Genomic DNA, 51,004 nt, shown 5'->3' on the forward strand with positions numbered 1-51,004 from the left:
GCAAGGTGCTGCTCGACGAGGCCGACCTGTGGCCGGACAAGAAGTTCGTGATCACGAACATCATCGTGTCGCAGAAGTTCCTCAAGGAGCACCCGGACGTCGTCGAGGCCGTACTGCGCGGCTCGGTGAAGACCAACAAGTGGATCAACGCCAACCCGGAGGAGGCCAAGGCGGCCGCCAACACGGCCCTCAAGGAGGAGTCCGGCAAGTCGCTGCCCGCCGAGGTCATCGACCCGGCCTGGAAGTCCATCACCTTCCTCGACGATCCGCTGGCCGCGACCCTCGGCACCGAGGCGGAGCACGCGGTCAAGGCGGGCCTGCTGGAGAAGCCCGACCTGAAGGGCATCTACGACCTCGCCCCGCTCAACAAGGTCCTCAAGGCCGAGGGCGAGGACAAGGTCGACGACGCCGGTCTGGGCGCCGAGTAACGGCAACCGGGCGCCGACGAGTTCCCAGGAGGCGCCGACCGTGGCCGACACGTTCGCCAACGCTACCGAGGACGCCACGGCGGTGACCTGCACCGCCCGTATCGAGGTTGGCCCCAGCCGCAGGGCGTCCAGGTGTACGCCGACACCAGGATCTGGCACCAGGAGGTGCGGCCGTAGACGTGGCAGAACAAGCGGTCTGGGCTGGTCGGCGCGTCCGGCGGAGCCAGTGGTTGACGTCCACCGCCAGGACCAGACGCCCGTCGGCGGCCTCGGACTGCGGCAATCCGGCCAATACCTGCCGCAGTCGCGGCACATCGACGTTGCCGCTGTTCAGCGCGTCGTACATGGCGCCGTGCCCGCGCCGATGCTCGGCCGTCAGCGTGAGGTCCACCGGCGTGGTCACCGGGCCGTCCGCCTGTCCGGCGAGTCCCCGGGCTAGCAAGCGCGTGCGATGCGACGTTCGAGGCCAGAGGTTGAAAGACAAGCTGAGCGAGCCCGCCGGAGGATCAGTCGCCGAAGTAGGCCTTGGCAACGGCGTAGCTGTCCTCGTAGAGGTGGTAACGGGTGATCCGCCCGTCCCGGACCGTGGTGTGCAGGGCGAACGCGGTGTCGATGTCCCGGCCCGTCTTCTTGACCTCGGAGATCATGCGCCCGATGAGCACCACATCGTCGCCCTCGGCGATGACCTGGCGGAGGTCGAACTCCTTGGCTTGCACATGGATCTGCAGCAGTTCGAAGAACGTCCGCATGCCCTCCGCCGAGTCGACCTCCGGTACCCACGGAATGCCCGGCGGGTGCGGGATCGAGAACGACACCGAGTCGGCGAACAGCGCCGCCGCCTCCGCACTCTTCCCCTCGGCGAGCAGCGGGAACAAACGTTGCACAGTCTGCGCCGGTGACTCTGCTGTCATGCGTGTCGACCTTACAGGTCGGATATGCGGTGCAAGCCCATCAAGCCCTGATTCAAGAGGACCCTCGGGCCGTGCCGACATGCGCCGTAGCCGCGAGTCAGCTGAGGCGGGGCCAGGCCGGGCCGGGCCCACCTGCCCTGTGGGTGCACGGCCCCGTCGGAGGGCTTCAGCTGAGCTCCTCGGCGAGTCCGACGACGATGCCCTCGGGGCCGCGGACGTAGCAGAGCCGATAGATGTTCTCGTACTGCACGATCTCGCCGACGAGTTCGGCACCGTGGGCCCGCAGGCGGGCAACGACGTCCTCGATGTCGTCGACGGCAAACATGATGCGACGCAGGCCGAGCGTGTTCGCCGGCGCGTCTTTCGGCTCGGGGGTGATGGCCTTCGGCCTGTGGAACTTCGCCAGCTCCACTCGCCCGTGGCCGTCCGGCACCCGCAGCATGGCGATGTCCTGCCGGACGTCATCGAGCCCGATGACACGCTCCGCCCCGCGCCATTCGAGTGGCCCCTTACCCTCGAGCTCCATGCCGAGTTCGACGAAGAACGCAATGACAGCCTCAAGGTCGTCGACGACGATGAGCACGTTGTCCATCCGCTGGATCGTCATGTTGGGCCTCCTTCGTGCGGCACGGACACGGTAGCCGCTTCTGCCCCTGAGACGGAGCTGAGAAGCCGTACTGCACGGCTTGTCCCACAGCAGGTGAGGGCCGTCCGGACAGGCCTCGTCACACCTCACGGGTGTTCATGTTCGTGAATAAGGATCAAGTACGCGTCTATTGACGCGTCCACGGCAAGCCCTTAGCTTCCAAAGAAAGCGCTTGCTCCGCCTGCGATGCGACATCCGGCCAGCCACGCCATTCATGTTCTCGAACCAACCGCATCGTCGCGCTCATGTGCCGAAAAGACCACGGAAGTAGCAGCGAATCCAGCATTCAACGACGAATGGGGAGGCAAGGATGAGGCGACCAGTCGCACTCCGGCTCCATGCGGCACTGGCCACGGTGGCCCTTACGGCCGCGACCGGTGCGGTTCTGTCGATGCCCGAGGCGTCGGCAGCGACCGGTAGCGCCACCGGTTACGCGACCCAGAACGGCGGGACCACCGGCGGCGCGGGCGGGCAGACCGTACGGGCCACCACCGGAACCGCGATCCATGCGGCCCTGTGCGGCCGGGCCAGCAGCAGCACCCCGATCACCATCGAGGTCCAGGGGACCATCAACCACGGCAACACCAGCAAGGTGTCGGGCAACAGCTGCAACACCGCCGCCGGTGTGATCGAGCTCAAGGAGGTCAGCAACATCACGATCATCGGGGTCGGCAGCGGCGCCGTCTTCGACCAGTTGGGCATCCACATGCGCGACGCCCGCAACATCATCATCCAGAACGTGACCGTCCGGAACGTCAAGAAGTCGGGCTCCCCCACGTCCAACGGCGGTGACGCCATCGGCATGGAGCGCAACGTCCGCAACGTCTGGGTCGATCACACCACCCTGGAAGCGTCGGGTGGGGAGTCACAGGGGTTCGACGGTCTTTTCGACATGAAGGACAACACCCAGTACGTGACCCTCTCCTACAGCATCCTGCGCAACTCCGGCCGCGGTGGCCTCGTCGGGTCGAGTGAGAGCGACGTCTCGAACAGCTTCATCACCTACCACCACAACCGGTACGAGAACATCGACTCCCGTGCTCCCCTGCTGCGTGGCGGTACAGCCCACATGTACAACAACCACTACGTGAAACTCAACGAGTCCGGCATCAACTCCCGGGCCGGAGCCCGCGCCAAGGTGGACAACAACTACTTCGAGGACTCCAAGGACGTCCTGGGCACCTTCTACACCGACGCGGCCGGTTACTGGCAGGTCAGCGGCAACGTCTTCGACAACGTGACCTGGTCCAGCCCCGGTGACGAGAACCACCCCGCCGGCCCCAACCCGCAGTCCAACACCACTGTCAGCATCCCTTACTCCCACAGCCTCGATGCGGCCAGTTGCGTGCCGAGCATCGTGAACCGTACGGCAGGCCCCAACAAGGGCATGCAGGTGTCGGACGGCAAGTGCTGACCGCGGACGCCGGCACCAACCGCCCTCACGTCGGCACCAACTGACCCGACACCGGAGCCCATCCGGCCCGTCACACCCAACTCGGTACCGGGCGGGGCCTGTTCGACCCGAAGCCGGTCGTGCACTGGTCGAGCATCCCGGCGTGGACGAGGTCGGATCTCTCCAAGGGGATTCATCAACAGGCCCCATCCCGTCCACCGAGCGCAAGACGGCGTCACCATGAAGGTATGACGGATCCGACGGACAACCCACACGAGTCGACCGGCTCGCGCAGTGCGGACAACGTGCTGAACTCACAGCAGGCTGCGGCCTGGAACGGCTACGAGGGCCGGTACTGGGCCGACCACCAGGACCGCTACGACGGTCTCAACGACGGGGCCAACATCCCGCTCCTCGACGCCGCGGCCATCGCTCCGACCGACCGCGTCCTCGACATCGGCTGCGGCAACGGGCATACCACCCGCCTCGCCGCAGGCCGTGCCGCATACGCCCTGGGCATCGACCTGTCGGCACCCATGCTGGAGCGGGCCCGGGCGAGCGCCGTCGCCGGATCCGTCGACAACGTGGACTTCGTACAGGCCGACGCGCAGGCGTACGACTTCGAGAAGGCCGCATTCGACATCGCCATCAGCCGCTTCGGCATCATGTTCTTCGCCGACCCGGTCGAGGGTTTCGACAACATCGCCCGTGCCCTGCGCCCCGGCGGGCGCCTCGCCTTCGTCTGCCCGCAGGACTTCGACCGCATGGACCAGTCCACGGTCTTCGCGGCGATCGGAGAGCACGTACGGCTGCCGGATCTGTCACAGTCCACCGGCCCGAGCCCGCTCGCCTTCGCCGACCCGGACAACACTCGCCGGGTCCTGGCCGACGCCGGCTTCGACAACGTGGCCATCGAGGGCATCGAACAGCCCCAGTACTGGGGCGAGGACGCCGACGACGCGGCCGGCTTCCTCTTCGGCTTCGGGCCGCTGCGCCACTGGCTGCGCGAGGCGCACGCCGATTCCCTGGCGGAGCAGCGCGCCCGGCAGGCCGCGGTGGACACTTTCCGTACGTATCAGGACGACAGCGGTGTGCGGCTGATCGGCCGCTACTGGCTCGTCACCGCCGTACACCCGTGAGGCCCCGGACCCACATCGCGCACACTCGCGGCGGTCCGTGACGGCCCGCCGACGAGCTCGTCGCTGACGAAGGGACCGTACGGCCTGGCTGCTTGACAGGGTGGGGATGCATGGGCGGACTCAGACATGCAGGGTGGGCCGGTAGATGAGCTCTTGGGTGTGGCTGTCGAGCGTCCGGCACTCGATCAGTTCGAGGTCGAAGTCGGCCGCACCCTGGAAGATCGGGTCCATTCCGGTCTGACCTGTGATCACAGGGAAGAGCGTCACCTGGACGCGGTCGACGAGACCGGCGGCCATCAGCGCCCGGTTCATCGACAGGCTGCCGTGCGAGCGCAACGGCACCTCGGACTCCTCCTTGAGCCGGGCGACGACGTCGACGGCGTCACCGCTCACAACGGTCGCGTCCGGCCAGTCGAGTGATCCTTCCAGTGTCGTCGACACCACCGTTGCAGGCAGGCTCCTCATCCGCGTGACCCATGGGTCACGCACCTCGGACTCCTCGGTGCTCGATGCCAGCATCTGCGCGAACGCCCGATACGTGTTGGCCCCGAAGACCATCCGCTGCTCCTCGCCGTACAGGGCGAGGCGGTGGTCGAGGAGCTCGGGGCCCTGCTTGCCCCAGTAGCCGGTCCAGTTGCCGCCGGCGGCACCGAAACCGTCGAGGCTGGAAAAGACGTCGAAGGTGTAGGTAGCGGTCATGATTCTCTCCTCGAGTGCGGTGTGTGGGGATGCAGACCGGCAACCACGGCGAAACTCATCGGCCCTTGGACCCACGGAGTCCGGCCGGATCGGCTGCGCGCACCCGACGAGACCGGCCGGCTCCGGCCCCCAGGCCACCGAGCCCCTCCGTGGGCCTCCAGCGTGGCACGGCCGCAGCCTCCCGGGACGGCGTTCTCCTCGGTGACGACCTCGGCGAGACAGCCCCTGCCGACTTCAGTCTGCGGCCTTCGGCGTCGAGGCGGCCGTACACGGACAGGCCGGACCGGCGCAGTCGCAGCAGTCGGCGGCCATGTCGAGCAGGTGCTCGGCCCGGCGGTCGATTTCGTCGGCGACCGAGCGCAGCGCGCAGGTCGAGAGCCGAGTCCCTGAAGAGCTTGCACTGGCTCGGTGCGTACGGGCCGGGGCCCAGGTTGATCAGGGCGCTGCCCAGGCGTCGTGGGAGCTAGCCCTGCTTGCCCTTGTCGTACGTGTCCCTGGCGTGCATGACATCGGGGACGCGGCTTTCCACCCACCGGGCCAGCGACCAGACCTGGCGGCCGGCCTCCTCGCCGAGCGGGGTGAGGGAGTAGTCGACGTGCGGCGGGATGACGGGGTACGCCTCACGGCGTACGAAGCCGTCCCGCTCCAGGGTCTGGAGGGTCTGGGCGAGCATCTTCTCGCTGACGCCACCGACGGCGCGGCGCAGCTCGCTGAAGCGGTGGGTGCCGTCGAGGAGCACGGCCAGCACGAGGACGCCCCAACGGCTGGTGACGTGCTCCAGGACCAGCCGTGAGGGGCAGCTCGCGGCATTGACATCCGGCGCGAGCGACTGCGGCACCACCTGGTCTCTACTCACTGGCATAGCAGTATCTTACTTCAAGGTGTGCACTTTCCAAAAGAAAGCGCCCGCGGCGGTCGAATCGGTGCACACGGCCGCGTCCTGGTTCCGTGTCGGCACCGAAGCTCCTCCCCTGCGCACCTCTTGGTAAGTACCCACTTTTTTGTGCGTACTTGTCGCAGCTCAGGACCTCGACAAGGGTGAGGAGAGATCAGTCATGGGAGACCTCGAGGAAGAGGAGCAGCAGTGAACGGCGAAGCACCAGTGACCGTTGTCGGGCTCGGAGAGATGGGCCGGGCCCTGGCCGACGCCTTCTTGGCCGAGGGCCGGCCAGTCACTGTCTGGAACCGAACTGCCGCCAAGGCAGAGGGGGTTGTCACGCGGGGAGCGGTCCGCGCCGGTTCGGTCGCCGAGGCGGTGACCGCGAGCCCGCTGGTGGTCGTCTGCCTGCTGGACTACAGCGCCGTGCGGGAGACCCTGGAACCGGTGGCGCCGCAGCTGCACGGCAGGACCGTCGTCAACCTCACCAACGGCACTCCCGTGCAGGCCGGCGAGATGGCCGAGTGGGCGGCGGGACACGGGGCGGACTATCTGGACGGCGGCATCATGGCCGTACCGACGACCGTCGCGACACCCGAGGCATTCATTCTCTACAGCGGCGAGCAGCGGGTCTTCGACCCGCTCCGAGGAACGCTCGACGTGCTCGGCGCGGCGAAGTACCTCGGCGCGGAGGTGGGTCTCGCCTCCCTCTACGACCTGGCGTTGTTGAGCGGCTTGAACCTGATGTTCGACGGGTTCCACCACTCGGTCGCCATGGCCACCTCGCAGAAGGAGGGCACCGCGGTCGGCTTCACCGAACTTCTCGTCCCCTGGCTGACGAACATGGCTCAGTTGCTGCCCGCGTTCGCCGCGGAGGTCGACGCCGACCTGGACAGGGACGCGGAGCCTCAGCTCACCCAGGGGCTCGATGTCCAGCTCGTCGGGCTGGCCAACATCATGAACGCCTCCCGGGAGGCCGGAGTCAGCACCGCACCGCTGGAACCGTCTCTGGCCGGACTGAAAGCGCTGCTCGCCGAGGGCCGTGGCGTGTGGAGTGCGCCGGCCTCGGTGCGGCAGCTCAGGTCCGGGCCGCCGGTCGGTTGACATACGATTCGAGCTTGCCGCGACGCCGGATATCGAGTGTCGCGCAGTGGAATGAGCCGCCGAACGGCGCGTAGTGCAGCAGGTCGCACGGGATCGGCTCGAACCCCCATCCTTCAAGCGCGCGCAGCATTTCGGTGTGGTGCCGCTCGGCGATGACCCGCTTCTCGTCGATCATGAGAATGTTCATGTTGAGCCACTTGCCGCACATCGAGGTGACCTTGAGCAAGCGCTCGTCGATCGGGTTGGGGTCGGGGGCGATCAGGATGTCCCAGGAATTCAGGACGTCGGGCAGCCGGTCGACGTCGACGTATTCGGGATTGACCAGTACCTTGCCGGGCGAGATCGGGAGGAATGTCGTGTCGATGTGCATGGGCGTGCGGCAGTGGCTCTCGATTTCGTGGATGCGATAGTCCGGTCCCAGGTGGCGGCGGAGCCAGTCGATGCCCATCCGGTTGGTGACGTTGCTCCGCGTGACGAACAGGTCGCGTCCCGCGCGCACGAAATCCGCCGCGTCGAATACCGGCTCGAACTCGGTGAGGATGTAGCGCATGGGCTCGCCTGGCTCGGGGGTACGGAAGTCCGCCTCGAACAGTCCGTCGGTGAGCTGCGGCTTCGGTGCCGCCGTCCAGCGCGCGCCGCGCCGGAAGTAGTCCTTGAGGATCTGGCGATAGGCGTGGGTCTCGAAGTAGCGGCACGGCCATGCCATCGGGGTCTCGATGATCTCGTCACCGATCACGAGCATGCTGTCTCGCGGGCAGGCGTTGCAGAATCCGCGTGACGACCAGTCGGGAGTGCCGAAGCGTTGCCGGTGGTCGACCGCGGCCGGACGTCTGACCGTGATACCGAGGGACTGCAGGAGAGCGATGAACCGATCGAGCTCGTGCTGTGCCCGCTCGATCAGTACGCGCGGATACTTGAAGCCGGCCGCGAGCCCCTGCAACCGCGCCGCCCGTGAGGGGACGTTGCAGGCTACGACCGGATGGTTGGAGGGCATCGTCGCGCCATCGAGACACCCGACGATGACCTCTTCCAGCGGATCCCATTCGTTGTGTGAATTCACCGGAGAAACGAAAGGTTCCGCGGCGTTGACAGTCGCCACCGACAGCGCCGACATCACGTGTAGCCTCCAGCCCACGGACAAGCATGATTGCCGGGTGCCGCCATCGGGATTCCGAGCCTTCGCACCGCCGCCGTGCTCAACCACTTTCGTCTGTCTTCCGGGTAACCACGAATGAGCCGCCCAACCACGGACGGACCGTCAAACCGTGACGCCCCGACACTCCGCCGCGGGGGTTTGCCGGACCCCGCCACTGGGCGTGGCGGGAGCCCGCGTATGACCGCCGCGGCCACCGTCTGCGTCCTGTCCCCCGGCGCTTGGAGCACCGGCCCTCTCCTCAAGCACGTGCCCACGGGGCCGCGTCTTCGGGGTCCCCGTAATCGCGGGTGGTGCGGCCGGGGGGTGGTGAAGCTGCTGGAGCGGGTGGCCGCGGCGCGGGCGGAGGCCGGGCGGGAGACCTGTCAGCGGGTGCGGCATCTGCTGACGCCGAAGCTGAGGGGTGAGCTGGGGTTCCTGCGCGGGCTGGATGCCCACACCTTGGACTTGACGGGCCTGCCGGCTGACCGCCGCCAGGAACCGGCGTGAGCCGCAGCGCCGTCACCCGATCCTTTTGACGGTGCTCTCGCAGTCCGCTGCCGACGTGCTGGAGAGCCGGGCGCGGAGAGAGACCGGCGCGTCGCCGTTGAAGCTCGGCTACAGGAGCGGTGGCGCCAGCGGCTCGGCTTCCTGGACGCCGACCAGGAGGCTGCGCACCGACTGGTCGAGCTACTGACCGACACCAGGTACGCCCAGCAGCTGCAACGGTTGTTGGACGAACATGGCAAGCACAAGGGCGGATCGGGGAATGGGTGACCCCGGGGGGTGTCCACTAAGGATCAAGCCCTGCCAGCTCTCACGGCAACACGAGTCCAGGGTCAGTAGGGCGGCGGCGAGCTGTCACCGGATCTCCGAACCTGTCGAAGGGCCTTCTCCTCGGCGAGCATGTGCAGAAATCCGCGGACCCGCTCGATGCGGCCGGGATCGAGTTCGGCCACGACCGACTGCTCGCTGTCGGAGGGCTGGGCGCGGGCGACGAGGGTCCCATCAGGTGCGAACACCGCGCTGTCGCCGGCGGTCGGGCGGTTCGACGGGCCGCCGACAGGGTTGGTGAAGACGCTGTAAACGGTGTTCTCCAGCGCCCGGGCGGCCAGATAGACAGCGGCACGATGCTCCGCTCCAGCGGCGAAGGCACTCGGACAGAGATATGCATGCGCGCCGGAGAGGGCTGCCTGCCTGGCATGCTCCGGGAATGACATGTCATAACATATTGCGATTCCCAGCTGCCAGTCGCCCACCTGCACCATGCCGCCACCCCCCTGGCCCGCGGTGAACAGCGCAGCTTCATCCCGCTGCCACAGGTGCTCCTTGTCGTACACGACCGAGACCGTGGCCGACGGGTCGACCATCAGGACCGAGTTGGTCAGTGCCCCGTCGGCTCTGCGGACGGCCGCGCCCGTCAGTACGGTTGTGTCCGAGCGCACCGCGGCGTCCAGGAGTGGCTCCAACCGCAGGTCGTCCACCCGGTTCGCACTGTTCGCCGCGACCGTGCCGCCTTTCTGGTCGGCGTCCAGGGCGTCCAAGTCGTAGGCGCACAGATGGAGTTCGGGCAACACGGCCACACGCACTCCGGGTGCGGGGATCGAGTCCAGGAGGCCCGCCGCTCGGCGGGCGTTGCCCTCCACATCGCCGGGTTTCGCCCTGGCCTGCAGGAGACCCACGCGCAGTGCGGTGGAGGGAAGCCCGCCGGCCATCAGCGCAGGCTCACGCCGAGGCGGGCGTAACCGGGCTCCGCCCCGTCACGCTCGGCCTTGACCCTGCTCCCGGTGAGTCTCGATGCCTCGATCGGAAGGGGAAGGTCCACAAGGAAGTCCCCGTACTCGGCGGAGGGGTGGCAGCCCAGGTCGACGGTTTCCCCGTCGGACGTCAGCAGGGTCACCCGCCATTCGTCGGCTCCGTCAACCGCCGGCGCGGTCGCGGCAACCCTGAGCACGTCGTCTGCGACCACTTGAGCGGTCACCACAACGGCCATGCGCCGCAATGGTGCGCCGAGGGCGTGCATCCCCCCGTGCTTCACCAGTGGGCGGCGCTTCCTGTCGGGTAGGTGGACGGCCAAGGCTTCGCCGACATACATGGTGTGCACGGGGAAGGGGACGGTTTCCCTCAGGACGCACTCCAGGCTCACCACGCCGCCCTCCACCCAGGGGCTGCTGACGACCTCCGGCTCACCGAACGCGATGAGTTCACTGGCGGTCTTGTCAATCGTGTCCCGTGAGAAGCTACCCGCGAAATCCGCGATTTCCGGCTGGTCCTCCGAACACAGGGTGAGGCTGAACTCCCCGGTGCTCTCGATGAGCTTTCGGGAGGTGGCACGGGGGCTGAGCACGACAGCCACGTACAGCGGATCCTTGTTGACGAAGTATGCCCATTCGGCCGACATGACGTTCACGTTGTCGCCGTGCCGGACAGACACGAGCCCAACCGTTGTAGTGGCCATTTTCCAGAGTTGGGCAGGAATGTCCCGGGGCACGGCGTCGCCTCCATCATGGAAGTTGGGCAGAATTTCCGATTTGGGAAGATCTTCAAGCATCCTCGCACGTCAGGCTAACGCTCCCCCGTAAGCCGAGGGGCGAAGATCAGCCATTTGTGCCACCCTCCCGCTTCCTTGCGTCGTGTAACTTCTGGATCTCCGCAGGTCGGTCGTCATCCCTCAGGGTTAAACGCACGTAGACGTGACGTGGGTCACGCTCGGTGGTGTTGTGCTCATTATTGAAGAAGCTCAGGATTTAGTTCTGCGCAAGGTTTCCTTGTGCAGCGATCGTTCCGTCGAAAGCGGGAGGGGGTGTTTCGAAATGAAGAAGCCGATTCGCCGCAACGTGCGCGACCTCAAGTAATCGACCGGTCGGCCCGGGCCTGCCTAAATGTGGGCCCGGGCCGACTGACCGGCGAAATGGGGGATGGATCCCTCGCATCTTTGACGAAGGTAATCCTGGAGGGCTTCCATGGAGCTGACGGATCGTGTTATGAGGATCATCTGGGTCGAAGGAGAGGGCCTGGTGGTATCGGACTCCTTCGGTCGGGTCCATCTCCTCAATGAAGAACTGAGAGTGGTTCGTTCCTCCCCCCGAGTCCGGCAGGGCAGACCGCTGTACGGCTTGGTGGTGGCCGGCCGCTGGGTGATAGGACGGGACCGGATGGGGGCGGTGTTCCGGTGGTCCCTCGACACACTGGACCTGGTGAACCGCCTCGATCCGGCCACAGTGTGCGATCCCGCCACCCTGATCGAGGGAGAGGAGCCGTCTCCGGTCAGCGCCCGGGGCATCGGCGTTTGGGATGGTCGGGTCTTCGTCACGGCCGGTTATCACCACCAGATGCTGGTGATCGACCTGGAGACCTTCGACGTCCTGGAGGTCCGCCCTGGCATGTTCGGTCACAGCCCCATGGAGTGGGCGTGCACCGAACACCCGACGCTTCACGCAATATCAGACAAAGAAGGAACCCTGCGGTTCGGGAATTTCGCCGACCTGAATTTCCCGGACCACGTAAAGTTGGACGAAGGTAACATCCATCGGGTTCGTTACGACGCCCGGCACGACCGCTTCTGGTGCACCCAGGACTTCGGCGAGGGTGAGAATTCGGACATCGCCAACGGTGTCGTCGTCGTCACGGCGGACGGCGTCAAAGAGGGTGAGGTTCTCTTCGCCCGCGACGACGTGGAGTTCGTAGCCTTCTCGCCAGACTTCAGTAAGGCGTATTCCGGTGGGTTCGACGGAGAACTCCATATCTTCGACAACTCCTCGCGGGAGCTGAGGATCGAACACACGGTCACGGGCTTCTCTCATCAACTCTCCGACATCACTGTGACGCCGGCCGGCGATGTGTTTGTGCTGTGCCAGGATGGTGAGATCGTCAAACTGACCGCCGATGGCTCATTTGTCAAAGGCATGGGATTCCGCCGGCAGGCCGTCTGGGACATTCAGCCCTCGATCGAGGACCCGTCGGTGCTGTACTGCGCCACGGATTCGGGAGTAGCGGTCGTCCAGGTCCATCAGGCTGCGACGGGGCCGACCCTCCACGTCCTGGAAGACCATGTGACGGGCTACGGTTTCACCCGCCGCGTCGCCGCCGTCGAAGGCGGATGGATCGGTATCAGCCGGGACCGCCGGGTCTTCCGTTCCCGCCGGGGCGGAGAGCTGGTGTGGAGCAGGCCACTGCCCGACGCCCTGGTGCACACCGTCAAGGTTTCCCCGGACGGCTCGCGCGCGCTGGTGGCGAGCAATGCCTGTGCCACGGAACTGGATGCCGGCACCGGCGAGACACTGGCGACCCTGGGCGTGGATGACCTGCCCGTGTGGACGGGTACCTACCTGCCGGACGGCGATCTCGTGCTGGGCACCCGGAACGGCGTCATCGCCGTCTTCGGACAGGGGCAGAGCGAACCGAAATGGCGCCTCGACCAGGGCCAGTACCCCAAACGCATGTGGGCGCAGGACGGCTTCGTCTATGTCGTCGGGGAAGGCGGTCTCAAGGAGATCGCGATCGGGCAGGGCGTGACACGAACGTGGAGAGATCTCCTCTCGAACACCCCCGAGAACGCCGTCGTGAACGAGGGCCTGGTCTGCGTCAGCTCGTACGGCATGCAAGTGGCCGCGTACACCTACGAGGCCAACGACTTCGTCGGCTTCATGGAGGATCTGCCCGACTACCCGAAGGCGTTGAAGATCGTTCGTGACGGTGCGGGCCTGCCGTTCCTTCTCCTCGGATGTCGCACCGGGCTTCTGTCGCTCTACCAGCTGAGCAAACCGGCGGAGGAAGGCACGTTTGCGAAGCTGGAGGACGTCTGGCTGCCCCGCAGGAGTGCCACGTACACGCTGGACCGGCACAGTGCCCTCGCCTACTGATCGAACGGACGAATGACCTCACCTGCAACAGGCGAAACGGAACCGGCTCCCTGGCGGGATCGCCGCTTTGTGATCTTCGCGTCCGGGAACTTCGTCAACAACATGGGCGAGGCCGCGTACAAGGTCGGTCTCCCGCTGTTCGCGTACGAGTTGACGGGTTCACTAGCGACAATGTCGCTGCTGGCGGCGCTCACACCGGCCATGCTGTTGATCAGCCCGTGGCTCGGGGCGGCAGTGGACCGCTGGGGGCCGCGTGTGTTCGTCGTGCCCGGTCTGCTGGTGCAGCTCGTCGGGGCCGTGTCGCTCAACCTTGTCGTGCTGGCCGATCATGTCTCCGTCGGGGTGCTGTTCGGTCTCACCGCGATGATCCAACTGGGCGGCGAGATATACCGGATGGGCTGGATCACGGGCGTACCGGGCATGTTCCCCGAGAACGCGGCTCGGTCGAGAGCCGTGCTCAGCAGTCTGTTCGTGACGTCGAACATCGTCGGTCCGCTGCTGGTGGCCGCCGGGGTCGGTCTCGTCGGGTATCTGGGGCTGATGTGGTTCAACGCGGCCACATTCCTCGCGCCCATCGTGGTCTGGCTGATCGGCGTTCACCCGCCGGCCCGGACGCATACGTCGGGGCAGAAGCGACCAGGACTGGCACGGTCGGTCGTCGAGGGCTGGCACGTCGTCAGGGCCGAGAAACGCGTGTGGTACGTGCAGCTCACCGCGCTGCCACTGCATTTCGTCAGCGGTATCGGCGTCCTCTCCTTCATGGTGTGGTACCTGCGCGACCACTGGCACATCGCGGCCAGCGGAGTCAGCGCGGCTCAGGCGATCGCCAACCTGGGGGCCCTGGCCGGCAGTGTCTACATCGCGGCGCGTGCGCGGACCCGTCCCCGGGTGGTCCTGGCCGCCTCCGCCATCGTCATGACGGGCGCGCTGTTCCTCATGGCGCTGCCCTCGGCATGGAGTTTCATGGCGTGCATGGTCGCGTTCTTCACCGTGCGCTCGGCCATGACGGCGGTGTCCGCGATGATCATCGTGAAGTATCTGCCGTCCGAGTTCGTGGGGCGGGCCGAGGGCCTGTTCAACCTCATGGGCGGTGCGACCGTCCTGCTCGCACCCTTGCTCATTCCGATGGTGCAGGGGGCGTGGGGCAGCACCGCGGTCCTGATCATGCTCGGTACCTCCGCAGCGCTCTCCCTCGTCTGCCTGGCCCGCTTCTGGCCACGGTGGACCGACACCAGCGCCCCACCGGCCGCCACTCCCGAGGAACGGACGGCCACCAGCCAGTAACCCAGTTCCCAAGGGACAAGGGATCGACTATGCGTACGATCGACCTGCCGGAAAACCCGTCGGGGCATGCAGCCCCCCTCACCCACGTGACGTTCCGTGCCGATGGCTTACGCCTGGCGAGCGCCTCGTACGACGGCACCGTGATCGTCTGGGACACCAGCACACCGGCCCGCCCGGTCCGGCTGGCCAGGCTCAGACACCGACGCCTGGTCAACTCCTCGGCGTGGAACCCGGTCACCCCCTCACTGCTCGCCACCGCATCCGCCGACAAGACCGCGGCCGTCTGGCGTGTGGAGGACGACGGAGCCAGCCGCCTGGTCACCGTCCTGGCCCGGCACACCGACGACATCAACTCGGTCGCCTGGATGCCGGACGGCCGCAGGCTCATCTGCGTGTCGGAGGACGGCCGCGCCACGGTGTGGGACGCGATCACCGGAGCCTTCCTGTCCGAGATCGGCTCGCACACCGCGCACTGCATGATGGTGTCGGTGAGCGCCCAGGGCCTGGTCGCCACAGTGGGCGAGGACGGCCTCGTATCAGTGACGGCTCCCGACGGGAACGCGAGTCCCACCACCCGCCGCTACGCCTCGTCCATCGAGGGCTGCTCCTGGTCGCACGACGGCACGACCCTGGCGGTCGCCCGGGACGACGGCACGGTCGAGCTGCTCTCAACCGAGTTGGAGACCCTCGCCTCCTTCCAGGTGTCCCGGTCGGCGGCGCGCAGTGTCGAGTGGTCCGCCGACGGCGAGTCGCTCGTCATCGGTGCCTACGAAGGCGGCCTGCATTTCTACGACCGCTCAGGAAAGCAGCTGGGTCAGGTCTCCGATCCACGGATCTGGCCCAGGTCCGTGTCCACGGCCGGTGGCCTCGTCGCCGCAGGCAGCTTCTGGGGCGAACCCCACCTGCTCGCCTTGGAGGACGGCAGGGAACTGTACGCGCCCACGACCCCCACACACGGCCCCAACGCGCTCGCCCGCAGGGGTGAGCAGCTCCTCGTCGGCTGCGATTCCGGCGCGGTCGTGGCCCTCGACCCCGACGATCCGGGAACACCCCCGCAGGTTCACCAGGTCGCTGACGGCCCCGTCCTCTCCTTGGCCGTACGGGGCGATGTCATCTACGCCGGGACCTACGACGGCAGGGTCATCAGCTGGGCCGGCGGACCGGACAACGGAGCGCGCACGGTGGGGGAACCACTCGGTGCGCCCGTTCCCTCCCTGTGCCTGGACGGCGACGTCCTCGTGGCCGGCACCTACAACGGTGAACTGGTCGCACTCGACCCCGACACGCTCGAAGTGATCGACAGCCAGGAGGCCCATGGCGGATCGGTCAAGTCCCTCGCTTCCCTCGGACACCCGGGCTTTCTGTCGGCGGCGACCGACCGCACCGTGGCGTCCGGCGTGTACGGCGACCGCGTGACCCTGTGGGAGCACGGCAACCTGGTCAACGCCGTCGCCCAGCTCGACGGATCCATCGTGGCCAGCGCGTCCCGCGACCACACCGTGAAGGTGGGCCGCCTGGTCACCGGGCGGCAGGACGACCTCGGCGTTCCGGTCCGCCAAGACCGTGCCGCCGACATCCAGACCTTGCTCGGCCCCGATGAGTCCGTCAAATGTGTCGGTCTCCTCGGCTGCCCTGACAGCCCAGTGGTGCTGGCAGGCTCCTACGACTTCGGCCTGTACCTCTGGGAGATCGACTGGTCGTCCAGCGCTGCCACGCTCGCCTCCGGCCGTGTCGTCGACGAGTTCGGACAGGGGCTGTCCTGCATGTTCGCCTGGGACAGTGACCGCGTCGTGGTCGCGGGCTGGGACGGCCGGATCGCCGTGGTGGGCCGCGCCCCAGGGGCCCAAGGTGCCATGGGCGTGCTTTCCTCGATCCGTCTCAACGAGCTTCTGGCGGTGGCCGCATGACGGGCCTGACGACCTCCGACACGCTCGCGCAAACTCCTGGCACGCCTTTGGAGAACGCGGTGGTCCTCCGGGCGAGGGTGGGTATCGTCCTGCGCCGGGCCGCCGGACGCCGTGCCGAGTTGGTGACCTTCGAAGGACTGCCCGACGGTGCCGAGCACGTGGTGTGTGTCGTGCCGCCACCCCCTGGTGCCGCGTCCCTCACCACGGCCGCCGCCCCTCTGGTGCGCCTGCACAGTGAGTGCCTGACCGGGGATGTCTTCGGCTCGTCCCGGTGCGACTGCGGCCCTCAACTCGACGAGGCGCTAGAGCGCATCGCGGCCGAGGGTGGTGCCGTGGTCTACCTGCGGCAGGAGGGTCGCGGCATCGGCCTCTACAACAAGCTCGACGCGTATCTGCTCCAGGATCAGGACATCGACACCTTCGAGGCCAACCGGCGCCTGGGGCGCGGTGCCGACGAGCGCGACTATGCCGCTGCGGCAGCCATGCTCCTGACCCTCGGCTTCTCCCGGGTACGGCTGCTGACCAACAATCCCGACAAGGTGAATCAGCTCCGGAACCTGGGCGTGGACATCGAGAAGGTCGTCCCCACCGGGGTGCACGTCACCCGCGAGAACATCCGCTACCTGGAGGCGAAGGCGCGTATCGGCGGCCATCTGCTGAGCGGGCTGGTCGACCGGACGGCCGACGCCCCGTCCGACTCGGAGGAGGGACCGCTGTGAGACTGGCCGATGTGGCTCACTCACCCCATTTCAAGGAGCACGCCGACCTTGCGGTGCCCGGACGCGTACCCGGCCCCGGGCACGGCATCCATGACATCTCCGGAGCCGACCCGGCGAGCCTCGTGGCCACCCTGGGAGATCCGGACGTTCCCCTCGCGGGCCGGCTGGCCGCAGGGGCCCTGCTCGGTCTGATCGGCGACCCCCGCATCGGGCCCGTACCCGACACCGTCCGTGTCCCGGCGGTCGCTGCCACGATCGGCCTGCCTGCGAGCCAGGTGGAACCGGTCACGCGCGCCTGGTCACACGTAGGCGTCGAGGAGGACTGGATCGCCAAGGAGACCCCGCCACATACCGTGGACCTCGCCGAGTTCTGGATTGCCGTGTATCCGGTCACCAACAGCGAGTACGTGCGGTTCCTGCGGGAGACCGGCCACGAGAGCCGGCCCACCACCTGGCACCTGGGGGCCTATCCCTGGGACCGTGCCAACCATCCGGTGGCCGGGGTCGAGGCGGAGGACGCCGACCGCTACGCGGCTTGGCTCAGTTCCGAGACCGGCCATCCGTGGCGGCTGCCCACCGAAGCGGAGTGGGAGTACGCCGCCACGGGCCCCGAGGGGCGCGAGTTTCCCTGGGGCGACGAGTTCGACGCCGACGCGGCCAACACCCGTGAGAGCGGCGTCCACACCACCACCCCCGTCGGCGCCTTCCCGACGGGCCGGTCCCCGTTCGGCGCCCACGACATGGGCGGCAATGTCGAGGAGTACGTGTCCGACAGCTACATGCCGTACCCAGGCGGCCCGTTCGTGGACGACCATCTGGTGCAGACCATGGGTACGTACCGCGTCGCCCGAGGTGGCAGTTTCTGCCGCTTCGGCGACCTGGCCCGGACCCGGCGACGACACGGTGCCTTCCCCGGCCCTCTCTACCCCGTGGGATTCCGTGTGGCGTCCGGCGAGCGGCCCGCATGATCCCGCCGCGGGCGCATTCAGCGTTGGGTGCGGCTCGGTTCGAGTTACGTGATCAGCAGGAGTTTCGTGTTCCGGAAGGCCGGTAAGTCCTCGGACGGTGCGGGAGTTGGGCCTGGCGCGGCAGCGTCGGCGGCATCGCCGGGAGGGACGCATGGAGCAGGGGCTACCGGCGCTGCTGAAGCGGCACGAGGAGGCGGCCCCGGCAGCGGGAAGAGGAGCTGCGGGCCGGGCAGCCCCCGGGGCGTGCCACTTCGTCTCGTCCCGCGTGAACTGCCGCGCCAGGGCGCCCAGTTGCGCGCCCTGCATCACCGACATCGCGCCAAGTACCCGCTGACAGCCAAGTACCCACTGACAGCGGCCGCTTACGGACCGGCGGAGCCTGATCTCAGTCCTCGACACCGGTCGCGTCGTGAGAGGCGCCGACGGGCTTGGATTCCGGGGAGCCACGCCGAACCGTACTCCGGGCGGGCGGGCGGACGCGGTCGCGTCCGTGTCAGGTTTCGGTCGGCCGAAGCGGGGAGTGCCTCGCGTAGGTCGTGGGGATCGACGTGATGGGTTCGTCAGGCGTGATGTCGGATCGGCGCCGGGCGATCGCGCGGACGTAGCCGAGGTATCGCCCGTGGTCGGAAGCGACGGTGTCGATCTCGACATGGTTGTCCGGTGCGATCGTTCGCTGCCATGTCAGCCAGTGTTTCCAGCCGTCGGTCATGGTGTCGGCCAACTCGACGTGGGCGATGGCGCCGCGCTCCCAGTGCCGGCGCCACCAGGCGGCCGAATGCAGGCAGGCCATGCTCGGCTCCCACCATGCCTCCAGATGCTCGGGCGGCGGCCCGTCGATCTCCTGTACCAGCCCAGCACCGGCGATGCCGATCAGGCCCTCGGGTTTGACGAATCGTGCGAGGTAGTTCAGGTAGAGGTCGTCGGTTCCGTAGTACGGGAACGAGTCGATGCTGATGACAGCGTCGAAGAAGCCCGCCGCGAACGGCAGCGCGCGAGCGTCGGCGTGGAGGGGGAACACGGCGTGATCGGCGCCGGCGTCGAGGATGCGCTGCCGGCGTTCGTCTGCGCTGAACCACAGATCGGTGGCCCATACCTGAACGTCGAACTCCTGGTACAGGAAGACCGACGACGCGCCGCGACCGCACCCCAGGTCGAGCACGCGCATTCCCGGCCGCAGATGCATTGCCTCGGTCAGCCATTCGGTCAGCCACAGCGAGTTGGCACCGCCACTGACGCTGGAACGGATCCATTCCAGGGCGTATCGCGATGTTCGCGGGAACCGCTGCGACACCAACGGGTTGTCGGTCAATTTCGTCTCTCCCGTTCACTCCGGTTGCGGGGCGGGTAGCACAGGACGGGTAGCACAGAAGCGTCGGACACGACCGCGAAGATCATGTACTGGACAACCCCTAGGATGGCTGACCGCAGCGCTTGTATGCGTGCAGAGTCGCGTTCACCGCAGGGAGAATGCCTATGGGCACCACAGAGGCCGCACGTACACCGTCCGACAGCGGGGTCCTGGACGGCCAGCCGGCCGGCCCCATGGTGCCGCGCTTGGCGCTGGGCGCACGGCTGCGCGGACTGCGGGAGGAGCAGGACATCTCCCGTGAGGCCGCGGGGCAGGCCATCCGCGCCTCCCGGTCCAAGATCAGCCGGATGGAGGGTGGTCGCCACGGGTTCAAGCTGCGTGACGTGGCAGACCTGCTCACTCTCTACGGAGTCACGGACGCGGCCGAACGCGCCACCTTGCTGACGTTGGCCGAACAGGCCAACACCCCAGCCTGGTGGCAGTACTACAACGACGTGGTCCCCGCCTGGATGCAGACCTACCTCGGGGCCGAACAGGCGGCGAGTCTCATCCGCTGCTTCGAGGTCCAGCGGATTCCCGGCCTGCTGCAGACCCCCGACTACGCGCGTGCCTCCATCCGGCTCGCCCACCCGGGCGCGTGCCGGGAGGAGATCGACCGGCGGGTCACCTTGCGGATGACACGCCAGCGGATCCTGCACCGGCAGCCGACCACCCAGCTCTGGACCGTGATCGACGAGGCGGCGCTGCGGCGCCCGGTGGGCGGCCTCGGCACCATGCGCGCCCAGCTCAAGCAGCTCATCGAGATATGCCGACTCCCCCAGGTCACCGTCCAGATCATGCCGTTCCTCGTCGGCGGCCACGCCGCGGAAGCCGGTCCGGTCACCATCGTGCGCCTGCCCGGCGGTCAGTTGCCCGACATGGTCTACATCGAACAGCTCGCCACTGCCCTCTATCCCGACAAACCCAACGAGATCGAGTGCTACTGGGATGTCATGAACCGCCTGGTGGTCGAAGCCGAATCACCGGACGAGACGCCCACGATCCTTCATCGCATCCTCCAGGAAACCTGATCCGCGACGTGGCCCGAGACATGGGCCGGCAGCCGGCGGGACTCACCGCTTGAGAGCGACACCGCCGTACTGATGCACCTCCGCGGGCAGACCCCAGGCACCGGCGTCGGGACGCCAGCGCGAGCACGAGGCCACGCCCGGTTCGAGCAGTTCCAGACCGTCGAAGTAGCGCGCGATCTGCTCAGGGCTGCGGAGGATGTACGGGATCGAACCGCCCTCGTTGTACTGCTGGATGGCCTCGACGTAGGACTCACTGGTGTTGGTGCTGTCGTACTGCACGAGGTAGCTGCCTGCGGGCAGCGCGGCCACCAGCTCCCGCACGATCGAGCGCGCCTCGTCGTAGTCCTCGATGTGGCCCAGGATGCCCATCAGCATGAGAGCGACGGGCTGGTCGAAGTCCAGTGTCTTCCCGGCTTCCCGCACGATCGTGCCCGGCTCGCGCAGGTCGGCGTCGACATAGTTCGTGACGCCTTCCGGGGTGCTGGTGAGCAGCGCGCGGGCGTGTGCCAGTACCAACGGGTCGTTGTCGACATAGACGATCCGGCAGTCAGGGGCCACCCGCTGGGCGATCTGGTGGGTGTTGTCCACGTTGGGCAGCCCGGTTCCGATGTCCAGGAACTGCCGGATGCCCTCCTCGGCGGCCAGCTGACGAACGGCCCGGGCGAGGAAGTACCGGGCGGCACGGGCTCCGGTCTCGATACCGGGGAAGATCTCGCGGAACGCGTCACCGGCCACACGATCGACTTCGTAGTTGTCCTTCCCCCCCAACCAGTAGTTCCAGATCCGAGCCGACTGCGGCACGGAGGTATCGATCTTGGAGAGCGCCTCCTGCGCGGAGCTCTCGGCCTCATCAGTCATGGACGCTCCTGTGTACGTAGTGCGAAAACCACGAAACCTACGAAAACCACGAACACCAGTTGTGGACGGCCTACGTTATTACCCACGGTTCGCCTCATGTGAACCGTGGGCCCCAACCCGCCCTTGTTTCACCGCCTGTTGGCTTGTTTTCCTCCCCCCAGTACAGCAGGCGGGGCGATGAACTGCGGGCGCTCGCGCAGGAGTTGATATGGGAGGCTGTCGTCAGCCGTGCGCGGGCAAGCGGACCGTGACGGTCGTCGAGAGGAGCGCGACGTGGCACAGGACGGCGTCCCGGCCGAGGAGATCGACACCAGCAGGCCGCACCCTGCGCGGATCTACGACTATCTGCTGGGCGGCAAGGACAACTACGCGGTGGACCAGCGGGCGGGCGACGAACTCGCCGCCGCGGCGCCCGAGGTGTGGATCTCGGTGCGGGCCAACCGTGCCTTCCTGCAGCGCGCCGTCCGGTACGTGGTCGGCAACGGCGTCCGCCAGATCCTCGACATCGGCACCGGGTTGCCCACCGCGCCGAACGTGCACGAGACCGCCCGCGAGGTGGCGCCGGACGTGCACGTCGCGTACGTCGACAACGATCCGATCGTGAACGCGCACGCCGGTGCGCTGCTCAGCCGCTCCGAGACGACCAGTGTCGTGCTCGCCGACCTGCGCGACCCGCGGGCCGTCATGGACCACCCCGAGGTCCGCCGGGTCATCGACTTCGACGAGCCGGTCGCCCTGCTCCTCGTCGCCATCGTCCACTTCCTCACCGACGCGGAGAAGCCCGGGCAGATCGTCGCCGCCCTTCGCGACGCGCTGCCGGCCGGGAGCTTCCTGGTGCTCTCGCACGCCACGGGTGACTTCGCCGAGCGCAGCGCGGCCCAGGCCGTCTACAACAAGGCCACCGCCACCATGAACCTGCGGTCCCACGCCGAGGTCGAGCGGTTCTTCGACGGCTTCGAACTGGTCGAGCCCGGACTGGCCCAGGTCCCGTTCTGGCACCCGGACGCCCCGCCGCCGGCCAGGTCCGGCGAGATCGGCTTCTACGGCGGCGTGGCTCGCAGGACAGGCTGAGCGGCGTCGACACCGAGGTCACGGCCGGGCGAAGGGGCGGGCATCTCGCGCACCGCCGGGCCTCCCTGCCGCGGCACTCCGTCCAGAGCGCCGACTCGTACCCGGGGAAACCGGAGGCGATCACCGGGGTGTTCCGGCGCGACCGTCCCGGCTCCGCCGCAACAACCGACTTCGACATACCGCTTCTCGGCATCCGCGCGCCGGAGCGAGTTCGGCGAGGACTGCGGACCGTTCTCCTCCGGCCCGTCGTCCGTCGACTCGTCGCCGTTCGCCCCGGCTCCCTTCTCGCCCGGCGATGAGCGCTCGCAGGTGGAGGCAGCGCAGTCGCTGCCGCCGCTGTCGCCGTCGTCGTCGCTGTCGGTGTCGCCGTCCGCGGGCGGTGCGTCGGTGACGGACTTCGCGGAGGGACCTGTTGTTCCGGCGTTCGCCCCGGGACCCGGGGCGGGGGCCGCGGAGGAGTCGAGCATCCATCGCTGCTCCACCGAGCCGTCGCGGACCTCAACCACGACCTTCGCGCCCTTACGCGAGGACGAGAGCGCGACCGCCAGTCCTTCGTGCCAGCGGGGCAGCAACTCCCCCTGCGCGGTCAGGTCGTAGCGCACCTCATCGGCACGCACGGCCGAAGGCGCCGCACACCGGTCAAGGGTGATCGCTCCGTTGTCCGCGTGGGAGTCGAGGCAGAGGCCGGGATGAGCGACACTGCTCAGCAGCCCGCTCTCCGCGTACAACCACTGCTGACTCGCAGCTGACGAGCACTCCGCCGGCTCCGCCTTGGCACCGGCCTTCGTCGTGCCACCACGGACGTCGAGGCACAGGTCCGCCGCCACATTGCGAAGCCGGCCCCGGCCCGGCCCTCCGGGGTGTCCCGCCGCGGTGGGAGAGGCGACGGGAGAGGACGAGCCGGCGGAAGCGGTCTCGGAACCCGCACCCGGACGGACTCCAGGACTTCCCACCATTCCAGTGTCAGTCATCCCGGTTACTTCTACGGATGCCGCAGGCCCGCCGCTGTCGTCACCCGACGAGAGGCTGGTGACGAGCACGATCGCGAGCAATGCGGCGGACCCCAGGGCTGCCCCCGTGCGCAGCGCCCTCGCGTGCGTCCGCGGCGGCGCGAGCGGGGCGCCCGGCAGGGGCATGTGCGACAGATGGCGATGGCGCCCGCCACCACCCGGGAGCCTGCCTCCCTGTGCGGCGGCCCCCGCGGTACGCGCTACCGGGCCGCCACGCCCCGGCCGTGACTCCAGATAGCGGCGGGCACCCCAGCCGAGTACCGCTTCGGCGAGGAGAGTACCCAACCCGCCCTCGAATTGGCCGAGTTGTTCAGCCGCGTATCGGCAGTGGCGGCACGCCGTCAGATGGTGTTGCACATCGGGCAGAAGGGCGCCGCCACGCCGGATCGGGACATCGAGGAGTCGATTGTAGAAGGGGCATTCCTGGGTCGGCGCGAGTTGCCGGTGGGCACGCACGATGCCTGCCCGGAATTCATCACGTGCCTGCTCAAGGGCGGCGGCCGCGGTGCCGGAATCCAAGCCCGACAAACCGGCGGGTATGGATATGTTCTCGGCCTCGACCTCGGTGTGCCACAGCAGACACTGGGCCACTCCCGGAAGAGCCCTGAAGGAACGCTCGGCGAGTTGCCGCTTTTCGGGTGTCATCGACCGTGCCGCCCGCATACCGCGACCACCGGTCGGTTTGCGCAGTTCGGGCATCAGGTCGGATATGCGGTCGTCCGAGGACCACCCTCTGACCATGTCCCGGACGGCCACCAGGAGATACGGGCGCAGGGCCCCGCCCGGCTCACTGCGGGCCATATGCCCGAGTACCTGGTGAAATGACGCCGTCGCCACCATCGAGGCCGAACTCGTCGAAGCAGCGAGGCAGATGGCCGAGTAGTCGTACGTCGGCTGCCAGTGCCGTGCGAGCAGGAGAGCGACGGGTCGGCCGGCCCGACCCTCCGGTTGACCCAACAGCTGGGCGACGAGGCTCGTGTCGGATTCTCCGGGCCGCACACCGGGGCGAGGCGGATAGGACGGGCGTGGGGGGTGGGGGGATTGCACTGAACCCTTTTCCTTTCAAGCCGTGAGGCGGCATACGGGAAAACGCACCCACCGGAAAGGCGGGCAACTGATTGGTGCATACCTGGGACTCGACGAAGCGGAGAAAGAGGCCAGCGGAAGTGCAGCGTCTGACCATTGCCCCTGCGCGAGGAAGCTCACCTTCGCACAGCAGGCTCGCAGGAAACAAGAAGTCCGGCTGACTTCTATTCAAGGAAGAAGGGGAAGATGGGGTTACCGCGGGTATCCCCCGCCCGCTTCGAAACCTCCCCGAATCACCTTCACCAATTTCGACCGACCACGAGCACGAAACGTCCACCGTTCGCTCGCATCCCCGCCAAACTCCGACGGCCGGGGCCGAGGCGCACGGTGTCGTTTGGAAGGAGAAAGAGTTGGAAGGGGAAGGAGAAGGGGCGGTTCAGGGCCGTCCGCGAGAAGGTGCGGCCAGGTCTGACGCCTCGGCGAGGACGACGCCGACCGCCGATTCATCGCCGACTGGTCGGTTCCGCCGGTGAACGGGCTTCCGCGACACCGGGGCTTCCTGCACGTGACCAAGGGCGGTGCGCCGGACCGGATCACCCGGATCGGTCCCGACGAGCAGCACACCGTCATCGTCGACGGCCACCGGCCACCGGCGGACCATGCCCACCGTCAGCAACTGACTCCCCCGCATGCGAGCTGTCAACTTCCTCGACCGGCGTACGCCGTGCCCAGCAGAACGCACTCGGCGGCCGAGCGAACCTCCGTGGGGGAAGGAGGGTTCACTCGGCCGCCGAGGCGTCGACTCACCTGTACCGCGTCACGTGCATGGCGTCACGCGCATGACGCCACGTACCGCACGGCATCATCCGCACCGGCTCACCTGTAGGTGATGTCCGAGGTGGAGTACAGGCAGTTGGTGCTGTCCGGGCCCGTGCCGACCGCGGTGTTGTTGTTGTACTTCTGGCAGGGAACGACCTTGCGGCCGGCGTCGTTGCGGATCGTGATGCCGCGCAGTGTCGCCACGTCGTTGCGGTTGACGTTGATGCCGACGAGCCGCGCCGTAGAACCCGTCCCGGTCACGTCGATGCTGTTGAGGTTCACCTTCCGCGTGTACTGCGTGGAGCAGTCCCCGCAGGAGCGGTAGAGCGTCTTGAACTCCTGCACCGCGAAGTTCGAGATGTTCAGCGTGCCGCCGCCGTTGTGCTGGAAGACCTTGTCCGCGGCCTTCTTCGCACCTCCGCCGCTCACGTGGTACGTGGCGCCCGTGCCGCCCCGGAAGGTGGCGGCGTCCTCGCCGACGTCCTCCCACCAGACGTTCTGCAGCGTGCAGCTGCCGTAGCAGTGGATGCCGTCGGCGCCCGGCGCGCCGATGATGACGTTCTTCAGCACCGCCCCGTCGGCGAGCCTCAGGATCGGGTCCTGACCCTCCTCCTGGCCGTCGCCGGCCAGGTCACCGGTGCCGTAGAAGCGCTTCATCCCGTAGTCCTTGGTGCCGGACACCTGGATGGTGGCGGAGACGCCCTCGCTGCTGGTGGGGGTCGGCCAGGTGGCGGCGCTCGCGGCGGTCAGTCCGCTGCCTGACATGATCATGCCAACCGTAAGGCCGAGTGCGCCGAGGCCGCCGATCAACGTCTGCCGCGAGGAGTTCCGGCGTAACTGCCGCATACGCGGTCGTGTCTGAGAAGTCATGTCCCGATTCCTTCTTCTGCCGATGGGGAGTTCAGAGCTTTCCGGCGCCCGCTCCGGACGTCACCGAGGCGACGACCGACGAGGCGGGTTCGGCGGTGTAGCTGTAGGGCGGGCTGGTGAACGTGCCTGTGCGGGAGATCTCGGTGGCGGCTCCACCGAGGTCGTTGCCGCGCAGGTTGGCGTAACCGTCCACGTCACTGCTGCGGTTCGTCGTGACCGCGATCTTCGTCGTGCGGAAGACGTTGTTCTCGACGAGCATCTGGGCGCCCATACGGGAGTGCACGGCGGTGTCCGCGCCCTCGACGTAGTTGTCGTAGAAGTGGCCCGTGCCGAAGCGGAGGCTGGGGATGCGCGAGAAGACGTTGCGGAAGTGGTTGTGGTGGTACGTGACCTTCAAGTGCCCGGTGTCTTCACTCGCGTTGTTGTCACTGTGGCCGACGAGCGTGCCCTTGAAGTGGTCCTTGAAGGTGTTCCAGGACACGGTCACGTTGTCGGAGCCGTGGTTGATGTCGAGCAGACCGTCGTAGTAGTCCTTGTCGTGGTCGCGGTCCGCCGAGAAGGAGTTGTGGTCGATCCACACCTTCGTCGACTCCTGGACGGTGATCCCGTCCGAGGGAGCGAGCGGCTTGCTGATGTTCAGGTTGCGGACGACGACGTTGGTCGCCTCCTTGATACGCAACCCGCCGCCGGTGAACCCGGAGGCCGAACCGACACCGAGAACCGTGGTGTTGGAGCCGATGTCGACCTGACCCGAGAGCGAGATCAGTCCGCTGACCTTGACGACCTTCGCCGTATTGCCGGTGACGGCCGTCTTGAACGCGGCGAGCGTGGATACGGTGACGGCACTCACACCGCCGCCGCCCGTGGTGCCGGCGCCGAAACCGATGGGGGAGGTTTCGGCGGCGTCCGCGGACTGCGGCAGGACGACGGCGGCGGCGATCGCGAGAGCGGCTGCCGCTACCGTCGGAAGAACGAGTCTCCCGCGGGTGGATCGTGGGGGGCGAGTACGCATTGCGGGTGCGTCCCTTCGGAGCGTCCATTTTTCAGATACGTGAACGACGTACGTCATTTGGATCGCCTTGCAGGCGCAGCGCCACGGATGCGGCTCCGGACGGCAGCCCAAGAAGTGCACGTTCCCAGGCCATGCCGCCTCCGGCATCTGACATCTCATATACGAGATGCCAGGAGCGGGTCACGCTGCTGAACGGGAAACGTAGGGGGCAAGCGCTTTCTAGTCAACGCTTCGCGCAGAACGCATCCGGCCAACTCCCGCATCGGACAAGAACGAGCACCTCAGAGGCACCGCCATGCGCAGGACCGAGCCGCTGTCACAGCGGAAGCGGCACCCCGGCTCGGCACTCGACCAATTACATAAGTATTTTAAATAACTTGGCGATACATTGAGAGCATGGCCCCGCACAGCCACCAGGATCTCGACACCCACGAACTCGCCACCGTCCATGGGAGGTCCACCCGACTCGTCCAGCGGCTGGAAAGGGACGGTCGGGTGGAGCCCCGCACGGATCCGGCCCCGCTCCCCTCTCAACTCCCGTCGTATCCCACAACTCCCGTCGTATCCCGATATCGCGGAAGGAACCTCATGGCCGCCACGGCGCGCTTCCCGCTGGACCCCGCTCCCCTGCACGTCCCCGACGCCGTACTCGACGACCTCAAGGCGCGGTTGCGGCTCACGAGGTGGCCCGACGACACGGGCAACGACGACGGCTACTACGGCGTCAGGCGTGGCTATCTCCAGGAACTGGCCGAGCACTGGCTCCATCGCTACGACTGGCGCAAGGCCGAAGCCGCGATCAACGCCTACGAGCACTACCAGGTGAGCGTCCGGGGCGTACCGGTGCACTTCATGCGCAGGCCCGGCGTCAGTCCGGCTCCCACGCCGCTCATCCTGACGCACGGCTGGCCGTGGACCTTCTGGCATTGGTCCAAGGTCGTCGACCCGCTCGCCGACCCCGCCGCCTTCGGTGGAGATCCGGCCGACGCGTTCGACGTCATCGTGCCCTCCCTGCCGGGCTTCGGCTTCTCCACTCCGCTGCCGGACCACCCCGACCTGAACTTCTGGAAGGTCGCCGACCTCTGGCACACCCTGATGACCGAAACACTCGGGTACGAGAAGTACGCCGCCGGAGGCTGCGACGTCGGCGCCCTCGTCACCGGCCAGCTCGGCCACAAGTACGCCGACGAGCTGCACGGCATCCACATCGGCTCCGGCCTGAAGCTCGACTTCTTCAACGGCGACCGGGCCTGGGACCTCAGCGGCGGCCGGCCGATCCCCGAGGGGCTGCCCGAGCCCGCACATCGCCAACTCGTCGCCTGGGAGCGGCGCTTCGCCGTCCACCTCGCCGCCCACGTCCTCGCCCCCAGCACCCTCTCCTACGGGCTCGCCGACTCGCCGGTCGGCCTGCTCGCCTGGATCCTGGAGCGCTGGACCAACTGGAGCGACCACCACGGCGACGTGGAGAACGTCTTCTCCAAGGACGACCTCCTCACCCACGCCATGATCTTCTGGGTGAACAACGCCATCGGGACCTCGATTCGTTACTACGCCAACGCCAACCGCTACCCCTGGTCCCCCTCCCACGACCGCCGGCCGGCCGTCGAGGCACCCACCGGCATCACCTTCGTCGGCTACGAGAACCCGCCCGGCGTCACCACCACCGAGCAGCGGATCCAGAGCTGGCTGTCGAGCGACCGCGCCGACTGGTACCACCACACCAACCTCACCGCGCACGACAGCGGCGGCCACTTCATCCCCTGGGAGATCCCCGACGGCTGGGTCGACGACCTGCGCCGCACCTTCCGGGAGTGTCGCCACAAGTGACCTTCGGGAACGGCCGGCCGCTACGAACGCCCCGTGACCCGCCGTATCTCCCCGGCGAACCCCCGTACGGTCGGCTCCGTCAGGAGGGCCGCCAGCGGGATCTCCGCGGCCAGCAGCTCCTTGAGCGACGTGACGGTCTCGACGACCTTGAAGGAGTTCCCGCCCAGATCGAAGAAGTCGTCGTCAGGCCCCACGGAGGCCAGCCCGAGCGTCTCGCACCAGACGGCCGCCACCAGCTCCTCGACGCCGGCATCCGGTGCGGGTGCCGGGCGCGACGGTGCCGTGCGGGTCGCCCGGGACTCCAGCAGCAGGCGGTCCACCTTGCCGTGCGGCGTGAGCGGGACGGTGTCCAGGGGCTCGATCGTCGCCGGGATCATGGAGGGGGGAAGCCAGCTGCGCAGGGTCTCGCGGACCGACGCCACCAGACCGGCCGTCGGCCCGGATTCCTCCTCCGGCACCACGAAGGCGGCCAGGGCCTTCCCCGCCCCCGTGCCGTGCGCCACGACGACGGCCTGACTCACCCCCGCGCAGCGCCGGGCCGTCGACTCGATCTCGCCGAGCTCGATGCGGACGCCGCGGATCTTCACCTGCCGGTCGATCCGGCCGAGGAATTCCAGCGCGCCGCCGGGCCGGGCCCGTACGAGATCACCGGAACGGTAGAGCCGCCGGCCCGGCGCCGCCGGGGGCGACTGGAGGAAGCGCTCCGCGGTCAGTTCGGGCCGGTTGAGATAGCCCAGGGCCAGCCCCGCGCCGCCGATGTACAGCTCGCCGGGTTCGCCCTCGGGAACGGGGCTGCCGTCCTCGCCGAGGACCCACAGCTCCGTGTCCGGGATGGCGGAGCCGATGAGCACGGTGTCGAGGCCGGGATCGCGCGGGCACACCCAGGCGGTGCAGAGGATCGTGCACTCGCTGGGGCCGTAGATGTTGGTGAGGGAGGCCGTGGAGCGGGCGTGGAAGCGGTGGACCAGGTCGGGAGGGAGGGGCTCGCCGCCGGTCAGGACCTGGCGCAGCCCGTCGTAGCGCTCGGACTCGTCGCGGGCCAGCAGGAACAGTTCGAGCAGCGAGACCCCGAGGTAGATCGTCGTGACGCGGTGGTCGCGGATCAGGGCCGCCAGGTGGTCGGCGTCGCGCTGTCGGCGCGGGGCCGCGATCACCATCGTGGCGCCGGTCAGCAGGGGCCAGTAGATCTCCCCGAGGTGCATGTCGAAGGTGCACGCCGTGTGGTGGACGATCCGGTCGTCCTCGTCCAGGGGGTGCGTGGTCTGCAGCGCGTTCATGCGGGAGACCAGGGCGCGATGGCTGATCATCGACGCCTTGGGGCGGCCGGTGGATCCGGAGGTGAAGACCAGCGCCACGGGGTCGTCCGGGGACCCGCCAACCGGTGTCGGCGCCGCCTGCCCCGCGAGGTACTCCTCGTCCGTCAGGACCGGGACGGCGGAGCCGTCGAGCCGGTTCCGCAGTGCCCCGCTCGTCAGTACCGCGCGCGGCGCGCAGTCCTCGAGCATGCCGAACGTGCGGGCCGGCGGATCGTCCACGTCGAACGCGACATGCGCGGCGCCCGCGCAGGCCACGCCCAGGATCGCGGCCACGAACTCGGCCGACCGCTCGTGGTAGACCGCCACCCGGTCGCCGGACCCGACGCCCCGGGCGCGCAGCGCGGCCGCGACCCTCAGCACCCGCTCCCGCAACTCCCCGGCGGTCACCACCGTGCCGTCGGCGCCGGAGACCAGCGCGGGCCGACCGGGGTCCCGTTCCCAGCGTTCCAGCAGCAGCGTGTCGATCCGGTGCGCGGTGCCCGTTGTCGTACCCGTCATGCCCGTCATGCGACGTCCCAGTGGTCGAGGTTGTCCGCCACCGCCGCCGCCAGCGCCGCCGGCTCGTCCGCGAGCAGCAGGTGGCCGCCCGGCAGCCACACCGTGCGCGTGCGCGCGCCGAACAGGGACCAGCCGTCGGTCCGCTCCTCGGGGCACAGTTGGTCCTCGTCGCCGAACACGGCCAGCAGCGGGACACCCGGGTCGAAGGGTTCGCAGAAGTAGTCCTCAACGGCCCTGATGTCCGCCACGATCGCCGGCAGCAGCAGGCCGAGCATCTCCTCGTTCGCGGCGAGCGAGTCCGGTACGCCGCCGAAGTCCCGCAGGATGTCCAGGACTTCGGCACGGTCGTCTGCGACATCGGCGTCGCGCAGCACGCGGCGGCCGGGGTCCGGTTTCTCGTTCACCGCCCACTGCGCCACCACGGCGAGGCCCGCGACGCCGGCGGAACCCGAACGCCGCAGCGCCTCCAGCGCGATCACCGCGCCCGAGCACACGCCGACCACGACCAGGGGCGCCGAGCCCGGCAGGCCCCGGATCGTGCCGGCGACGTCCGCGACGAGACCGTCGAGGCCGGGGACGGCCTCCCGGATCCGCGATTCGCGGCCGGGCAGCCGGGCCGTCGCCACCAGCCAGTCGTCCGGGGCGTGCGCGGCGAACGGCTGTCCGCTCGCCGCGCCCGCTCCGGCGTGCGGCACGATGAGCACCCGCAGCACGGCCCGCTCCGGGTCGGCACCGGCCAGGGTCACGTTCCTCAAGGACACTTTCCGCCTTTCTGCAGTGGGCCGGCCCGAGAGCCTGTTTCTGAACTCTCAGCCCGCCGAGACGAACTCCGTCAGCGCCCGCGTCAGATACCCGGGGTCGTCCGCCCCGCACAGCTCGCGCGACGAGTGCATGGACAGGCCGGGCACGCCGACGTCCACCGTCGTCACCCCCAGCCGGGCCGCGGTGATCGGCCCGATCGACGTGCCGCAGGGCATGGTGTTGTTGGACACGAACCGCTGCCAGGGCACCTCGGCACGCTCCGCGGCGGCGGCGAACGCGGCGTAGCCGGTGCCGTCGGTGGCGTACCGCTGGTTGACGTTGACCTTGACCACCGGGCCGCCGTTGGGCAGCGGATGGTTGTCCGGGTCGTGCCGCTCGCTGTAGTTGGGGTGCACCGCGTGCGACATGTCGGCGGAGACGCAGATCGTGCCCGCCAGGGCCCGCGCCCAGTCCTCGGCGCCGCCGCCCCGCGCGGCCACCACCCGGCCCAGGACGCGCTCCAGGAGCGGGCCCTGCGCCCCGGTCTCGGAGCCGGAACCGACCTCCTCGTGATCGAACGCGGCGAGGACCGGGATCCGCTCGGCGACCGCCGGCCAGGACTGCGCGGCGGTCGCCAGCGTGGCGGCGCCCGCGTGCACGGAGACGAGGTTGTCCAGCCGCGCCGAGACCATGAACTCCCGCTCGGCGCCCAGCAGTCCGGGCTTCTGCACGTCGTGCAGCATCAGGTCCCAGCCGAGCACGTCGGCCGTGTCGAGCCCGGCACCGGCCGCGATCCGCCGCAGCAGCGCGCCCCGCTCCGGCCGGCCCAGCGACCAGATCGGCTGGAGCTCGCGCTGCCGGTCGAGGGACAGGCCCTCGTTCACCGTGCGGTCGAGGTGGATCGCCAACTGCGGGACTCGCAGCAGGGGTTCGTCGATCTTGACCAGTTTCGCCGTGCCGTCGCGCAGCGTGAGCCGGCCGGAGACGCCGAGGTCGCGGTCGAGCCAGGTGTTCAGCGGGACCCCGCCGTAGATCTCCACGGCAACCTGGCGCCAGCCGGCCGAGCCGGTGTCCGGGGTCGGCTTCACGCGCAGGTTGGGGGAATCGGTGTGCGCGCCGATGATCCGGAACGGCGTGTGCGCGGGCACCCCCTCGGGGACGTACCAGGCGAGCAGCGCGCCGCCCCGCACAACGAACCGGCCGCCGCTGTGACCGGTCCACTCCTCGGTCTCCCGCAGCTCCTCGAAGCCGGCCTTCTCCAGACGCTGCACGGCCTGCGCCACCGCGTGGTAGGGCGAGGTGGCCGCGTCCAGGAAGGCGAGCAGGTCCTCGCTGTGCGTGGGGTCCGTGGCCTTTGTCATTCGGTCATGCCTCTCCGGAAGGTGTGCGGGCGAGCAGCTCGCCGACGGGGCGGCCGGGGCTGTCGCACAGGTCGTCGAGTACGGACAGGTAGGAGTCGAGGATCCGCTCCGCCGACTTCCTGTCCCACAGGTCCGCCGAGTATTCGACGTACGTCCGGTAACCCAGCGCCGGATCGCGGCGCTGGGTCAGGCCGAACGTCAGCTCCGAGCGCGCCGCCGGCGGGGCCACGTCGTCGACCTCCACCCGGAGCCCGGGGATCTCGATGTCGACGTCGTCGGTGTTCTGGAAGGCCAGCAGGCAGGACACCACCTCGGGCACTTCGCGCGCGCCCGCGTCCCGCAGCGCCCGCCACACCTCGGCGGTCGGCAGGACGTTCGCCATGGCGGCCAGCGTCTCGGCGCCGGTGCGCGCGACCAGCTCGGCGCAGGTCTCCTCGGCCCGGACCCGCACGCGCACCGGCAGGTTCGTGGAGACCAGTGACACCAGCGACTCGGTGTCACTGCCGTCCCGGTTGGCGTACGCGACGCCCAGCAGCAGGTCCCGCTGTCCGGAGAGCCGGGCGAGCACGACGCCGAGCGCGGCGGCGACCACCGCGAACGGCGTCACCCGGTGCGCTGCCGCGAACCTCTCCACCTTGGCCCGGAGTCCGGCCGGCGCGTGGCCTCGGACGGTGTCGCCGTCGCCGCTGAGCCGCTCCGGCCGGGGCCGGTCCGTGGGCACCTCAAGGCGGATGGGTACGCCGTCCAGGTAGTCGACGAAGTGCGCGGCCCGCCGGGCCCGTTCGGCCGCGCCCCGGCGTTCGAGCTGACGGCGGGCGTGGTCCGCGGGCTGGGCCGAGGGCGCGGGCAGGGTGTGCGGGGTGCCGGCCGCGGCGGCGGTGTAGAGGGCGGCCACCTCGGCGAGGAGGACGCCGTGGGACCAGCCGTCGGTGCCGATGTGGTGCAGCACGAACATCAGCACCCACTCGTCCGGCGCGACCCGCATCAGCCGCAGCCGCGGGAGTGTCGGGCGGGTGAGGTCGAAAGGCTCGTCGGCCGCCGCCCGGCAGGCCTTGTCCGCCCGTTCGGCGGCCCGTTCGGCGGGCAGCCGGCTGTAGTCGTCGACGCGCAGGGGCGGCAGGGCGACGTCCACGACCTCCTGCCACCAGGTGCCCTCGCCGTCCTGGACGTAACGGGTGCGCAGGGCGTGGTGCCGCGCCACCAGCCGGGTCAGTGCCGCGCGCAGGGCGTCCGTGTCGACGGGGCCGGTGAGGCGGATGCGGGTCGGGACGTTGTAGACCTGCGGCCGGGGCAGGGCGGGCTGGGCGGCCAGCATCCGGGCCTGCTGGTAGGTGACGGGGGCGCGGTCGACGACGTCCTCGGCGGCCGGAGCCGCGTCACCCTTCAGCGACCGGGCCAGCGCGTCGAGCGTCGGCTCGGCGAAGAAGTCCGCCAGTGAGAACTCGACGCCGAGGGCGTCCCGGACGCGGTTGTGCAGCCGTATCGCCGAGATCGAACTGCCGCCCAGGTCGAAGAAGTCGGCGCTGTCGGGGAGGTCGTCGGTACCGAGGACGGCGGCCCACAGGGAGCGGAGGGTGTCCCGGGGATCTCGGGTGTCACCGGATGACTCCCGTACGACATCCTTCGTGGCCCCTGAAGGTTCCCGTACGACATCCTGTACGACATCCTTCGTGTCCCCCACCGTTCCGGCCCGCCCGCCCGCCATGGCCCCCAGCACCCGGTCCAGGTCGTCCAGCAGGCCCCGTACGGTCGACGCGTCGTACAGGTCGGCGTCGTAGCGGATGCGCAGCCGCAGGCCGTCGCGGGTGTCCAGGGCGGCCAACGCCAGCTCCAGCGGGGCCGATTCGGTGCCGCCGGACACCTGTTCCGCGGTCAGCCCCGGCAGCCGGACCCGGCTCAGGGGTGCGTTGTCGAGGTCCGCCGACACCGTCACCAGGGGGCGCGGATGCCCCGGGTCGGGGTTGACGGCCGCCAACAGGGCGTCGAGGTCGACGTGTTGGTGCGCGTCGGCCGCGAACAGTACGTCCCGCGTGGCCCGTACGGCGTCCCGCAGCGGGGTCGCGTCCGTGAGCGCGGCCTTCAGCGGCAGTACGGCGACATGGAAGCCGACGGTGTGCTCGGTGCCGGGGCGGCGCCGCCCGAACGTCGAGCCGACGAGGAACTCGTCCTGCCCGGACCGCTCCCGCAGCACCAGCTGCCAGGCGGTGAACAGCGTCGCGAACAACGTCACGCCCTGCTGTCCGCTCCACTCGCGCAGTTCGCCCGCCCGCTCCGCGTTCCAGGCGACCTCCTCGGCCGCGCCCCGCCCGGCGACCCGGCGACCGCGTGGCCGGTCGGTGGGCAGCGCGGGGGCGGGCGGCAGCGGGTCGAGGTGACCGCGCCACCAGTCCAGGTCGGCGGGATCGTGCTCGGCCCGCGGCGCGTCCAGCGTGCTCCCGGCCGCCGCGGCGAACACCGGAGCCCGGCCCTCCACCGCCGCCCGGTACAGCTCCGCCAGGTCGGCGGCGAGGAGCCCGGCCGAGTGGGCGTCCGTGACGATGTGGTGCAGGCCGAGGACCAGCACATGATCGTCCGGCGCGAGCCGCAGCAGCCGGGGCGTGAACAGCGGCCCCTCGGCCAGGTCGTACGGCCGTCCGCTCTCCTCGCGCAGTACGGCGGCCACGGCCTCCTCCCCGTCGACGTCGGTCACCGTCAACTCCGGCCGCAGGTCCGGCCGTACGACCTGTTCGACCGTGTCGTCCGCCGCGCGGAAGACGGTCCTGAGGCCCGCGTGCCGCTCGACGAGACCCGCCACGGCCGCGCGGAGCGCCGGCTCGTCGAGGGGGCCGCGCAGGCGTACGGACTGGATCTCGTTGTACGCCGCCGGGTCGTCGATCAGCCGGGAGGCGAGCCAGAGCCGGCGCTGGGCGTCGGTGGCGGGCCCGCCACGGACGGCCTCCCGGTGACGCCGCCGCAGCGCGTCCAGGTGCTCAAGACCCGCCCGCATCCTGTCGGCCGGCATCCCGAAGTCCACCAGCGCGGCGATCTCGTCGACCCCGGCCTCACGCAGCGCCTCCACCAGCGGGGCGCAGCTGTCGGGCGTGCCGATCAGGGCGCGTTCGTCGCAGTAGCGGTCGTAGGCGCGGCGGAAGAGGTAGTCGAGGTCGTCCTCGCTCGCCGTCGCCACGTCCTCGGGCCCGGCGCCGACCGCGCTCGCCGCCGACCGCATCTGGAGGGAGGAACGCAGATAGCGGCTCATCGGCTCCAGGGCCTCGGCACGGGCCGTGGTGTGGTCCTCGCCAAGGTAGGTGTGGAGCAGGACGGTGACACGGCCGGTGTCGGGGTCGAGGCCGTGCTGTTCGCGGGCCTTGCGGAAGTGGCGGACGTTCTCGGCGAGTTCGGCGACGGTCTGGCTCATCAGGTTGGTGACGATCCCGAGTCCGCGCCGCCCCGCCTCCTCGTACGAGGCGCGCCGCCCGGACGTGGCGAGGAACATCGGCGGCAGCTCCTGCACCGGACGGGGGTGGACGCGTACGTCGACCGGCTCGCCCTCGCCGGTGGTACGCCGTACGGTGCCGCCGCGCCACAGCGTCCGTACGTCGTCGAGGTGGGCGAAGGCGATCTCCTTGCGGTGCTCGAAGCGGTCCGGATGGAGTGCGAAGTCCTGGGCGTGCCAGCCGGTGGCGCAGCCGAGGCCGACCCGGCCCGCGGAGAGGTTGTCGACGACCGACCACTCCTCCGCGACCCGCACCGGATCGTGCAGCGGCAGCACCACCGACCCCGCGTTGAGCCGGATGCGGCTCGTCTCGCGGGCCAGCGAGGCGGCCAGCACGGCCGGGTTGGGGAAGAGGCCGCCGAACGAGTGGAAGTGCCGCTCGGGCAGCCACAGGGAGCTGAAGCCGCGCTCGTCGGCGAAGCGGGCGGTGTCGATGATCCGGTCGTACGCGGAGGCGGAGTCGGAGTCGGAGTCGGACGTGCTGTCGTCGTCGGGGTAGTCGCCGAAGAAGTACACGCCGAAGTCGGGCTGCCTGCGCGGGCGTTCGGGCCCCCGGCGGGCGACGGGCCGGGCGGGCCGGGACGTCGGGAAGAAGCCCGCCTCCCGTAGTTCCCGCAGGGAACCCTTCACCGCGTCCGCGACGTGTTCGACGTCGGCGTCGGTGTGGGCGGTGGAGAGGTAGAAGCTGCGCCACTCCCACACGTAGATGCCGCGCAGCAGCAGGTGCTGGTAGAGCAGTTCCATGTCGGCGCGGTGGACGAAGCGGAACATCGAGCCGAAGTGGGCCAGTTCCAGGGGGAATTCCTCGTCCGCGAAGAAGCGGTTGAGGTCGTCGGCGAGGGCGTCCGTGCGGGCGTTGAGCCGCTCCTGGAGCCGCGGTCCCTCGGCGGCGAGGTGGGTGAGGACCGCCTTGGCCGCCGCCATGGACAGCGGGTGCTGCAGGTACGTGCCGCCGAAGAAGGTGGTCTCGGCGGTGGGGCGGCTGTCGTCGCCGTACCGCCAGAAGCCGCCGTCGACGCCGTCCATGATGTCGGCGCGGCCCGCGATCGCTCCGATGGGGAAACCGCTGCCGAGCGCCTTGCCGTAGGTGGCCAGGTCGGGCACGACGCCGAAGTGGTGCTGGGCGCCGCGCGGATGCGGGCGCAGGCCGGTGAGCATCTCGTCGAAGAGCAGCACGATGCCGCGCCGCCGGGTGAGTTCGCGCAGTTCACGCAGGAAGTCGACCGGGCGCAGGGCGGGGTTGCGGCACTGCACCGGCTCGACGAGGACGGCGGCGATGCGGTCGCCGAGCGCGTCGATGGTGTCGAGGGCTTCCTGGCTGCCGTACTCGAGGACGATCAGCTCCGCGACGGCGCTGCCGGGGATGCCGCGGGAGACAGGGACGGCACCGCTGTCGGGGCCGGGTCGGCCCAGCACCGTGTCGATGTGGCCGTGGTAGGAGCCGCGGAACATGACGATCCGGTCGCGTCCGGTGGCGGCGCGGGCGAGCCTGATCGCGGCGGAGTTGGCCTCGGTGCCGGAGGCCGCGAACGCGACGCGTTCCATGCCGGTCAACTCGGCGAGTTCCTGGGCGACTTCACCCGCCTCGACCGGGCGGGGCCCGAACCGGAGCCCGCCGTCCAGGTGCGCGCGCACGGCTGAAGTCACGCATTCCGGATCATGGCCGAGGAGGAGGGACCCGAAGCCCATGGTGATGTCGGTGTACGTGTTCCCGTCGACGTCCGTCAGGTGCGCGCCGCGAGCGGTGCGGGCCGCGAGCGGGTACAGCGTCTCCTTCGTGGACCGCCGGAACCCGACCACGGCCCGGCTGTCCGCGAGCACGGCACGCTGCGACTGGGCGAGCTCCTTGGAGGTACGGGTGCGTTCCGTGAGACGCCGAGCGAGCTCGGTGGCGTGGGCGCGCTGGGCGGCGGTGGCGTCGGCGCCGGCCATGCCGGAGTTGTGGGGGACGGTGACGTGGGGGCCGTGGACCGTGGGTGCGGGGGATGTGGGTGCCGGGGGCGTGGCGTGCCGTCTTGCCTCCGCCAGTTGCTCGTCCAGCCTGCGGGACAGGGCCGCGGCCCTGTCCGCCGCCGTGGCCGGGCTCATCGGACGGCCCGCTCGGCGTTGAGCAGGGCGACGGCCTCGGAGAGCTGGGTGATCAGCGAGGCCTGTGTCTCGGCGAGCAGGTCGACCTGCCGGCGGAGCTCGGCAAGGTCGGCGCGGGTGGCGTATCCGGGTTCCTCGGGTCCGGGTTCCTCGGGCCCTCGGGCGGGTGTGCGCCGTGAGCCGGCGGTCTCCGCGCCGGGTGCGTGCCGTACGGCGGTGCTCTCGGCGTCGGACCTGCGCGGTGCGTCGATGACCTCGGCCCTCGGCTCCGGTGCCGGTGCCGGTGCCGGTCGCTGGACGCGGTCCGCTATGAGCTGGGCCGTCAGTTCCGGTGACCCGGCCTCCTCCAACAGCTCCCGCACCGCGATCGTCACCCCGAACTCGCCCTCCAACTGCCGTAATATGCCGATCAGTTGCAGGGAGTCCGCGCCCAGGCCGACGTATGTCTGCCCGGCTCGCAGCCCGTCGCGGTCGTGTCCCAGGTGCTGCGCGGTCAGATCGAGTACGCGGTCGAGTACTGCCTGGTCGGTCACGTCGTCCTTCCCATCGGGTTCGCTTGCGAGTACGGCCGTGGCGGGCGGCGGGCCGATCCAGTACGACCGGTGCTCAAAGGGGTATGTGGGCAGCGGGATACGGCGTCCCCCGCACCCGTCGAGCAGGGCGGCCCAGTCGACGGCCACTCCGGCACAGTGCAGCCGGGCCACCGTCGGCCACAGGTCGTCCGGGCTCCGTCCGGTGGGGACGCAGAGGGTGTCGGGGATCGCCCGGCGGGCCAGTCGGGTCATGGTGGCGCCGGGGCCGAGTTCGAGCAGGACGTCCGCCGGGGCCAGGGTGCGCAGGACTGCGTGGAAGTCGGCGGTGTGCCGGGCCTGGCGGACGAGGTGGTCGGCGTCGGGCAGCCAGCCCGGGAGATGGGCGACGCCGTCGAGCCCGCTGACGAACTCGATGTCGACCGGCCGTAGTTCGGTCTTCTCGACGGCGTCGCGCAGGTCGTCGAGTACCGGGTCGAGGAGCGCGCTGTGGAAGGCGCGGTCCACCGGGAGCAGTGCGCCGGTCAGGCCTTTGCCGGTCAGCCGCCGGTGCACCTCGGCGACGGCGTCGGGCGGGCCGGCCAGCACCTGGTGCTCGGGGCCGTTGGACACGGCGAGCTCCACCTGCCCCACCTCGGCGGCGAGTTGGCGTACCCGGTCCCGGTCGGCGAACACCGCGAGCATCGCGCCCGGCTCCGTGTCCCGCATCAGCCGGCCCCGTCGGCACAGCAACCGCATGCCGTCCGCCACAGACAGCGCCCCGGCGGTGCACAGCGCCGCGTACTCGCCCACACTGTGCCCGGCGACCGAGGCGGGCCGTACGCCCCAGCTCCGCCACAGCCGGACTTGCGCGACCTGGAGGGCGAAGAGGGCGGGTTGCGCGAAGGCGGTGTCCCAGGAGGCGGGCGCTCCGACGGTCCTGTCGGGGCCCCAGTCCTGGCTCGTCCCGTCGGTGGTCCGGGAGGGGTGGCCTTCCCGACCCGCCTCCTCCCCGGTGAGCCGATCGAGGAAGTCGTCCTCGCCCGTCTCCTCCCGGTAGATCCGCGCGCACTCCCGCAGCACCTCGGCGACGACCGGGAAACGGGCGGCGAGCGCGGCGGCCGTGCCGGGGCCGCCGGCGCCCTGGCCGCTGAAGACGAAGGCGGGCGAAACGGGCCGATCGACCGTTCCGGTGAGGACGCCCTCCGCGCCGGCGAGGAACGCGTCCAGCCCCTCGACGAAGGGCGCGGCGACGACCAGCCGGTGCGGCAGATGGCGCCGCCCGAGCGCGGTCGTCGTCAGCAGATCAGCGGGGGCGATATCCGGACGCCGGACCAGCTCGTCCCGAAACGCACGCGCGTACGCGGTCAGCGCCTCCGGCGTCCGAGCCGACAGCGGCAAAAGCCCGGGCACCACCACATCACCGCCCCACGCCTCCGGCGTCCTCGGCGCGGCGGTGTTGCTGTCGGTGTCCCACGGATCCGGTGCCCCTGGCGCGGCCACACCACCCTCGGCGTCCCGCGGCCCAGGCGCCCCCGCCGCGGCGGTGTTGCTGTCGGTGTCCCACGGATCCGGTGCCCCTGGCGCGGCCACACCACCCTCGGCGTCCCGCGGCCGAGGCGCCCCCGCCGCGGCGGTTTCGCTCTCGGTATCCCGCGAGTCTGGTGCCCCTGACACGACCGCACCACCTTCGGCGTCCTGCCGCTCAGACGCCCCCGGCTCGGCGGTTTCGCTCTCGGTATCCCGCGGTTCCGGCGCCCCTGGCACGGCCACACCACCCTCGGCGTCCCGCGGCCCAGGCGCCCCCGCCGCAGCGGTTTCGCTCTCGGTATCCCGCGAGTCTGGTGCCCCTGACACGACCGCACCACCTTCGGCGTCCTGCCGCTCCGCTGCCCCCGCCGCAGCGGCTTCGCTCTCGGTTCCCCACGGTTCCAGTGCCCCTGGCGCGGTCACACCACCCTCGGCGTCCCGCGGCCCAGGCGCCCCCGCCGCAGCGGTTTCGCTTTGGGCGTCCCACGGTTCCGGTACCCCTGGCACGACCGCACCGCCTTCGGTGTCCTGCCGCCTCGCTGCCCCCGCCGCCGTACCGCCACCGGCGCCCCGCCGCGCCGGCACCCCCCACACCCTGGCACCCGTCCCTCGCCCCCGCGACGGCCCCGGCGCCTCCTCCAAGATCGTGTGTGCGTTCGTGCCGCCCATGCCGATGGAGTGCACGCCGGCCCGCCGGACGCCGGAGTCCGGCCAGGGCGCTGCCCGGGTCGGCAGCACGAACGGGCTCGACTCCACCGCGAGTCGGGGATTGGCCCGGCTGAAGTTGACCAGCGGTGGTATCACCCCGTGCCGCAGCACCAGCACCGCCTTGATCAGCGCGGCCAGCCCCGACGCGCTGTCCAGATGGCCGATGGCGGGCTTGGCGGAGCCCAGCGCGCAGAATGCCCTGCCGTCCGTATGCACCCTGAATGCCTCGGTGAGCGCGGCGAATTCGATCGGGTCGCCCTTGAACGTGCCGGTGCCGTGCGCCTCCAGGTAGCCGATCGAGTCGGCCGGCACGTCCGCCCGTTCCAGCGCTCCGAGGACCGCGTCCCGCTGTCCCGCGACGCCCGGCGCGGCGAACCCCGCTTTCCCGTCCCCGTCGTTGGTGACCGCCGAGCCGAGGATGACGGCGTGCACGGTGTCGCCGTCGGCCAGCGCCCGCGAAAGCGGCTTCAGCAGGACGGCCGCGACGCCGTTGCCGCCCACCGTGCCGTCGGCGTCCGCGTCGAAGGCCCGTACCGTGCCACTTCGGGAGATCGTGGAACCCCTGACGTGCCGGTGCCCGGTGATCTGCGGCAGATGCAGGGCCGCCGAGCCCACCAGCATCAGCTCGGCATCGCCCGCCAGCAGCGCCTGGCAGGCCAGATGGACCGAGACGAGGGCGCTGGAGCAGGCAGTGGCGACATTGACCGCCGGGCCGCGCAGCCCGAGCTGGAAGGCGGCCCGGTTGGCCGCGAAGTCGGGATAGTTGCCGACCTGGATCTGCTTCTGCGCGATCCAGTCGTCGCCCGGCACGTCCGCGAGGTTGTTGGCGAGATAGCTGTGCAGGGAGTACAGCCGGTACCCGACACTGCCGTACACCCCGATACGGGCGTCGGAGCCGGCGTAGCCGCCGTCCTCCAGGGCGTGGTGGCAGCACTCCAGGAACAGCCGCTGCTGCGGATCGGTCACCGCGGCCTCGCGCCCGCTCATCCCGAAGAACGCCGCGTCGAACCCGTCGACGCCGTCCAGCAGCGCGCTGGCGCCGACGAGGTCCGGGTCGTCGAGGAGGTCCTCGGGCGCACCCGCGGCCCGTAACTCCGCCCGGGTGAAACGCCGTACGTGCGAGACGCCCGCCTCGATGTCACGCCAGTACTGCTCGGGAGTCTCCGCCCCCGGAAATCTCAGCGCCATCCCGATGACCGCCACGCGTCGGTCGTCCGGCACTCCTGTTCCCCCCTTCTCCGGCTTCTCCGGCTCGATTTTCCGGGCCCGCCTCACACCTCCGCGTGCGCCTCCGCCCCCGCGCCTGATCCCGCCGTCGTACGGCGGCGCAGTACCAGGGTCACGAAGACCACGGCGATCACGACGGCCACGCCGTGCGCGATCGCGACGACCGACAGCGGCGAGAACACGTCGAGCGCGGCGCCGACCGCGATCATCCCGACGCCGAAGCCGAGGCTCTCCACGGTCGCCGACAGCCCGAAGGCGTGCGTGCGCAGGCCGTCCGGCAGGGTCTGCAGATGCTGGGTGTAGGACACCTCGGTCAGTCCGTCGGCGGCGCCCGCGACCAGCGCGATCAGCACGGTCGCGGTCCACGGCAGCCCGGCGAAGGCCAGGATGAACGCGCCGGACATCACGATCGTGCCCAGCCCGAAACCCAGCGCGCCCAGGGCCTGTTCCGAGCGCCGCGGCAGGCGCTGGATCACCTGCTGGGCCAGGATGTTGCCGAGCGCCCACACGCACCAGAACACGCTGACGAACGTGGCCGGGCTGTCGGTGTCCAGCTCCGTCGAGTACACGGGGAGCGCCGCGTTGTGGGAGGACGAGCCGAGCGCGTCGACGCCCCGCAGCAGCACCATCAGGCCGAGCACGGGCGCGCCCACCAGCGCCACGACCGCGGCGGGCAGCCGCCGGCGCTTCGCCGGGGACCCGGCCGGATCGGCCGCCGGGCCCGGCGCCGGCCGGGCGGCGGGCAGTTGGGCCACCGCCACCGCGCACACCAGGAACGTCGCCATGTCCAGCAGGAAGGCCGCCGTGTACCCGAGCAGCGACACGACCACACCGGCCGACGCGAACCCGGCCACCATCGCCAGCGAACGCGCGCTCACCATCAACGAGTTGGCCCAGGTACGGCGCTCCTCGGTCACCATCTCCGGGATCACCGCGCTGCGCAGCGCGACCAGGAACACCGTGCCGGTGACCCCGCCCACCGCCGAGACGACGAACAGCACGGGCGTGCGCAGTGTGTCGGGCGCCACCACCAGTACCGCCAGCACGGCCGCCTGAACCACGTTCACCCAGAACATGACGCCCTTCGCCGACCACCTTGCCAGGATCGGCGCGGCGAGCAGCCCCGCGACGAACCCCGCGGCGAGTCGTACGGCCATGAAGGCGCCGACGGCGAGGGCGCGGTCGGTGACGGCGTAGACGTACAGATTGAGCGCGACGACGTTGAGATAACTGCCGTACGACGACAGCGCGTAGCCCGTGACCAGGATCCGGTACCGGCGTTCCCGCACCGACGCCGTCACAGCTTCCGGCATTCTCGACTTCCTTCGCGGACGGCACCAGGACGCGGCGCTTTTCGCCGAACACTAGGCAGGCGGTGCGGAGTTCGTCCTGAGGGCCGGGGGCTCACGAATGTAATCTGCACAGTTGTGAAGCCTGATCATTTCGACCCACGCACGTGTGATTGCCGCGAAACGCGCCCGACCCGGCCCTGCCCGCGGGCGCTGTCGGTGTACCGGGCCGCGCTGCGCGAGGGGCGGGTGCCGGCCGACGAGGTGCCTCGCTGCCTGACGGAACTCGGACTCGTCGTCGCCGACGCGGACGCGCCCGGCTTCTGCCTGCCCGTGTCGCCGGACGCCGCGCGCTTCGCCGTACTGACCGCGATGGAGGATGAGCTGGCCGAGCAACGCCGCGCCGTGCGGTCGACGTCCTCACGGCTCGCCGCCTTCGAGTCGGTGTACGCGCGGGAGCAGCGCGATGCCCGGCCCGCGCTGGTCCGGCTGACCGAGAAGGCCGTGATCAACGCGGCCCTGGAGGCGGCTGTGGGCGACTGCCGGCACGAACTGCTCACCGCCCAGCCGGGCGGGGGCCGCGCCGAGGCCACGCTCCGCGAGGCCTTCGGCCGCGACCTGCGGGCCCTGCGGCGCGGGGTGCGGCAGCGCACCCTCTACCAGCACACCGTGCACACGCACCGGCCGACCATGGCATACATCGAGCGGGTCACCGAGGCGGGGGCCGAGGTCCGCACCCTGGCGGAGGTCGTCGAGCGGCTGATCGTCTGCGACCGCTCGGTCGCCTTCATCCCGTTGTCCGACGACGCCGCGGACGGAGCCCTGCAGATCTGGGACCCCGCCCTCGTCCGCTTCCTGGTCCGCGTCTTCGAGCAGACCTGGGAACGCTCGACCCCCATCCATCCCGCGGACACCGCCGAGCGCCGCAGCCCCGTCGTCGCCTCCGACCTGCAGCAGACGATTCTGCGCGCGGTCGTCTCCGGCGAGACGGACAGCTCCATCGCCCGCCGCCTGGGCATGAGCCGCAGAAGCGTGGCGGAGCACTTACGGAAGGCGTCGGTTCTCCTGGGGAGCGGGAGCAGAGCGCAGTTGGGGTATCTGGTGGCTACGTCGGGGTTGCTGGAGGAGCGGGATGACTAGGCCGTAACCGGTGGGGGAAGCCACGGCGCAGGCGCAGGTGACCTTCGCTGCCACAAGGTTGATACTGCCCACAGCAGTTCTCCAGCCGCCGCATGTCCGACCCGCCGTGAGCCGCCGCGGATCGCCAGGATCGACAGCTAGCCTTACCTACTCTGACCAGCACATACGCAGGACGGGGCCCCGCCTGCTAAGCCCTCCAGGAGGTTACCCATGAAGATGCTCATCAACGTCGCCGAGACGGTTGTCGCGGACGCGCTGCGGGGCATGGCCGCCGCCCATCCCGAGTTGGCCGTGGACGTCGAGAACCGGGTGATCGTACGGCGGGACGCACCGGTTGCCGGAAAGGTGGGCCTCGTCTCGGGCGGTGGTTCGGGGCACGAGCCGCTGCACGGCGGGTTCGTGGGCCCCGGGATGCTGTCGGCGGCCTGTCCCGGCGAGGTGTTCACGAGCCCGGTGCCGGACCAGATGGTGCGGGCGGCGGCGGCTGTGGACAGCGGCGCCGGTGTGCTGTTCATCGTGAAGAACTACACCGGTGACGTGCTCAACTTCGACATGGCGGCGGAACTGGCCGAGGACGAGGGCATCCAGATCGCCAAGGTCCTCGTCAACGACGATGTCGCCGTTACCGACAGCCTCTACACGGCCGGCCGTCGCGGCACCGGCGCGACCTTGTTCGTGGAGAAGATCGCGGGCGCGGCGGCCGAGGAGGGCCAGCCGCTGGAACGCGTCGAGGCACTGGCCCGGCAGGTCAACGAGAACTCCCGCAGCTTCGGCGTCGCGCTCAGCGCCTGCACCACGCCCGCCAAGGGCAGCCCCACTTTCGATCTGCCGCCGGGCGAGCTGGAGTTGGGCGTCGGGATCCATGGCGAGCCGGGCCGTGAGCGGCGGGCCATGATGACCTCGCGGGAGATCGCCGACTTCTCGGTGCACGCGATCCTGGAGGATCTCGACCCCCGCAACCCCGTCCTGGTCCTGGTGAACGGCATGGGCGCCACCCCGCTTCTGGAGCTGTACGGCTTCAACGCGGAGGTGCAGCGCGTGCTGACCGAGCGCGGGGTCGCCGTGGCCCGCACGCTGGTCGGCAACTACGTCACCTCACTCGACATGGCCGGCGCCTCGGTGACCCTGTGCCAGGTCGACGAGGACCTGCTCCGGCTGTGGGACGCGCCGGTGAGGACGGCGGGCCTGCGCTGGGGGATGTGAGGGCGCACCCGCCCGGATCCCGCCCCGAGGGAATGCTCAACACCCTTACCACGCAAGGAGATTCAGTGCTCGACGCCGACTTCTTCCGCCGTTGGATGACAGCGACCGCCGCATCCGTGGACCGCGAGACGGAACGGCTCACCGCCCTCGACTCACCGATCGGCGACGCCGACCACGGCAGCAATCTGCAGCGCGGCTTCACGGCCGTGGTGGCCACTCTGGAGAAGGAGGCACCGGACACGCCCGGCGCCGTCCTCATGCTCGCCGGACGGCAGTTGATCTCGACGGTGGGCGGTGCGTCGGGCCCGTTGTACGGCACGCTGCTGCGCCGCACCGGCAAGGCGCTCGGTGACGCGGCCGAGGTCGGCGAGCAGGAACTCACGGACGCGCTGCGCACCGGCGTGGACGCGGTGATGCAGCTCGGCGGAGCGGCGCCCGGCGACAAGACCATGATCGACGCGCTCGTGCCGGCCGTCGACGCGCTCGGCGAGTCCTTCGCCGCGGCGCGGGCCGCCGCCGAGGGGGGCGCTCTGGCGACCACGCCGTTGCAGGCCCGCAAGGGCAGGGCGAGTTATCTGGGCGAGCGGAGCATCGGGCACCAGGATCCCGGCGCCACCTCCTCGGCGCTCCTGGTCGCGGCGCTCGCGGAGGCGGCCGGTGAGTGACGTGACGAGCGCGGCACAGGGCGGCGAGAAACTGGTGGGCATCGTGCTCGTGTCGCACAGCGCCTCGGTGGCCGCCTCGGTCGCCGAGCTGGCGACGGGGCTCGCGGGCGGCGGTACGACGGCTCCGGTGGCCCCGGCGGGCGGCATCGAGGGCGGCGGTCTCGGCACCAGCGCCGAGCTGGTGTCCGCCGCGGCCGCCGCCGTGGACCGCGGCGCCGGTGTCGCCATCCTGACCGACCTCGGCAGCGCGGTCCTCACTGTGAAGGCGCTGCTCGCCGAGGGTGACGAACTCCCGGCGGGTACCCGCCTGGTGGACGCCCCCTTCGTCGAGGGCGCGGTCGCGGCGGTCGTCACAGCGTCCGCGGGGGCGGACCTGGCGGCGGTGGAGGCGGCGGCCTCGGAGGCGTACACGTATCGGAAGGTGTGACACCGGCCGGCCGACGGCGCTGCCGGCCTCGCACCGTTTCCGGAGACTCAGTTCCGCCGGATGAACTCCCGCGCCAGCCGCTCCCCTTGGGCGACGGCCGCCCGGTGGCTCTCGATCGGTGCGGCGCCGGAGTTCTTGAACAGGATGTACGTGACCCCCGAGGCGGTCCCGCCGCCCCGGGGGTCGGTACGGATACCGAGGGACCGGGCCATGGCGTACGACGCCTCGCCGATGACGTGGCGGGGGCCGACGTCACCGACGACCGCGTACCGCACACGGTCACGGTGGATCACGGCGGCGACGGTGCCGCCCCGGACGCCGTGTTTCCGGTAGTTCCAGATACGGCTCGGGGCGGGCACGACGACGTACGGCAGGCGTTCGGCGCTCAGGTAGCGCCCGTCGGACTGCTGGAAGGCGGTGGCGGCGGAGAAGAGCGGGTCGGTGCGCCGGTTGCAGCGGCGGCCGGGCCGGCCGTCGCAGTCGATGTCCATGTCGGCCTTCCAGTGCACGGCGCCGCGCTTGCCGCAGACGGGGATGTCCGCGGGCGCCCCGTGGTCGCTGCGGTAGCGCCCGCGCGAGACGGGCGCGCAGTCGTGCACCGCGGCCAGGAGGTCCGCCGCCCGGACGTCCCCCGCACGCTCGCGCACGGCCTCCGGCGGCAGGACGGCCGCGGGAACGGCGGCGGCCGCGGGAATCATGGCGGGCGCGGGCAGCGCGGCGGGGGCGAGCAGGGCGGCCCCGGCCGCGGCCAGCGTCAGCGACTGGACACGCACGATAAGAGACCCTCTCCTGGGCGGCACTGACGAACACTCAGCCCAATCTGGGGCGGAATCGATCACCCGGCCACCCTTGGGGGGCCGTACGGTGCACGCCCGGTGACGTCCCGTCGGGGACCGGGCGGCCGGGTCGTCCTCGACTCCGGGCGCCCGGCCGCCCTCGCCGGCGCGGGATCAGCGACGACAGCGTCCGCACCGTCGGCAGAACTCCCCTGCTACAAGGTCGAGTTCAGCCGTGAAGAGGATCAGCATACGTAACGTTCGGCCGACAGGCGGAACAGACGCCCTCTTGATGTGAGCACGCCCACAGGGCCATATTGGTCCGGACCAATACCGTCCAGGGAGGGCAGAGCCATGCGACGCGTTCCCCTGCGAGCCGTCGCGGTCTGCGGCGCGCTGCTCACGGTGGCGTCCTGCGGCCGGGGCGGGCAGGACACCGGCGCGGGCGGCCGGATCCCCGCGGCCCCGGCCGGTGTCACCGCGGCCGCGGGCAGCGCGACCAGCGTGCACGTCATGTGGAACCGGGCTTCCGGAGATCCCGGGATCGTGCGATACGAGGTGTACCGCGGCACCACAAAGGTGAAGGAAGTCCCCGGTTCGCAGCACATGGTCGACGTCACCAGGCTGAAGCCGTCGACCGCCTACGCCTTCTCCGTACGGGCGCGGGACGCCGACGGGAGGCTCGGTCCGCCCAGCGAGCGCGCCCGGGCCACCACGCCCGCGGCGGCCGCCGCCGACGACCGGCCCCCGAGCCGTCCGGAGCGGCCGCGCGGCGAGGCGGCCGGGAGCCGGGCCGTCCAGCTGTCCTGGGGCACGTCGACGGACGACCGGAGCGTGGCCTCGTACGACCTCTATCAGGGCGCGACGAAGATCCACAGCGTGGGCGGCGGGCAGACGGCGGCCGTGGTCACCGGGCTGCGGCCGGGCACGCGGTACGCCTTCACCGTCCGGGCGCGCGACGCGGCGGACAACGTCTCGCCCGCGAGCGAGACCGTACGGATCACCACCCCGGCCGGCTCCGACGGCGGGCAGGGCACGAGCGGCGGCACGGCGCCCACCGGCTTCCGCGCAGCCACGCACCGCGCCGACGGGGCGTACTACCTCGACCTGTCCTGGGTCCCGCCGAACGCCGGGATGATCGACGGAGTGATCTCGGAGTACCAGATCCAGCTCGACGGGCAGCCGGCCACGTCGCTCGTCTGGGGCGGGACCGCTCCTCGGGACAAGGCGACGTACAGCTTCTACGTGGGGCGGGAGGCCGGAGTCACCCAGCGGGTGCGGATCAGGGCGAAGCTGCCGGACGGCACCTGGGGCGGCTTCTCCGCCGAGCGGACGGTGACCACGGGAGCGGCCGGACCGGCCGGTCCATAGCGGATCCGGCGCGGCGGCCCGGGGCGTCGGACAACCCGCATGTCGCACTCGGGCGGGAGCGCCTGCTGGCGGCCTGCCGCACCTGGTGACCCCGCCGGGAGGCCCGCTGGCGCGGTGACACGCCATCGGCGGTCGGCCAGACGGAGGAATTCGTCACCTGCCCGGTCCCGGTCAGCATGCGGACCGCGGGACGGTCGCGTTGGCTCGGTCCGAAGGCAGCACGGCCCGTTTCCCAATCCTCGGCGGCTCATGGGATGTACCGCCAGCCGTGCCGCCGGAGGGCAGTCCTATGCGTACTACTCAGGTATTCGTCCGCTCCGGCCTGACCGTGGCGGCCGTCGCCGCGCTGCCGCTGGCCCTGACCGCCGGGCCGGCCTCCGCGGTGGGCACCGGGATCAACGTGACCACCAGTGGATCGACCGTGCAGGTGAGCACCACCGCATGCGTCACCAGGACCAGTGGGTCGATGGGCAGTGCCTCGCTGCTCTCCAGTGGCCAGGCGAACTTCGCACAGGGACGCCAGGCGGCCTTGTCCGGGACCAGCAGCAGCCAGTCCGCCGCATGGACGAATGTCGCCAGCGGCACCTACACCGTCATCGTGGTCTGCGCCGACGGCTCGACGGCGGGTACCCAGTCCGTCAACGTCTCGCCAGCCTCGACCCCCACGATCTCCGCGACGGCCTCGCCGTCGGCATCACCGTCGCCGTCGCTCGGCGTCATGGGCGGTGTGGGCGGCGCCACGAAGGACTACGGCACCGTCACCTACGCCGCGGGCGGGGTCCTGGTCACGGCGGGAGCGGTGGCCACGGCCTGGGTCCTGCGCCGGCGCGCCAGATCCCACCGGCTCTGAGACGGGGCGGCGGCCCGGCACTCCCGACGTGGATCGGAGTGCCGGGCCGCCGCCGTGTCTCAGGACGCCGGGTCCTCCACGGGCAACCGCTCGAACTCCTCGAGCGCGTGCGTCAGCCACCGCGTCCAGAAGGTCTCCAGGTCGATCCCGGCTCGCAGGACGAGGTGCTGGATGCGGTCCTGGGGTGCTTCCTTGCCGGGCGGGAAGTCCCGCGCCCGGATCGCCTCGTACTCCGCCAACTGCCGCTGGTGAAGGTCGAGATGGCGGCGCAGGTCCGCCTCGATTCCTGCCGTGCCGACCACCGCCGAGGCCCGGAGCCGCAGCAGCATCGTGTCGCGCGCGGGCTTCGGATCCTGGGACGCGGCGGTCCAGCGGGCGAGTTCGGCACGGCCGGCGGGCAGGACCTCGTACCGCTTCTTCTGCCCGCGGGCCGGCTGCTGTGCGGGGAGGGCCCTGATGGAGCCCTCGGCCTCCAGTTTTCCCAGCTCGCGATAGATCTGCTGATGCGTCGCCGACCAGAAGTAGCCGATCGACTTGTCGAAGCGACGAGTCAGCTCAAGGCCCGACGACGGCTTTTCGACCAGGGCGGTGAGGATCGCGTGCGGGAGTGACATGGAGTCATCCTAGGGAGGGCCGGCCCGTGGCCGGCCCTCGTGCGGGCGTTCCCGGAGGCATGGCTGGAGGGTGCTTCCGGAGTCCGCCCAAGCGCTCCGCTGGAAGGACGGTGCTGTTGTATCCACGTGCGGCTCCGCCGCGGGCGCGGCCCGGTGGGGGCTGGTCGCGCCCCGCGGCGGAGCCGCACGTCGACACAGCCCCGCGCCCCCACCCCGCGCGCAGAGCGACCCCCCAATAAACCAAACACCCCAAACGCCCCCCCCCCCCCCACCCC

Annotated in this window: 38 protein-coding genes and 3 pseudogenes; 20 read left to right on the forward strand and 21 right to left on the reverse strand. The window is 70.0% G+C overall.

The window, feature by feature from the left end:
- Positions 1 to 428: pseudogene (locus AB0I18_RS33840) on the forward strand (sulfate ABC transporter substrate-binding protein); the annotation flags it as partial.
- Positions 429 to 536: 108 nt separating this feature from the next.
- Here the strand turns inward: AB0I18_RS33840 and AB0I18_RS33845 are convergent.
- From AB0I18_RS33845 to AB0I18_RS33855, 3 genes and pseudogenes are all read right to left on the reverse strand, one after another.
- Positions 537 to 840: pseudogene (locus AB0I18_RS33845) on the reverse strand (transposase); the annotation flags it as partial.
- A 94-nt stretch (positions 841 to 934) separates the two neighbouring features.
- Positions 935 to 1,339 carry a nuclear transport factor 2 family protein gene (locus tag AB0I18_RS33850; protein WP_363109486.1) on the reverse strand — a complete coding sequence of 135 codons (405 nt, stop codon included), beginning with the start codon at positions 1,337 to 1,339 and terminating at the stop codon, positions 935 to 937.
- 166 nt (positions 1,340 to 1,505) lie between these two features.
- Complete coding sequence (locus tag AB0I18_RS33855) at positions 1,506 to 1,946, reverse strand: VOC family protein (RefSeq protein ID WP_363109487.1); 441 nt, start codon at positions 1,944 to 1,946, stop codon at positions 1,506 to 1,508.
- Positions 1,947 to 2,295: 349 nt separating this feature from the next.
- Here AB0I18_RS33855 and AB0I18_RS33860 point away from each other — a divergent pair.
- Positions 2,296 to 3,459: pseudogene (locus AB0I18_RS33860) on the forward strand (pectate lyase); the annotation flags it as partial.
- Positions 3,460 to 3,626: 167 nt separating this feature from the next.
- Positions 3,627 to 4,517, forward strand: a complete 891-nt coding sequence (locus AB0I18_RS33865) for a class I SAM-dependent methyltransferase (RefSeq protein WP_363109488.1) — start codon at positions 3,627 to 3,629, stop codon at positions 4,515 to 4,517.
- 120 nt (positions 4,518 to 4,637) lie between these two features.
- Here the strand turns inward: AB0I18_RS33865 and AB0I18_RS33870 are convergent, their stop codons facing one another.
- Both AB0I18_RS33870 and AB0I18_RS33875 read right to left on the reverse strand, forming a co-directional pair.
- The gene (locus AB0I18_RS33870) at positions 4,638 to 5,216 is read right to left on the reverse strand and encodes a dihydrofolate reductase family protein (RefSeq protein WP_363109489.1); all 579 of its coding nucleotides are present in this window, start codon (positions 5,214 to 5,216) and stop codon (positions 4,638 to 4,640) included.
- A gap of 463 nt (positions 5,217 to 5,679) precedes the next feature.
- Positions 5,680 to 6,078, reverse strand: a complete 399-nt coding sequence (locus AB0I18_RS33875) for a helix-turn-helix domain-containing protein (RefSeq protein WP_363109490.1) — start codon at positions 6,076 to 6,078, stop codon at positions 5,680 to 5,682.
- Between the two features lie 222 nt (positions 6,079 to 6,300).
- Between AB0I18_RS33875 and AB0I18_RS33880 the strand changes: the two genes are divergently transcribed.
- Positions 6,301 to 7,197 carry an NAD(P)-binding domain-containing protein gene (locus tag AB0I18_RS33880; protein ID WP_363109491.1) on the forward strand — a complete coding sequence of 299 codons (897 nt, stop codon included), beginning with the start codon at positions 6,301 to 6,303 and terminating at the stop codon, positions 7,195 to 7,197.
- On the opposite strand, the gene AB0I18_RS33885 is transcribed toward AB0I18_RS33880, so the two are convergent.
- Positions 7,172 to 8,311, reverse strand: a complete 1,140-nt coding sequence (locus tag AB0I18_RS33885) for an amidinotransferase (RefSeq protein ID WP_363109521.1) — start codon at positions 8,309 to 8,311, stop codon at positions 7,172 to 7,174. The genes AB0I18_RS33880 and AB0I18_RS33885 overlap by 26 nt on opposite strands.
- A 345-nt stretch (positions 8,312 to 8,656) precedes the next feature.
- On the opposite strand from AB0I18_RS33885, the gene AB0I18_RS33890 reads away from it, so the two are divergent.
- Together AB0I18_RS33890 and AB0I18_RS33895 are read left to right on the forward strand one after the other, a co-directional pair.
- The gene (locus AB0I18_RS33890; protein WP_363109492.1) at positions 8,657 to 8,839 is read left to right on the forward strand and encodes a hypothetical protein; all 183 of its coding nucleotides are present in this window, start codon (positions 8,657 to 8,659) and stop codon (positions 8,837 to 8,839) included.
- Between the two features lie 31 nt (positions 8,840 to 8,870).
- The gene (locus tag AB0I18_RS33895; RefSeq protein ID WP_363109493.1) at positions 8,871 to 9,026 is read left to right on the forward strand and encodes a hypothetical protein; all 156 of its coding nucleotides are present in this window, start codon (positions 8,871 to 8,873) and stop codon (positions 9,024 to 9,026) included.
- Positions 9,027 to 9,168: 142 nt separating this feature from the next.
- On the opposite strand, the gene AB0I18_RS33900 is transcribed toward AB0I18_RS33895, so the two are convergent.
- Together AB0I18_RS33900 and AB0I18_RS33905 are read right to left on the reverse strand one after the other, a co-directional pair.
- Positions 9,169 to 10,044 carry a carbon-nitrogen hydrolase family protein gene (locus AB0I18_RS33900; protein WP_363109494.1) on the reverse strand — a complete coding sequence of 292 codons (876 nt, stop codon included), beginning with the start codon at positions 10,042 to 10,044 and terminating at the stop codon, positions 9,169 to 9,171.
- Positions 10,044 to 10,880 carry a flavin reductase family protein gene (locus tag AB0I18_RS33905; protein ID WP_363109495.1) on the reverse strand — a complete coding sequence of 279 codons (837 nt, stop codon included), beginning with the start codon at positions 10,878 to 10,880 and terminating at the stop codon, positions 10,044 to 10,046. Before AB0I18_RS33905 ends, AB0I18_RS33900 begins: the two co-directional genes overlap by 1 nt.
- 412 nt (positions 10,881 to 11,292) lie before the next feature.
- Between AB0I18_RS33905 and AB0I18_RS33910 the strand changes: the two genes are divergently transcribed.
- From AB0I18_RS33910 to AB0I18_RS33930, 5 genes are all read left to right on the forward strand, one after another.
- On the forward strand, positions 11,293 to 13,191 hold the full coding sequence (locus AB0I18_RS33910; protein ID WP_363109496.1) for a WD40 repeat domain-containing protein: 1,899 nt from the start codon (positions 11,293 to 11,295) through the stop codon (positions 13,189 to 13,191).
- 69 nt (positions 13,192 to 13,260) lie between these two features.
- On the forward strand, positions 13,261 to 14,475 hold the full coding sequence (locus tag AB0I18_RS33915; protein ID WP_363109497.1) for an MFS transporter: 1,215 nt from the start codon (positions 13,261 to 13,263) through the stop codon (positions 14,473 to 14,475).
- 29 nt (positions 14,476 to 14,504) lie between these two features.
- The gene (locus AB0I18_RS33920) at positions 14,505 to 16,382 is read left to right on the forward strand and encodes a WD40 repeat domain-containing protein (protein WP_363109498.1); all 1,878 of its coding nucleotides are present in this window, start codon (positions 14,505 to 14,507) and stop codon (positions 16,380 to 16,382) included.
- Positions 16,379 to 17,101: a GTP cyclohydrolase II gene (ribA, locus tag AB0I18_RS33925; RefSeq protein WP_363109499.1), complete on the forward strand. Its 723-nt coding sequence runs from the start codon at positions 16,379 to 16,381 to the stop codon at positions 17,099 to 17,101. Before AB0I18_RS33920 ends, ribA begins: the two co-directional genes overlap by 4 nt.
- Positions 17,098 to 18,069: an SUMF1/EgtB/PvdO family nonheme iron enzyme gene (locus AB0I18_RS33930; protein WP_363109500.1), complete on the forward strand. Its 972-nt coding sequence runs from the start codon at positions 17,098 to 17,100 to the stop codon at positions 18,067 to 18,069. Before ribA ends, AB0I18_RS33930 begins: the two co-directional genes overlap by 4 nt.
- A gap of 493 nt (positions 18,070 to 18,562) precedes the next feature.
- On the opposite strand, the gene AB0I18_RS33935 is transcribed toward AB0I18_RS33930, so the two are convergent.
- A complete protein-coding gene (locus AB0I18_RS33935) occupies positions 18,563 to 19,378 on the reverse strand; it encodes a methyltransferase domain-containing protein (RefSeq protein WP_363109501.1) in 816 nt (271 codons plus the stop codon).
- 164 nt (positions 19,379 to 19,542) lie between these two features.
- On the opposite strand from AB0I18_RS33935, the gene AB0I18_RS33940 reads away from it, so the two are divergent.
- Positions 19,543 to 20,448 (forward strand): helix-turn-helix transcriptional regulator, encoded by a 906-nt coding sequence (locus AB0I18_RS33940; RefSeq protein ID WP_363109502.1) that lies wholly within the window; start codon positions 19,543 to 19,545, stop codon positions 20,446 to 20,448.
- A gap of 42 nt (positions 20,449 to 20,490) precedes the next feature.
- Here AB0I18_RS33940 and AB0I18_RS33945 read toward each other — a convergent pair whose 3' ends face one another.
- Complete coding sequence (locus AB0I18_RS33945; protein ID WP_363109503.1) at positions 20,491 to 21,306, reverse strand: SAM-dependent methyltransferase; 816 nt, start codon at positions 21,304 to 21,306, stop codon at positions 20,491 to 20,493.
- Between the two features lie 273 nt (positions 21,307 to 21,579).
- Here AB0I18_RS33945 and AB0I18_RS33950 point away from each other — a divergent pair, with 273 nt between their 5' ends.
- Positions 21,580 to 22,377 carry an SAM-dependent methyltransferase gene (locus AB0I18_RS33950; protein ID WP_363109504.1) on the forward strand — a complete coding sequence of 266 codons (798 nt, stop codon included), beginning with the start codon at positions 21,580 to 21,582 and terminating at the stop codon, positions 22,375 to 22,377.
- Here the strand turns inward: AB0I18_RS33950 and AB0I18_RS33955 are convergent.
- From AB0I18_RS33955 to AB0I18_RS33965, 3 genes are all read right to left on the reverse strand, one after another.
- On the reverse strand, positions 22,347 to 24,434 hold the full coding sequence (locus tag AB0I18_RS33955; protein WP_363109505.1) for an RICIN domain-containing protein: 2,088 nt from the start codon (positions 24,432 to 24,434) through the stop codon (positions 22,347 to 22,349). The two genes, AB0I18_RS33950 and AB0I18_RS33955, sit on opposite strands and share 31 nt — an antisense overlap.
- Positions 24,435 to 25,289: 855 nt before the next feature.
- Complete coding sequence (locus AB0I18_RS33960) at positions 25,290 to 26,102, reverse strand: pectate lyase (RefSeq protein WP_363109506.1); 813 nt, start codon at positions 26,100 to 26,102, stop codon at positions 25,290 to 25,292.
- A 31-nt stretch (positions 26,103 to 26,133) separates the two neighbouring features.
- Positions 26,134 to 27,114: a polysaccharide lyase family 1 protein gene (locus tag AB0I18_RS33965; protein ID WP_363109507.1), complete on the reverse strand. Its 981-nt coding sequence runs from the start codon at positions 27,112 to 27,114 to the stop codon at positions 26,134 to 26,136.
- Between the two features lie 588 nt (positions 27,115 to 27,702).
- Here AB0I18_RS33965 and AB0I18_RS33970 point away from each other — a divergent pair.
- Positions 27,703 to 28,941: an epoxide hydrolase gene (locus AB0I18_RS33970; RefSeq protein ID WP_363109508.1), complete on the forward strand. Its 1,239-nt coding sequence runs from the start codon at positions 27,703 to 27,705 to the stop codon at positions 28,939 to 28,941.
- 20 nt (positions 28,942 to 28,961) lie between these two features.
- Here the strand turns inward: AB0I18_RS33970 and AB0I18_RS33975 are convergent, their stop codons facing one another.
- The 6 genes from AB0I18_RS33975 to AB0I18_RS34000 all read right to left on the reverse strand — a co-directional run bounded on the left by AB0I18_RS33975 (position 28,962) and on the right by AB0I18_RS34000 (position 43,707).
- Positions 28,962 to 30,755 carry a non-ribosomal peptide synthetase gene (locus AB0I18_RS33975; protein WP_363109509.1) on the reverse strand — a complete coding sequence of 598 codons (1,794 nt, stop codon included), beginning with the start codon at positions 30,753 to 30,755 and terminating at the stop codon, positions 28,962 to 28,964.
- Between the two features lie 5 nt (positions 30,756 to 30,760).
- A complete protein-coding gene (locus AB0I18_RS33980; RefSeq protein WP_363109522.1) occupies positions 30,761 to 31,501 on the reverse strand; it encodes a thioesterase domain-containing protein in 741 nt (246 codons plus the stop codon).
- A gap of 63 nt (positions 31,502 to 31,564) precedes the next feature.
- Positions 31,565 to 32,857 carry a M18 family aminopeptidase gene (locus AB0I18_RS33985; protein ID WP_363109510.1) on the reverse strand — a complete coding sequence of 431 codons (1,293 nt, stop codon included), beginning with the start codon at positions 32,855 to 32,857 and terminating at the stop codon, positions 31,565 to 31,567.
- Between the two features lie 4 nt (positions 32,858 to 32,861).
- Positions 32,862 to 38,420 (reverse strand): MupA/Atu3671 family FMN-dependent luciferase-like monooxygenase, encoded by a 5,559-nt coding sequence (locus AB0I18_RS33990; RefSeq protein ID WP_363109511.1) that lies wholly within the window; start codon positions 38,418 to 38,420, stop codon positions 32,862 to 32,864.
- The gene (locus AB0I18_RS33995) at positions 38,417 to 42,388 is read right to left on the reverse strand and encodes a beta-ketoacyl synthase N-terminal-like domain-containing protein (protein WP_363109512.1); all 3,972 of its coding nucleotides are present in this window, start codon (positions 42,386 to 42,388) and stop codon (positions 38,417 to 38,419) included. Before AB0I18_RS33995 ends, AB0I18_RS33990 begins: the two co-directional genes overlap by 4 nt.
- A 50-nt stretch (positions 42,389 to 42,438) precedes the next feature.
- A complete protein-coding gene (locus tag AB0I18_RS34000) occupies positions 42,439 to 43,707 on the reverse strand; it encodes an MFS transporter (protein WP_363109513.1) in 1,269 nt (422 codons plus the stop codon).
- Positions 43,708 to 43,902: 195 nt separating this feature from the next.
- Between AB0I18_RS34000 and AB0I18_RS34005 the strand changes: the two genes are divergently transcribed.
- The 4 genes from AB0I18_RS34005 (at position 43,903) to AB0I18_RS34020 (ending at position 47,118) form a co-directional block, all read left to right on the forward strand.
- Positions 43,903 to 44,823 carry a LuxR family transcriptional regulator gene (locus tag AB0I18_RS34005; protein ID WP_363109514.1) on the forward strand — a complete coding sequence of 307 codons (921 nt, stop codon included), beginning with the start codon at positions 43,903 to 43,905 and terminating at the stop codon, positions 44,821 to 44,823.
- Between the two features lie 210 nt (positions 44,824 to 45,033).
- Positions 45,034 to 46,026, forward strand: a complete 993-nt coding sequence (dhaK, locus tag AB0I18_RS34010) for a dihydroxyacetone kinase subunit DhaK (protein ID WP_363109515.1) — start codon at positions 45,034 to 45,036, stop codon at positions 46,024 to 46,026.
- 65 nt (positions 46,027 to 46,091) lie between these two features.
- A complete protein-coding gene (gene dhaL, locus AB0I18_RS34015) occupies positions 46,092 to 46,691 on the forward strand; it encodes a dihydroxyacetone kinase subunit DhaL (protein WP_363109516.1) in 600 nt (199 codons plus the stop codon).
- Position 46,692: 1 nt separating this feature from the next.
- Positions 46,693 to 47,118 carry a PTS fructose transporter subunit IIA gene (locus AB0I18_RS34020; protein ID WP_363109523.1) on the forward strand — a complete coding sequence of 142 codons (426 nt, stop codon included), beginning with the start codon at positions 46,693 to 46,695 and terminating at the stop codon, positions 47,116 to 47,118.
- 47 nt (positions 47,119 to 47,165) lie between these two features.
- Here AB0I18_RS34020 and AB0I18_RS34025 read toward each other — a convergent pair whose 3' ends face one another.
- Positions 47,166 to 47,891 carry a glycoside hydrolase family 75 protein gene (locus tag AB0I18_RS34025; RefSeq protein ID WP_363109517.1) on the reverse strand — a complete coding sequence of 242 codons (726 nt, stop codon included), beginning with the start codon at positions 47,889 to 47,891 and terminating at the stop codon, positions 47,166 to 47,168.
- Positions 47,892 to 48,248: 357 nt separating this feature from the next.
- Between AB0I18_RS34025 and AB0I18_RS34030 the strand changes: the two genes are divergently transcribed.
- Complete coding sequence (locus tag AB0I18_RS34030; protein ID WP_363109518.1) at positions 48,249 to 49,265, forward strand: fibronectin type III domain-containing protein; 1,017 nt, start codon at positions 48,249 to 48,251, stop codon at positions 49,263 to 49,265.
- Between the two features lie 289 nt (positions 49,266 to 49,554).
- Positions 49,555 to 50,115, forward strand: a complete 561-nt coding sequence (locus tag AB0I18_RS34035; RefSeq protein WP_363109519.1) for a hypothetical protein — start codon at positions 49,555 to 49,557, stop codon at positions 50,113 to 50,115.
- Positions 50,116 to 50,174: 59 nt separating this feature from the next.
- Here AB0I18_RS34035 and AB0I18_RS34040 read toward each other — a convergent pair whose 3' ends face one another.
- Complete coding sequence (locus AB0I18_RS34040) at positions 50,175 to 50,729, reverse strand: PadR family transcriptional regulator (protein ID WP_363109520.1); 555 nt, start codon at positions 50,727 to 50,729, stop codon at positions 50,175 to 50,177.
- Between the last annotated feature and the right edge of the window lie 275 nt (positions 50,730 to 51,004).

Source organism: Streptomyces sp. NPDC050704 (assembly GCF_040654355.1).
Taxonomy (GTDB): domain Bacteria; phylum Actinomycetota; class Actinomycetes; order Streptomycetales; family Streptomycetaceae; genus Streptomyces.

What these genes read in the sequence shown, in the direction of transcription:
- AB0I18_RS33850 (WP_363109486.1), bottom strand. Translation starts at nt 1,339, where the DNA reads ATGACAGCAGAGTCACCGGCGCAGACTGTGCAACGTTTGTTCCCGCTG.
- AB0I18_RS33855 (WP_363109487.1), bottom strand. Translation starts at nt 1,946, where the DNA reads ATGACGATCCAGCGGATGGACAACGTGCTCATCGTCGTCGACGACCTT.
- AB0I18_RS33865 (WP_363109488.1), top strand. Translation starts at nt 3,627, where the DNA reads ATGACGGATCCGACGGACAACCCACACGAGTCGACCGGCTCGCGCAGT.
- AB0I18_RS33870 (WP_363109489.1), bottom strand. Translation starts at nt 5,216, where the DNA reads ATGACCGCTACCTACACCTTCGACGTCTTTTCCAGCCTCGACGGTTTC.
- AB0I18_RS33875 (WP_363109490.1), bottom strand. Translation starts at nt 6,078, where the DNA reads ATGCCAGTGAGTAGAGACCAGGTGGTGCCGCAGTCGCTCGCGCCGGAT.
- AB0I18_RS33885 (WP_363109521.1), bottom strand. Translation starts at nt 8,311, where the DNA reads ATGTCGGCGCTGTCGGTGGCGACTGTCAACGCCGCGGAACCTTTCGTT.
- AB0I18_RS33900 (WP_363109494.1), bottom strand. Translation starts at nt 10,044, where the DNA reads ATGGCCGGCGGGCTTCCCTCCACCGCACTGCGCGTGGGTCTCCTGCAG.
- AB0I18_RS33905 (WP_363109495.1), bottom strand. Translation starts at nt 10,880, where the DNA reads ATGCTTGAAGATCTTCCCAAATCGGAAATTCTGCCCAACTTCCATGAT.
- AB0I18_RS33910 (WP_363109496.1), top strand. Translation starts at nt 11,293, where the DNA reads ATGGAGCTGACGGATCGTGTTATGAGGATCATCTGGGTCGAAGGAGAG.
- AB0I18_RS33920 (WP_363109498.1), top strand. Translation starts at nt 14,505, where the DNA reads ATGCGTACGATCGACCTGCCGGAAAACCCGTCGGGGCATGCAGCCCCC.
- ribA (WP_363109499.1), top strand. Translation starts at nt 16,379, where the DNA reads ATGACGGGCCTGACGACCTCCGACACGCTCGCGCAAACTCCTGGCACG.
- AB0I18_RS33940 (WP_363109502.1), top strand. Translation starts at nt 19,543, where the DNA reads ATGGGCACCACAGAGGCCGCACGTACACCGTCCGACAGCGGGGTCCTG.
- AB0I18_RS33945 (WP_363109503.1), bottom strand. Translation starts at nt 21,306, where the DNA reads ATGACTGATGAGGCCGAGAGCTCCGCGCAGGAGGCGCTCTCCAAGATC.
- AB0I18_RS33960 (WP_363109506.1), bottom strand. Translation starts at nt 26,102, where the DNA reads ATGACTTCTCAGACACGACCGCGTATGCGGCAGTTACGCCGGAACTCC.
- AB0I18_RS33965 (WP_363109507.1), bottom strand. Translation starts at nt 27,114, where the DNA reads ATGCGTACTCGCCCCCCACGATCCACCCGCGGGAGACTCGTTCTTCCG.
- AB0I18_RS33970 (WP_363109508.1), top strand. Translation starts at nt 27,703, where the DNA reads ATGGCCGCCACGGCGCGCTTCCCGCTGGACCCCGCTCCCCTGCACGTC.
- AB0I18_RS33975 (WP_363109509.1), bottom strand. Translation starts at nt 30,755, where the DNA reads ATGACGGGTACGACAACGGGCACCGCGCACCGGATCGACACGCTGCTG.
- AB0I18_RS33985 (WP_363109510.1), bottom strand. Translation starts at nt 32,857, where the DNA reads ATGACAAAGGCCACGGACCCCACGCACAGCGAGGACCTGCTCGCCTTC.
- AB0I18_RS33990 (WP_363109511.1), bottom strand. Translation starts at nt 38,420, where the DNA reads ATGAGCCCGGCCACGGCGGCGGACAGGGCCGCGGCCCTGTCCCGCAGG.
- AB0I18_RS34000 (WP_363109513.1), bottom strand. Translation starts at nt 43,707, where the DNA reads ATGCCGGAAGCTGTGACGGCGTCGGTGCGGGAACGCCGGTACCGGATC.
- dhaK (WP_363109515.1), top strand. Translation starts at nt 45,034, where the DNA reads ATGAAGATGCTCATCAACGTCGCCGAGACGGTTGTCGCGGACGCGCTG.
- AB0I18_RS34030 (WP_363109518.1), top strand. Translation starts at nt 48,249, where the DNA reads ATGCGACGCGTTCCCCTGCGAGCCGTCGCGGTCTGCGGCGCGCTGCTC.
- AB0I18_RS34035 (WP_363109519.1), top strand. Translation starts at nt 49,555, where the DNA reads ATGCGTACTACTCAGGTATTCGTCCGCTCCGGCCTGACCGTGGCGGCC.
- AB0I18_RS34040 (WP_363109520.1), bottom strand. Translation starts at nt 50,729, where the DNA reads ATGTCACTCCCGCACGCGATCCTCACCGCCCTGGTCGAAAAGCCGTCG.